48 protein-coding genes, 3 tRNA genes and 1 pseudogene (2 of these 52 only partly in view) are annotated in these 57671 nt (G+C 67.5%); 22 read left to right on the top strand and 30 right to left on the bottom strand.

All coding sequences use genetic code 11. The features are described from left to right. From yghU to tolB, 10 genes are all read right to left on the bottom strand, one after another. A protein-coding gene (yghU, locus tag NGK70_RS12330; protein WP_251973494.1) for a glutathione-dependent disulfide-bond oxidoreductase crosses the window boundary here: on the bottom strand, nt 1-573 show its 5' portion. 300 nt of this gene lie to the left of the window's left edge; only the first 573 of its 873 coding nucleotides appear in the window; the start codon lies at nt 571-573; its stop codon lies beyond the left edge, outside the window. A gap of 120 nt (nt 574-693) precedes the next feature. Further along, complete coding sequence (locus tag NGK70_RS12325) at nt 694-2412, bottom strand: MFS transporter (protein ID WP_251973493.1); 1719 nt, start codon at nt 2410-2412, stop codon at nt 694-696. 50 nt (nt 2413-2462) lie between these two features. Continuing rightward, nucleotides 2463-3416, bottom strand: a complete 954-nt coding sequence (locus NGK70_RS12320) for a LysR family transcriptional regulator (protein ID WP_251973492.1) — start codon at nt 3414-3416, stop codon at nt 2463-2465. A 185-nt stretch (nt 3417-3601) separates the two neighbouring features. Then, a tRNA-Lys gene (locus NGK70_RS12315) sits at nt 3602-3677 on the bottom strand. Nucleotides 3678-3751: 74 nt separating this feature from the next. After that, nucleotides 3752-3827, bottom strand: a tRNA-Lys gene (locus tag NGK70_RS12310). Between the two features lie 26 nt (nt 3828-3853). After that, nucleotides 3854-3929 (bottom strand) — tRNA-Lys (locus tag NGK70_RS12305). Between the two features lie 91 nt (nt 3930-4020). Then, a complete protein-coding gene (locus NGK70_RS12300; RefSeq protein ID WP_251973491.1) occupies nt 4021-4839 on the bottom strand; it encodes a tRNA threonylcarbamoyladenosine dehydratase in 819 nt (272 codons plus the stop codon). Then, entirely contained in the window at nt 4836-5699 is an 864-nt protein-coding gene (gene ybgF, locus NGK70_RS12295; RefSeq protein WP_251973490.1) for a tol-pal system protein YbgF, read from the bottom strand. Before ybgF ends, NGK70_RS12300 begins: the two co-directional genes overlap by 4 nt. Beyond that, nucleotides 5699-6376 (bottom strand): peptidoglycan-associated lipoprotein Pal, encoded by a 678-nt coding sequence (gene pal / locus NGK70_RS12290; protein WP_251973489.1) that lies wholly within the window; start codon nt 6374-6376, stop codon nt 5699-5701. Before pal ends, ybgF begins: the two co-directional genes overlap by 1 nt. A 54-nt stretch (nt 6377-6430) precedes the next feature. Continuing rightward, entirely contained in the window at nt 6431-7717 is a 1287-nt protein-coding gene (gene tolB / locus NGK70_RS12285) for a Tol-Pal system beta propeller repeat protein TolB (protein WP_251973488.1), read from the bottom strand. A 165-nt stretch (nt 7718-7882) separates the two neighbouring features. On the opposite strand from tolB, the gene NGK70_RS12280 reads away from it, so the two are divergent. Further along, nucleotides 7883-8473, top strand: a complete 591-nt coding sequence (locus NGK70_RS12280) for a peroxidase-related enzyme (protein WP_251973487.1) — start codon at nt 7883-7885, stop codon at nt 8471-8473. A 101-nt stretch (nt 8474-8574) separates the two neighbouring features. Here NGK70_RS12280 and ligA read toward each other — a convergent pair whose 3' ends face one another. Then, nucleotides 8575-10692, bottom strand: coding sequence for an NAD-dependent DNA ligase LigA (gene ligA, locus NGK70_RS12275; protein ID WP_251973486.1), 2118 nt, complete (start codon nt 10690-10692; stop codon nt 8575-8577). Nucleotides 10693-10779: 87 nt separating this feature from the next. On the opposite strand from ligA, the gene glk reads away from it, so the two are divergent. Beyond that, nucleotides 10780-11847 carry a glucokinase gene (glk, locus tag NGK70_RS12270; protein ID WP_251973485.1) on the top strand — a complete coding sequence of 356 codons (1068 nt, stop codon included), beginning with the start codon at nt 10780-10782 and terminating at the stop codon, nt 11845-11847. 44 nt (nt 11848-11891) lie between these two features. After that, nucleotides 11892-13415, top strand: coding sequence for a 4-alpha-glucanotransferase (malQ, locus tag NGK70_RS12265; protein WP_251973484.1), 1524 nt, complete (start codon nt 11892-11894; stop codon nt 13413-13415). Here malQ and NGK70_RS12260 read toward each other — a convergent pair. The 8 genes from NGK70_RS12260 to NGK70_RS12225 form a co-directional block, all read right to left on the bottom strand. Continuing rightward, nucleotides 13384-15210 (bottom strand): sensor domain-containing diguanylate cyclase, encoded by a 1827-nt coding sequence (locus NGK70_RS12260; protein ID WP_251973483.1) that lies wholly within the window; start codon nt 15208-15210, stop codon nt 13384-13386. The genes malQ and NGK70_RS12260 overlap by 32 nt on opposite strands. 194 nt (nt 15211-15404) lie before the next feature. After that, entirely contained in the window at nt 15405-16304 is a 900-nt protein-coding gene (locus NGK70_RS12255; protein WP_251973482.1) for an SDR family oxidoreductase, read from the bottom strand. A 16-nt stretch (nt 16305-16320) separates the two neighbouring features. Further along, a complete protein-coding gene (locus tag NGK70_RS12250; RefSeq protein WP_251973481.1) occupies nt 16321-17355 on the bottom strand; it encodes an NADP-dependent oxidoreductase in 1035 nt (344 codons plus the stop codon). A 28-nt stretch (nt 17356-17383) separates the two neighbouring features. Then, a complete protein-coding gene (locus NGK70_RS12245; protein WP_251973480.1) occupies nt 17384-17860 on the bottom strand; it encodes a PaaI family thioesterase in 477 nt (158 codons plus the stop codon). A 23-nt stretch (nt 17861-17883) separates the two neighbouring features. Then, complete coding sequence (locus NGK70_RS12240; protein ID WP_251973479.1) at nt 17884-18678, bottom strand: SDR family oxidoreductase; 795 nt, start codon at nt 18676-18678, stop codon at nt 17884-17886. Between the two features lie 72 nt (nt 18679-18750). Then, complete coding sequence (locus NGK70_RS12235; RefSeq protein WP_251973478.1) at nt 18751-20616, bottom strand: acyl-CoA dehydrogenase; 1866 nt, start codon at nt 20614-20616, stop codon at nt 18751-18753. 16 nt (nt 20617-20632) lie between these two features. Continuing rightward, nucleotides 20633-21808, bottom strand: a complete 1176-nt coding sequence (locus NGK70_RS12230; RefSeq protein WP_251973477.1) for an acetyl-CoA C-acyltransferase — start codon at nt 21806-21808, stop codon at nt 20633-20635. A gap of 34 nt (nt 21809-21842) precedes the next feature. Next, on the bottom strand, nt 21843-23936 hold the full coding sequence (locus NGK70_RS12225) for a 3-hydroxyacyl-CoA dehydrogenase NAD-binding domain-containing protein (RefSeq protein WP_251973476.1): 2094 nt from the start codon (nt 23934-23936) through the stop codon (nt 21843-21845). Between the two features lie 383 nt (nt 23937-24319). Here NGK70_RS12225 and NGK70_RS12220 point away from each other — a divergent pair, with 383 nt between their 5' ends. From NGK70_RS12220 to NGK70_RS12200, 5 genes are read left to right on the top strand one after another with little or no spacing between them, the layout of a single operon-like run. Beyond that, nucleotides 24320-26140: an NAD(P)H-dependent oxidoreductase subunit E gene (locus NGK70_RS12220; protein WP_251973475.1), complete on the top strand. Its 1821-nt coding sequence runs from the start codon at nt 24320-24322 to the stop codon at nt 26138-26140. Nucleotides 26141-26142: 2 nt separating this feature from the next. After that, nucleotides 26143-26952: a 2Fe-2S iron-sulfur cluster-binding protein gene (locus NGK70_RS12215; RefSeq protein ID WP_251973474.1), complete on the top strand. Its 810-nt coding sequence runs from the start codon at nt 26143-26145 to the stop codon at nt 26950-26952. 15 nt (nt 26953-26967) lie between these two features. Beyond that, nucleotides 26968-27525, top strand: a complete 558-nt coding sequence (locus NGK70_RS12210) for an NADH-quinone oxidoreductase subunit B family protein (RefSeq protein ID WP_251973473.1) — start codon at nt 26968-26970, stop codon at nt 27523-27525. An 18-nt stretch (nt 27526-27543) separates the two neighbouring features. Next, a complete protein-coding gene (locus tag NGK70_RS12205; protein WP_251973472.1) occupies nt 27544-29034 on the top strand; it encodes a Ni/Fe hydrogenase subunit alpha in 1491 nt (496 codons plus the stop codon). Further along, nucleotides 29031-29621, top strand: coding sequence for a hydrogenase maturation protease (locus NGK70_RS12200; protein WP_251973471.1), 591 nt, complete (start codon nt 29031-29033; stop codon nt 29619-29621). Before NGK70_RS12205 ends, NGK70_RS12200 begins: the two co-directional genes overlap by 4 nt. A 92-nt stretch (nt 29622-29713) precedes the next feature. Here the strand turns inward: NGK70_RS12200 and NGK70_RS12195 are convergent, their stop codons facing one another. After that, entirely contained in the window at nt 29714-30802 is a 1089-nt protein-coding gene (locus NGK70_RS12195) for a helix-turn-helix transcriptional regulator (RefSeq protein WP_251973470.1), read from the bottom strand. A gap of 213 nt (nt 30803-31015) precedes the next feature. Here NGK70_RS12195 and NGK70_RS12190 point away from each other — a divergent pair, with 213 nt between their 5' ends. Further along, complete coding sequence (locus tag NGK70_RS12190; protein ID WP_251973469.1) at nt 31016-32485, top strand: hypothetical protein; 1470 nt, start codon at nt 31016-31018, stop codon at nt 32483-32485. A 214-nt stretch (nt 32486-32699) separates the two neighbouring features. Here NGK70_RS12190 and NGK70_RS12185 read toward each other — a convergent pair whose 3' ends face one another. After that, nucleotides 32700-33737, bottom strand: a complete 1038-nt coding sequence (locus NGK70_RS12185; protein WP_251971881.1) for an IS630 family transposase — start codon at nt 33735-33737, stop codon at nt 32700-32702. 179 nt (nt 33738-33916) lie between these two features. Here NGK70_RS12185 and NGK70_RS12180 point away from each other — a divergent pair, with 179 nt between their 5' ends. Beyond that, on the top strand, nt 33917-34927 hold the full coding sequence (locus NGK70_RS12180; RefSeq protein WP_251973468.1) for a hypothetical protein: 1011 nt from the start codon (nt 33917-33919) through the stop codon (nt 34925-34927). Here the strand turns inward: NGK70_RS12180 and NGK70_RS12175 are convergent. Further along, the gene (locus NGK70_RS12175) at nt 34889-35962 is read right to left on the bottom strand and encodes an IS630 family transposase (protein ID WP_251973467.1); all 1074 of its coding nucleotides are present in this window, start codon (nt 35960-35962) and stop codon (nt 34889-34891) included. The genes NGK70_RS12180 and NGK70_RS12175 overlap by 39 nt on opposite strands. Nucleotides 35963-36224: 262 nt before the next feature. Between NGK70_RS12175 and NGK70_RS12170 the strand changes: the two genes are divergently transcribed. The 3 genes and pseudogenes from NGK70_RS12170 (at nt 36225) to NGK70_RS12165 (ending at nt 38020) form a co-directional block, all read left to right on the top strand. Further along, on the top strand, nt 36225-37238 hold the full coding sequence (locus NGK70_RS12170; RefSeq protein WP_251969112.1) for an IS701 family transposase: 1014 nt from the start codon (nt 36225-36227) through the stop codon (nt 37236-37238). Nucleotides 37239-37321: 83 nt separating this feature from the next. Then, nucleotides 37322-37435, top strand: a pseudogene (locus NGK70_RS26385) (hypothetical protein); the annotation flags it as partial. Then, the gene (locus NGK70_RS12165; protein ID WP_256490854.1) at nt 37433-38020 is read left to right on the top strand and encodes a hypothetical protein; all 588 of its coding nucleotides are present in this window, start codon (nt 37433-37435) and stop codon (nt 38018-38020) included. The pseudogene NGK70_RS26385 and the gene NGK70_RS12165, both read left to right, overlap by 3 nt. A 48-nt stretch (nt 38021-38068) precedes the next feature. Here NGK70_RS12165 and NGK70_RS12160 read toward each other — a convergent pair whose 3' ends face one another. From NGK70_RS12160 to NGK70_RS12135, 6 genes are all read right to left on the bottom strand, one after another. Next, nucleotides 38069-38779, bottom strand: coding sequence for an ABC transporter ATP-binding protein (locus tag NGK70_RS12160; RefSeq protein WP_251973465.1), 711 nt, complete (start codon nt 38777-38779; stop codon nt 38069-38071). A 17-nt stretch (nt 38780-38796) separates the two neighbouring features. Continuing rightward, a complete protein-coding gene (locus NGK70_RS12155) occupies nt 38797-39600 on the bottom strand; it encodes an ABC transporter ATP-binding protein (protein WP_251973464.1) in 804 nt (267 codons plus the stop codon). Beyond that, the gene (locus tag NGK70_RS12150; RefSeq protein WP_251973463.1) at nt 39597-40910 is read right to left on the bottom strand and encodes a branched-chain amino acid ABC transporter permease; all 1314 of its coding nucleotides are present in this window, start codon (nt 40908-40910) and stop codon (nt 39597-39599) included. Before NGK70_RS12150 ends, NGK70_RS12155 begins: the two co-directional genes overlap by 4 nt. 2 nt (nt 40911-40912) lie before the next feature. Next, nucleotides 40913-41875 carry a branched-chain amino acid ABC transporter permease gene (locus NGK70_RS12145; RefSeq protein WP_428985613.1) on the bottom strand — a complete coding sequence of 321 codons (963 nt, stop codon included), beginning with the start codon at nt 41873-41875 and terminating at the stop codon, nt 40913-40915. 166 nt (nt 41876-42041) lie between these two features. Beyond that, nucleotides 42042-43280 carry a branched-chain amino acid ABC transporter substrate-binding protein gene (locus NGK70_RS12140; protein ID WP_251973461.1) on the bottom strand — a complete coding sequence of 413 codons (1239 nt, stop codon included), beginning with the start codon at nt 43278-43280 and terminating at the stop codon, nt 42042-42044. Nucleotides 43281-43569: 289 nt separating this feature from the next. Next, on the bottom strand, nt 43570-45219 hold the full coding sequence (locus NGK70_RS12135) for a 3-(methylthio)propionyl-CoA ligase (RefSeq protein ID WP_310742602.1): 1650 nt from the start codon (nt 45217-45219) through the stop codon (nt 43570-43572). Between the two features lie 524 nt (nt 45220-45743). Here NGK70_RS12135 and NGK70_RS12130 point away from each other — a divergent pair. The 3 genes from NGK70_RS12130 (at nt 45744) to NGK70_RS12120 (ending at nt 47619) form a co-directional block, all read left to right on the top strand. Further along, nucleotides 45744-46367: a septation protein A gene (locus NGK70_RS12130; RefSeq protein WP_251973460.1), complete on the top strand. Its 624-nt coding sequence runs from the start codon at nt 45744-45746 to the stop codon at nt 46365-46367. Next, nucleotides 46364-46657, top strand: a complete 294-nt coding sequence (locus tag NGK70_RS12125) for a BolA family protein (RefSeq protein WP_251973459.1) — start codon at nt 46364-46366, stop codon at nt 46655-46657. Before NGK70_RS12130 ends, NGK70_RS12125 begins: the two co-directional genes overlap by 4 nt. 158 nt (nt 46658-46815) lie before the next feature. Continuing rightward, nucleotides 46816-47619, top strand: coding sequence for a peptidylprolyl isomerase (locus NGK70_RS12120; protein WP_251973458.1), 804 nt, complete (start codon nt 46816-46818; stop codon nt 47617-47619). Between the two features lie 131 nt (nt 47620-47750). Here the strand turns inward: NGK70_RS12120 and NGK70_RS12115 are convergent, their stop codons facing one another. Then, complete coding sequence (locus NGK70_RS12115) at nt 47751-48536, bottom strand: acetyltransferase domain-containing protein (RefSeq protein WP_251973457.1); 786 nt, start codon at nt 48534-48536, stop codon at nt 47751-47753. A 94-nt stretch (nt 48537-48630) separates the two neighbouring features. On the opposite strand from NGK70_RS12115, the gene NGK70_RS12110 reads away from it, so the two are divergent. The 6 genes from NGK70_RS12110 to ubiM all read left to right on the top strand — a co-directional run bounded on the left by NGK70_RS12110 (nt 48631) and on the right by ubiM (nt 55395). Beyond that, nucleotides 48631-49119: a thioesterase family protein gene (locus NGK70_RS12110; protein ID WP_251973456.1), complete on the top strand. Its 489-nt coding sequence runs from the start codon at nt 48631-48633 to the stop codon at nt 49117-49119. A 332-nt stretch (nt 49120-49451) separates the two neighbouring features. Continuing rightward, nucleotides 49452-51284 carry a GspE/PulE family protein gene (locus tag NGK70_RS12105; protein ID WP_251973455.1) on the top strand — a complete coding sequence of 611 codons (1833 nt, stop codon included), beginning with the start codon at nt 49452-49454 and terminating at the stop codon, nt 51282-51284. Nucleotides 51285-51291: 7 nt separating this feature from the next. Continuing rightward, nucleotides 51292-52287 carry a hypothetical protein gene (locus NGK70_RS12100; RefSeq protein ID WP_251973454.1) on the top strand — a complete coding sequence of 332 codons (996 nt, stop codon included), beginning with the start codon at nt 51292-51294 and terminating at the stop codon, nt 52285-52287. After that, entirely contained in the window at nt 52284-52799 is a 516-nt protein-coding gene (locus NGK70_RS12095) for a hypothetical protein (RefSeq protein ID WP_251973453.1), read from the top strand. Before NGK70_RS12100 ends, NGK70_RS12095 begins: the two co-directional genes overlap by 4 nt. A 94-nt stretch (nt 52800-52893) precedes the next feature. Beyond that, nucleotides 52894-53391: a hypothetical protein gene (locus NGK70_RS12090; protein WP_251973452.1), complete on the top strand. Its 498-nt coding sequence runs from the start codon at nt 52894-52896 to the stop codon at nt 53389-53391. 666 nt (nt 53392-54057) lie between these two features. Further along, nucleotides 54058-55395, top strand: coding sequence for a 5-demethoxyubiquinol-8 5-hydroxylase UbiM (ubiM, locus tag NGK70_RS12085; RefSeq protein WP_251973451.1), 1338 nt, complete (start codon nt 54058-54060; stop codon nt 55393-55395). An 81-nt stretch (nt 55396-55476) separates the two neighbouring features. On the opposite strand, the gene parC is transcribed toward ubiM, so the two are convergent. After that, a protein-coding gene (parC, locus tag NGK70_RS12080; protein WP_251973450.1) for a DNA topoisomerase IV subunit A crosses the window boundary here: on the bottom strand, nt 55477-57671 show its 3' portion. Its footprint extends 166 nt past the window's final position; the window shows 2195 of its 2361 coding nt (coding positions 167-2361); its start codon lies off the right edge, out of view — the gene reads right to left on this strand; the stop codon is at nt 55477-55479.

Raw genomic sequence — 57671 nt, 5'->3', positions numbered from 1 at the left:
CACATCCATCTGGCGCTTGGCCTCCATCGCAAAGCGGTCGATGGCGTACTCGAACTTCGTGGGCGCGTAGGCGTAGAAGTGGCCAAAGCCGCCGCCGAGATAGGGCGCACTGCCCATCTGCCAGAACAGCCAGGACAGGCATTCGGCCTTCCCCGCCCCGACGGGCAGCAGGGCATTGCCGAACTTCTCGGCGAGATACAGCAGGATTGCACCGGATTCGAACACGCGCACCGGCGCAGCGGGGTCGCTGCGGTCCAGCAGCGCAGGGATCTTGGAGTTGGGGTTGACGGCGACGAAGCCGCTGCCGAACTGGTCCCCCTCCTGGATGCGGATCAGCCAGGCGTCGTACTCGGCACCGGCGTGGCCGAGCGCGAGCAGTTCTTCCAGCATCACCGTGACCTTGACGCCGTTGGGCGTGGCCAGTGAGTACAGCTGCAGCGGGTGGCGGCCCAGCGGCAGTTCCTTGTCATGGGTGGGGCCGGCGATCGGGCGGTTGATGCTGGCGAAACGCCCCCCGCTGGGCCTGTTCCAGGTCCAGACGCGCGGGGGGGTGTAGTCGGTGGCTTGGCTCATCGGCGCAGTGTAGGCAGACCCGTGCCGCCCTGCACGCCTGGGCCCGGGATGTCCTCGCCCACCCTCCCCTCCCGCTCACCGCTCACTGGTCAACGGTCACCGCGGTCCTCTGGCCGCAGCTCAGCGCTCGGCCAGGTAGTGCCGCACCTGCACCCGCTCGCCGTCGGCGAGGAAGGCATTCACGCGCGCCTGCAGCGCCCGGTCGGCCTCGGTGGCGCGCTCGCGCTGGCGCAGGTACTCGGCCCAGCTGTGCACGATGAAGCGCTCGACGTAGCGGGTGCGTTCATCCAGGTCGCGGTACAGGCGCCAGAAGGTGGCGCCGTCGCGCTGGCGAGGCGCACGCAGCTGCTCGGCCTCGGCTAGGAAGCCAGCCACGTCATCGGGCCGCACGCGGTAGATGAGCTCCACCGCCACCGGGCCGGCCTCGGGGTCGGGCTCGTCGGCCACCAGCAGGGCCTTGAAGGGCATCTGCCGGACCTCGTCGGCCTGCCCCATTCGCAGCGGAAAGGGCCGCGCCAGCAGCAACCCGGCCAGCAGCAATGCGGCGGCGATCAGCAGCGCCGCCTGCAGCCCGGCCACACCTGCCACCGCGCCCCAGAAAGCCGACCCCAGCGCGAAGGAACCCAGCGCCGACAGCACATGAAGCGCCGTCGCCCGCGAGCGCACCCAGGGCGGCGCGCTGGTCTGCGTGGCGGTGTTGAAGGTGGACATCACGCTCATCCAGGCCCCACCCGCCGCGGCCAGCGCCAGGTACACCGGCAGCGACCAGCGCGACAGCGCCGCGATGGCCATGGCCGCGGCAAAGACCACGCAGGCGGTCGCCACCAGCCCCTCCAACCCCAACCGCTGGCGCAGCGGGCCGATCCCCAGCCCCACCACGACCGCGCCGCCGCCCAGGCAGCCCATCATCAGGCCGTAGCCCTCGGCGCCTGAGCCCAGCCGCTGGGCGCCGATGGCCGGCAGCAGCGCCCACAGGGCCGAGCCGGCGGCGCCGTAGGCAGCGGTGCGCAGCAGCTGCGCCAGAATCATCTCCGAGTGCCAGGCGTAGCGCAGCCCTGCCAGCGTGCCACCCCAGAGCCGCTCCGGCGGCAGGCGGCTGGGCGGGTGCGGGCGCGCTGGCCAGTGGTTCATCGCCCAGGCCAGCACCAGCACCCCGGCCAGCGCCAGCAGCAGCACCGTGCCACCGGCCCAGCCGGCCGCGCGGGCCGCTGCCGCCCCCGCTGCCACGTCATGCGCCGCCCCCGCCGCCACGCCAGCTGCCGGCGCTGCTCCCTGCCCCGCATCAGCGAGCACCCAGGCCGACACCACGGCGTAGATCAGCCCCGCCGCCGTCGGCCCCAACGCCCGCGCCGCGTTGTAGGCGATGCCCACCGCCACGATGGCCTGCGGCAGCTGCTCGCGCGGCAGGATCTCCGCGATGGCCGAGTTCCAGGCCGGCGACATCACCGCGATGCAGCAGCCGGCCACGAAGGTGAGCAGCAGGATCGTCGCCGGCCCGGCCCAGCCCAGCACGAGCAGCAGTGCCAACAGGAGCACCGCCGCACCCTGCACGGCCAACGACAGCAGGATCAGCCGCCGCCGATCGGTGGTGTCCGCCAGCACGCCTGCTGGCAGCGACAGCGCGAACATCGGCAGGAAGACGGCGGTCTGCACCAGTGCGGCCAGGAAGGAGGAGCCCGCGCGGTCCACCATGATCCAGGCCGCCGCCATCACATGCATGGCGTTGGCGATGAAGTACAGGGCGCTGGCCAGCCAGATGCCGCGGAAGGCGGGGTGGCGCAGGGTGGACCAGATGGAGGGCGAGTCGGCGGTGGGTCGGGAATCGGGCGGGCGGGTCATGGGCAGCCGATTATGGGTGGGCGCTGCCGCCGGTGCTGGCGCTGGCGCGTCTATTCGTTTGTGCGCGCGACGCCGGCCGTGGCAGGTTCGTCTGCGCCCAGGACCTCGGGGATCATCGCCCCCAGGAAGTCGAACACACGCCGCACCACGGCGTTGCCACGGATCTCGCGGTGCACCGCCAGCCAGCAGGGGATGGGTGGAATCGGCAAGCCGGGCAGGATCGGCACCACGCCCGGCCAGCTGCGCAGGCAGTAGCGCGCCGAGAAACCGATGCCGGCGCCAGCGGCGATCAGTTCGCCGTAGGCCAGCTGGTCGTCGGTGCGCAGCATGAAATGCCCGTGCTCCACCGCAAACCCCATGGCGGCAAAGCCACGCAGGATGGTGTCGTCGCGCTCGTAGCCGATCAGGGTGTGGCCACGCGCCGCGTCGAGCAGTTCTGCCGGTGCCAGGGGCATGCCATGCCGCGCGAGGTAGCGCTCGTGCGCACAGGCGACGATGGGCAGGTCAGCCAGCTTGCGGGCCACCAATGACGCCTGATCGGGCCGGGCCATGCGCACGGCGATGTCCGCCTCGCGGCGCAGCAGGTTGCTGATCGCGTTGGACACCACCAGTTCGACCTGGATGCCCGGTTCGGCCTCGCGCAGGGCCGCCAGCACGGGGGGCAGCAGGTGGCTGGCGGCGATCTGGCTGGCCGCCAGGCGCACCGTGCCGGTGGTGCTCTGGCGCTGGCGGTCCAGCCCGGCGGCGAGGCGCTCGGCGCCGGCCTGCATCTCGCGCGCCGCCTCGGCGATCGCCAATGCAGCAGCCGTGGGCACGACACCCCGTCCAGTGCGCTCGAACAGCGCTGCGCCCAACTGGGCCTCCAGCTCGGCGATGTGGCGCGACAGCGTGGGCTGCTGTGCCCCCAGCGAGCGCGCGGCCCCCATCAGGCTGCCAGCGTCGAGCACGGCGAGGAAGCTGCGGACCAGGGTCCAGTCGAAGGTCTGGAAGGTCGAAGGGCTCATGCGTCAAAGGTCAATACGGGGCCGCACCCTGCCGCGACGGGTACGAGGGCAGGCCGACAGGCAGATCGACAACGTGATGCGCGAGCACAACGCCCCTTGCCCGGCAATCCGGATCACAAAAACAAAAATGGACCGGGCATTGCTGCCAGGTCCATTTTGCTCAACGCTCTTGGCGTTGAAAATGTTGGTGGGCCCTGAGTGACTCGAACACTCGACCAACGGATTAAGAGTCCGCTGCTCTACCAACTGAGCTAAGAGCCCGTTTCTGATACGGTCAGCATGTCATCCATGCTGATTTGAATTGCCCGCCGCATGGCGGCAAACAATGTCGGATTTGGTGGGCCCTGAGTGACTCGAACACTCGACCAACGGATTAAGAGTCCGCTGCTCTACCAACTGAGCTAAGAGCCCGACAGCCTGCCATTGTAGCAGAGTTTTGGTGGGTTGTGCAGGACTTGAACCTGCGACCAACGGATTAAAAGTCCGCTGCTCTACCGACTGAGCTAACAACCCCAACCGCCGTCACTGACGCAAATCGGTGACACCAGCCAATCAAGCCCTATATTATGTCACGGCCAAATTGCCGTCGCAACGCCAGCAACGCTCAGGCCTTGGCCACGTTGCAGTCACGCACCATGGTCAGCGCCTGCGCAGCGGCGGCCATGCCGAAGCTGGCCGTCACCATCACGCTCGATCCGTAGCCGGCACAGTTGAGGCTGCCATCCACCGCGCAGCCCTCTTCGGGCCGATGCACGCTTTCGCGCGAGAAGACGCAGCTCAGGCCGAAGGGCACTGGCTGGCCCTTGCGCCCGGCCGCCGAAGCCGGCAACAGGCCATCACGCTGGTCACGCCGCAGCTGCTGGCGCAGTCGGGCGAGCATCGGGTCGTGGGAGACGTCGGCCAGGTCGGCCACCTCGACGGTGTGGGCCTGCGACTTGCCCCCTGCAGCGCCGACGACCACCAGGGCTCGCCGCTCGTGCAGCGCCCAGCGTGCCATCGCCTGCTTGGCACGTCCCTGGTCGCAGGCGTCGATCAGCACATCCACCGGCGCGGGCAGCAGGGCCGGCCAGTTGCCCGCATCCACGAAATCGTCGACCAGGGTCAGCCGACATCCTGGGTGGATGTCGCGCACCCGGGCTGCCATGGCCTCGACCTTGGCTGCACCGAGCGTGCTGCCCAGGGCCTGGATCTGGCGGTTGATATTGGACTCGGCGACATGGTCGAGATCGAACAGCACGAGCTCGGCCACGCCGCAGCGCGCCAGCGCCTCGACGGCCCAGGATCCGACGCCGCCGATGCCGACCACGCCGATCCGGGCGGCCCGCACACGGGCATAGGCCTCGTCACCCCAGAGGCGGCGCAGGCCGCCAAAGCGCCGCTCGGCGTCATACTCGGCCCGCGACTCGGCGTCCAGCGGTGTCATTTGAGCTGGGCCAACCGTTCCTTGCCGGCGACGGCGGCGTCCGAGTTGGGATAGGACTTCACCAGCTCTTCGAGCGTGCGGCGCGCGGCCTTGGCGTCCTTGAGCTCGACTTGGCAGTTCGCGAGCGCCAGCAGGGCCTCGGCGGCGCGCGGGTGCTCCGGACTGCCGGACACCAGGGCGCGGAAGGTCACCGCCGCGGCCTTCACATCGCCCTTGCCGTACTGGGCATTGCCGAGCCAGTACTGCACATGACCACCGTAGGCACTGGCGGGGAAACGCTGCTGGAAGCCCTGTAGCGCGTCGGCAGCGCGGGCGAACTCGCCCTTGCGCAGGGTGGTGATCGCCTCGTCGTAGGACTTCTTTTCGATGGACTCGACCACCACCTCGCGCCCGTCGAGGCTGACTTTCTGCGGCTCCAGCCGGCGCAGGCGCTCTTCCAGGGCAGCCAGCGTGTCCTTCTGCCGGCGCTGCAGTTCGGCCACGTCACGCGCAACGTCACGCGTCGCGTTGCCGGTCTGCTCCTCCTGCCCGCGCAGCTTGGCCAGCTCGCCGCGCAGCTGCTCCAGCTGGTTGTTCAGGTCCAGCAGGCTGCGCTTGAGCAGGTTGAGCTGTTCGGTGTATTCGGCCTGCCGGGCGGCGTGCTGGCGCTGGCTTTCCTGCTGGTTCTGGTCGATGCTGCGGCGCAGGTCCAGGATGGCCTTGCGGGCCTCCTCGTCATCGAACAGCCCGGCGCGGGCCGGGCTCGACCACGTCCCGAGCCCGGCCAGGGCAAGCGCCACGGCGAGGGCGAGCACGGGGCCCGGACGGGACAGGCCAGCGCGGCGCGAACCGCCAGCAGCCACAGAGACGGCGTTTTTCATCAACGATCCTTCAGTTCGGCACGGCGGTTCTTCGCCCAGGCGGCCTCGCTGCTGCCAGGCGCCGCCGGGCGCTCCTCGCCATAGCTCACGGCTTCCATCTGCGCGTCCTGGGCACCCAGCAGCTGCAGGGCACGCACGACGGCATCAGCGCGCTTCTGCCCGAGCGCCAGGTTGTACTCGCGCCCGCCGCGGTCGTCGGTGTGCCCCTCGACGAGTACGCGGCGCTGGCGGTCGGCGTTCAGATACCGTGCCGCGAAGTCGACCACGGGCCGGTATTCATCCTTGACGACAAAGCTGTCAAAGTCGAAGTAGACCACCCGCTGCGCTACCGGTGCCGCGTCGATGCTGCCACCGGCCTTGCCACCGCCCTGAGCACCGAGCGCGCCAAGGTCGACGCTGGCGATCTGGGTTTCCGAAACGGCCGCTCCCCCCCCGGACCCAACACCCGAGGCCGCCGTGGCCGAGGTGCTGCCACGCGCAGCGGCCGAGCCTGCAGCCAGCCGGTCCTCGACCGGAGCCAGGCCATCCACCCGGGTGGACGAGCAGCCGGCCACCAGCAAGGCCGCCAGGCTGCCGACCACGACGGCCCAGCGGGCCGGGCGACCCAGGTTCTTGTTCAGGTCCAGGCCCGGGTGGCGCCACGTTGCGCCGGCCTCGGGATGGGGTCTGTGCTTCATCGTTCACTCCTGCTGCCCCGGCGCCCGCACCGCCAGGGCCTGTCTTGTCGTGCCTCAGCGCCCGAAGGGCCCCCAGACCGGTTCACGCACGTCGGCCTGCGGTGCGTTGAGCCGGGCCTTGATCGAGCCGTCCAGCGTCGTGGTCATCAGCACGTCGCGCCCGCCGGCGCGGCTGGCGTACATGATCAGGCGGCCATTGGGGGCAAAGCACGGGCTCTCGTCGTCGCTGCTGTCGGTCAGCGTTGTGACGTTGCCACTGCCAAAGTCCATCAGCGCGAGGCGGAAGGTATTGCCGTTCAGGCGCGTGACATACGCCATGGAACGGCCGTCCGGGCTGAGCGCCGGGCTGATGTTGTAGCCGCCGGAGAAGGTCACCCGTTCGGCGTTGCCACCGCGCGCAGGCAGCCGGTAGATCTGCGGGCTGCCGCCCCGGTCGCTGACGAAGTAGACCCACTTGCCATCGGGCGAGAAGGTGGCCTCGGTGTCGATGGCGTTGCTGGTGGTCAGGCGCTGCAGGTTGTCGCCGGTGCGGCTGAGGCTGTATAGCTGCGAGAGGCCGTCGCGGGTGAGCGTCACGACCAACTGCGTGCCATCAGGTGACCAGGCCGGCGCGCTGTTGCTGCCCTTGTAGCCGGCCACCACGCGACGCTTGCCGCTGGCCACCTCCTGCACGTAGACCATCGCCTTGCGCGCCTCGAAGGACACGTAGGCCAGCGAGCGCCCGTCCGGCGACCAGGCCGGCGAGATGATCGGCTCCGGCCCGGACACCGCCACCTGGGCAGCTTCGCCATCGGCGTCCGCGATCCAGAGGGTGTAGCGGCCGGCGGTCTTCGAGACGTAGGCGATGCGGGTGGAGAACACTCCGCGGTCACCGGTGAGCTTCTGGTAGATCTCGTCGGCGATGCGGTGCGCGGCCAGCCGCAGGTCTTCCTTGGGCACCGCCACGGCCTGGGCGGCCAGCTCCGTGCCCTTGACGACGTCCCAGAGGCGGTAGCGCACGTCGAAGCGGCCATCGGCCAGGCGGGTGATCGAGCCGGCCGCCAGCGCGTCGCTGCCCTTGCCGCGCCAGTCGGCGAAGACCGGGCGCGCCGTCTCGTCGAAGGCGGCGGCACCGCCATCGACCATCTTGAACAGGCCGCTGCGCTCCAGGTCGGCCCGCACGATGGCCGAGATCGGCAGCGGCGCGCGCTCCTCGTCGCGCAGCTTCAGCACCGCGATCGGCACTTGGCTGGCGCCGACGCCGGAGATCTCGACCCGGAACTGGGCCCGCGCTGCGACGGGCAGCAAGAGGGTGGAACTCAGTCCGGCAGTCAGGCGAACGAGGTCACGGCGAGAAGTCATCACGGTCAGGATTCCAGGCATCGGCAGGCGCTGGGAATATAGCCCACGGGCCCGGCTGCCTCGTCAGCGGAAGTACGTGCAGGGTGCGGGCAGGGTGCATGCAGGGAGGCGTGCATGGCAAACTGGCCCGGTTCGACCCGCCCAACGCCCCAGGAGACACCCGCCATGAGCGCGCCCATCAGCCGCTACCCCGTGCCCGAGATCGCCGACCTGCCCGAGGACCTGCGCAGCCGCATCCTGGAGGTGCAGGCCAAGTCCGGCTTCGTGCCCAACGTCTTCCTCGCCCTGGCGCACCGGCCGGACGAGTGCCGCGCCTTCTTCGCCTACCACGACGCGCTGATGCTGCGCCCCTCCGGCCTGAGCAAGGGCGAGAAGGAGATGATCGTGGTGGCCACCTCGGCGGCCAACCGCTGCCTGTACTGCGTGGTGGCGCACGGCGCCATCCTGCGCATCTACGAAAAGGCGCCTCTGCTGGCCGATCAGGTGGCGGTGAACCACCACAAGGCCGACCTGAGCGAGCGCCAGAAAGCGATGCTGGACTTCGCACTGAAGGTCTGCAGCGACTCGTCCCGCCTGGTCGAGGCCGACCATGAGGCGCTGCGCCGCCACGGCTTCAGCGACGAGGACGTCTGGGACATCGGCGCCATCACCGCCTTCTTCGGCCTGTCCAACCGCATGGCCAACCTGATCAGCATGCGGCCGAACGACGAGTTCTACCTGATGGGACGGCTGCCGAAAGCGCCGAAGGCCGGCTGACGCTGCAGGCGGTGCGGCCTCATGAGGAAACGCCGGGCCGCCCCGAGTTTCCTCATCCCCCTCGGGGAGCCTGACGCGAAGCGGCAGGTCTGGGGGCGCTCTCAGCCCGCCCCGCCCAGCAACTCCCGCAGTCCCGCCTCGTCCAGCACCGCCACGCCCAGTTCGCGGGCACGGTCGAGCTTGCTGCCGGCCTCCTCGCCGGCGACGACGTAGTGCGTCTTCTTGGACACCGAGCCGCTGACCTTGCCGCCTGCGGCCTCGATCAGTGCCTTGGCCTCCTCGCGGCCCAGCGTGGGCAGCGTGCCGGTGAGCACCAGGGTCCTGCCAGCCAGCGGCTTGGGGGACTCGTCGGCCACGGCGCCGTCGTGTTCCTCCCAGGTCACGCCCGCCGCGCGCAGCTGTTCGACCACCTCGCGGTTGTGCGGCTGGTCGAAGAAAGTGCGGATGCTGCGCGCCACGATGGGGCCGACGTCGCGCACCTGCAGCAGTTGCTCCTCGCTCGCATCCATCAGCGCATCCAGACGGCCGAAGTGCCGCGCCAGGTCCTTGGCGGTGGCCTCGCCGACCTGGCGGATGCCCAGCGAGAACAGGAAGCGCGCCAGCGTGGTCTGCTTGCTCCGCTCCAGCGCCGCGACCAGGTTGGCAGCGCTCTTCTCGCCCATGCGGTCCAGCGCGGTGAGCTTGGCCACGCCGAGCTTGTAGAGCTCGGGCAGCGTGCGGATGATGCCCGCGTCCACCAGCTGGTCGACCAGCTTGTCGCCCAGGCCCTCGATGTCCATCATCCGCCGGCTGGCGAAGTGCAGCAGGGCCTGCTTGCGTTGCGCCGGGCAATACAGCCCACCGCTGCAGCGCCAGTCCACCTCGCCCTCCTCGCGGACGATGGTGCTGCCACACACCGGGCACTGGCCGCCCAGGCGCTGGTAGAGGTTGAATTCCTCGCCTCGTGCGGGCGCGGCCTCGCCCCCGCCATTGCCCTCGGCCGGCGGGACGACACCGACGACTTCGGGGATCACGTCGCCCGCGCGGCGCACGATCACCGTGTCGCCGATGCGCACGTCCTTGCGGCGCGCCTCGTCCTCGTTGTGCAGCGTGGCGTTGCTGACCGTGGTGCCGCCCACGAACACCGGCTCCAGCTTGGCCACCGGGGTGAGCTTGCCGGTGCGCCCGACCTGGATGTCGATGCCCAGCAGCCGCGTCATCTGCTCCTGCGCCGGGTACTTGTGCGCCACCGCCCACCGCGGCTCGCGGGTGACGAAGCCCAGGCGCTGCTGCAGTGCCAGGCTGTTGACCTTGTAGACCACGCCGTCGATGTCGAAGGGCAGGCTGTCGCGCAGCGCCGCCACGCGCTGGTGGAAGGCCACCAGACCGTCGGCACCGGCCACCACCGCCCGCTCGGCGCAGACTGGCAGGCCGAAGCCGACCAGCGCGTCCAGCACGCCCGAGTGCGTCTGCGGCAAGTCCCAGCCCTGCACTTCGCCCAGGCCGTAGGCGAAGAAACTCAGCCGCTTGTCGGCCAGGCCCGCCGGATCGAGCTGGCGGATCGCCCCCGCGGCCGTGTTGCGCGGGTTGATGAAGGTCTTGCCGTCCTTCTCGCGCTGACGTTCGTTGAGGCGCTCGAAGTCGTCGCGGCGCATGTAGACCTCACCGCGCACCTCCAGCACCGGCGCCTCGCAGCCCGCCAGCCGAAGGGGGATCTGGCGGACGGTGCGGATGTTCTGGCTGACGTCCTCGCCCGTTTCGCCATCACCGCGGGTGGCAGCCTGCACCAGCACGCCGCGCTCGTAACGCAAGTTGATCGCCAGGCCGTCGAACTTCAGCTCCACCGCGTACTCGACCGGCGGGGCGCCTTCGCCCACCTCGCCCAGCTCCAGCTCGCGCCGCACCCGGGCATCGAAGGCCTGGGCGCCACCGGCGGTGGTGTCGGTCTCCGTGCGGATCGACAGCATCGGCACCGCATGCCGCACCGGCGTGAAGCCGTCCAGCACCGCGCCGCCGACGCGCTGGGTGGGCGAATCGGCCGCGCGCAATTCGGGATGTGCCGCTTCCAGCGCCTGAAGTTCCTGGAACAGCCGGTCGTACTCGGCGTCCGGCAGGGTGGGCGCGTCGAGCACGTAGTACTGGTGGGCGTGGTGGTTCAGCGTCGCGCGCAGCGTGGCGGCTCGGGCCACGGCCTGGGCATCTGCTGGCGCGCAAACATCGGAGGGCGAAGGTACAGACATGCGTCAAGTTTAGGCGCCGAGGCCCACCAGGCCGAGCCAGCCGCGACAATCGGCGGCTGTTCCGACCCGCCGCCACGCGCCCCCACGATGAGCCCGACCCCGTCCCCTGCGAACGACTTGTCCACTGCGTCCACCACCCTGCCCGACGAGGTGGCGGCCACCCTGCCCTGGCTGGTCGCCGACATCGGCGGCACCAACGCCCGCTTCGGCTGGATCGACGACCCCGCCGAGGCGGCCCGCCACAGCGTGGCGCAGGTGAAGACCCTGCCCGTGGCCGACCATGCCACGCTGGGCGCGGCGGCACAGGCCTACCTGGCAGGGCTGGCCGAGCAGGCCCGCGCCGCCGGCCGGCCCTGGCAGCCGCCACGCAAGGCCGCGCTGGCGGTGGCCACGCCGATCACCGGCGACCAGGTGAGCTTCACGAACAGCCCCTGGTCCTTCTCGCGCCAGGCGCTGCAGGCCGATCTCGGGCTGCAGGCGCTGTTGGTGCTCAACGACTTCGAGGCGCTGGCACTGTCGCTGCCCACCCTGGGCGCCGCACAGCTGCGCCCCCACGCCGCGCTGCCACAGGCGCAGGGCACGCTGGCGGTGCTCGGCCCCGGCACCGGCCTGGGCGTTGGCGCCGTGACCCGCACACCCAGCGGCTGGCAGGCCCTGCCGGGCGAAGGGGGGCACGTCACGCTGGCCGCCGCCAACGACTTCGAGGCCGAGATCCTGCGCCTGGCGCGGCGCGAGTTCGAACATGTCTCGGCCGAGCGCTTCCTCTCCGGCACCGGCCTGCCGACGATGCACCTGTGCGTGGCCGAGGCCCTCGGCCAACCCTCACCCGAGCTGACGCCGCCGGAGATCATCGAGCGCGGCTTGTCCGGCCAGGACGCCGCCTGCAGCCGCACCATCGACACCTTCTGCGCCATGCTCGGCGGTGTGGCCGGCAACCTGGCGCTGACGCTGGGGGCGCGCGGCGGCGTCTTCATCGGCGGGGGCATCGTGCCGCGCCTGGGCGAGCGCTTCTACGCCTCCGAATTCCGTGCGCGCTTCGAGGCCAAGGGGCGCTTCCGCGGCTACCTCGAAGGCGTTCCCACCGCGCTGATCACCGACACGCTGGCCGCCCTGCGCGGCACCGCGCTGGCGCTGCTGCAACATCGCAGCCGCTGAACCCCTCCCTCCGCCCACCTCCCACCGCCCACCGACGCCACCCCATGAAGCTCCCTGCCCGCGCCGCCGGCGTGCTGCTGCACCCCACCTCGCTGCCCGGCCCGAATGGCCTGGGCGACCTGGGGCCGAGTGCCTACCACTTCGTGGACTGGCTGCAGGGCGCCGGCCAGAGCGTCTGGCAGTGGCTGCCGACCACGCCGCCCGATGGCACCGGCTCGCCCTACCAGAGCCCCTCGGCCTTTGCCGGCAGCCCGCTGATGGTGGCGCTGGAGCCGCTGGTGGAGCGCGGCTGGCTGACCGACCTGGCGCTGCCCGAGGACGGCTGGCCGACCGACCGGGCCGACTTCGGCGCGGTGGGCGCCTGGCGCCTGGCCGCCCTGCGCTCGGCCGCCGCGGGCTTTGCCGCGCGCGCCACGGCCGGCGAGCGCGCCGAGCTGCAGCGCTGGGCCGGCAGCCAGCGGGCCTGGCTGGACGACTACGCCCTCTTCATGGCGCTGGAGACGCTGCACGCCGGGGCCCCCTGGTGGCGCTGGGCGGCCGGGCTGCGCTGCCGCGAGGCCGCTGCGCTGGCCGCAGCGCGCGAGCAGCTGGCCGAGGAGATCGCCTTCTGGACCTTCCTGCAGTGGTGCTTCGACAGCCAACTCGCCGCCCTGAAGGCCTATGCCAACGCACGCGGCGTGGCGCTGATGGGCGACCTGCCGATCTTCGTCGCCCACCACAGCGTCGATTGCTGGGCCCGGCCCGAGCTCTTCTACCTCGACACGCAGGACCAGCCCACCATCGTCGCCGGTGCGCCGCCCGACCCGCTCGGCCCCGAGGGCCAGCACTGGGGCAACCCGCTCTACCGCTGGGACCGCATGGCCGAGGACGGCTACGCCTGGTGGATCGCCCGCCTGCAGCGCGCGATGCAGCTGGCCGACCTGTTCCGCATCGACCACTTCCGCGGCTTCGCGGCCTACTGGGCCATCCCGGCCGAGTCGCCCACCGCCCTGGCCGGCGCCTGGCAGCCCGGGCCGGGCCTGGCGCTGTTCCAGGCGCTGCGCGCCGCACTGGGCGAGCTGCCCATCGTCGCCGAAGACCTGGGCGTGATCACGCCGGACGTGGCCCAGCTGCTGGCCGATTGTGGCTACCCCGGCATGCGCGTGCTGCTGTTCGCCTTCGGCGGCGACGCCACGCACAGCTACCTGCCGCACCACCACGTGCCCGGCACGGTGGCCTACACCGGCACCCACGACACCGACACCGCGCGCGGCTGGTGGAACACCGCCAGCGCCGCCGAGCGCCGCTTTGCCGCCAGCTACCTGCCCGCCGGCGAGCACGACATCCACTGGGGCCTGGTCCGCGCCGCCTGCAACTCGGTGGCGAAGCTGGCGATCTTCCCGCTGCAGGACGTGCTGGGCCTGGGCAGCGAGCACCGCATGAACATCCCCGGCACCTCGACCGGCAACTGGGGCTGGCGCTTCGACTGGGACATGGTCGGCCCGGAACCGGGCCGGGTGCTGGGGCTGATCAGTGCGGCCAGCGGGCGGGCGCCGTTCAGCCTGCTGGAGCGGGCACTGGCGCGCTGAAAGCAGCTGCGGGCGGCGCCGTGTCGTGCGTGCCGGTCGTCGCTGAGCCGGCGAGAGCCCAGCGGTTTCGCCCGCCCGCCTTGGCGGCATACAGGGCCTGGTCGGCCTGCTGGCGCAGCCGCTCCACACCGGCGCGATCGACCGGCTGGCCGCGGGCCACGCCGATGCTCACGGTCAGCTGCAGGCGCTGATCTCCCCAGGTCACGGCCTCGTCGGCCACGGCGCGCCGCAGGCGCTCGGCCACCGTCTCCACGCCCTCGTCGTTCGTCGCGGGCACAAGCAGGCAGAACTCCTCGCCACCGTAGCGCGCCAGCAGGTCTTGGCCAAGCCGGATGCCGGCCCTCAGCCGCGTGGCGACTTCCTGCAGGCAGCGGTCCCCCGCGGCATGCCCGTGGCTGTCGTTGAGGCGCTTGAAGTGGTCGATGTCGATCATCATCACGGCCATCGGCGTGCGCAGCCGGCGGCAGCGGGCCGCTTCCTCGTCGAGCCGCTCGTCGAGGTGGCGGCGGTTGAACAGGCCGGTCAGCGCATCGGTGCGGCTGAGCGACGCCAGCTCGCCGTTGAGACGTTCGAGCTCCGCGGTGCGCTCGGCCACACGCTGCTCCAGCTCACCCGTCAGGCGGGCCTGCTGGGCAATGACCTCCCGCTGCGCCTGCTCGCGCAGACGGCGCTCGGTCTGCACGCGCAGGGCCAGCGCGAAGGAGAACAGCAGCAGCTCGATCGCCGAGCCCACTTGGGGCGCCAGCTCAGTCAACGGCGCGTGGGGCAGCAGGCCAATCTTGCTCAAAGCCATCACGATTCCGCCGGCCAGAAGGATCGAGAAATTCAGCAGGAACAGCTTGCCTGCAGGTTCGCCATGGCGGGCAATCACGATGGCCTGGACGATCGACACCGGCACGGTGAAGATGGCGCAGGCGATCGCCAGGCGCACCGCCTCCGAGTAGGGCAGTGTCAGCGCCGCCACCGACGCCAAGCCATTGATGAGCAGGATGAAGCGGTTGGTCCACCACACCGGCAGTGACCAGCGCTTGACCTGCAGGAAGCGGGCAAAGAACTCGGTGGCAAATACCAGCGAGAGTGACAGCATCAGCGGCAGGCTGGTCTGGTTCCACTGCGGCGAATCGGGCCACCACCACTGATAGGCCTGCCCCGACATCCCCCAGACGAAACCGGCGATGAAGAGCATCCACCCCAGGTACCAGCCATAGAGCTGGTCGCGCAGCGCCACCCACATGAACAGGTTGTGGGCCAGCATCGCCAGCACCACACCCAGGTAGGCCCCATGCATCAGCAGAACGCCCTGCTCGCCCTGCTCGCGCTCGACGCGCTCATGCATGCGCACGGGAAACTGCAGCGCGGTATCGGTACGCACCCGCACCAGCAGTTCCAGCGTCCGTCCGGGCTGCACCACCACCGGGATCAGGAAGTTGCGGTGCGCGATCGGCCGCTGTGCAAAGGGCAGGCCAGCCCCCAGCTGGAGGACCTCCGCGGCAGAACCGTGCACCTGCAGGTCCTTCAGCAACGGGTAGGCAATCTCGACGATCGCGTCCACGGGAACGACAGCGTCCGTGCCGCGTGCGTCCACGCGCAGGCGGAACCACACGGCCGATGCGGTGTAGCCCAGCGAGACGCTGTGGCCGCGCGCCGCCGTCCAGCTCGGCTCGCCCAGCGCACGCACCTGATGGACGCCGAGTTGCCCCTGCGGATCCTCGTGGTAGGACAGGGCCACGTCAAACTGAAGCGGCCCGGCAACGGCCAGCCGCGGCAGCCACATCACCAGCAGCAGCGAGAACAAGAGCAGCGCACCGCGCCAAGCCGGCCGGCACCCTGCCCGAAACCTGTCCATCGTCGCGTTGCCCATCGATCCCCGCTGTGGTAGGTCTGCCCGGCAACGACGACGTGGCCGGGCAGACCCGAGGAACATCGACAGGCAGCGCTGTGATCTTGAGGCGAATAAGCCGCCCGCGAACCGGACGACTGTGGGCCCGATCAGCCGCGCAGGGCCGCGCGCAGCTGGTCGCCCACCTCCGGGCGGGCCAGGAAGGGGTCGCTGGGGTTGCGCTGCTGCAGGATGTCGTCCAGCCGGCTTTGCACCGGCGCCAGCGCGTGCGGGTGGCTGAAGATGTAAAACTGGCGCGCCTGCACGGCCGCCAGCACCTTGGCCGCGATCTCGGCGGCGGTGACCTTGGCGGAGGTGATGGCCTTCTCGCTCATCAAGCGCGAGATCATCTGGCTCTTGGTTTCCACCCCCGCCGCCAGCTCGCTGGGCCGGTTGCGCTCGCTGAGGTGGATGCCGGTGGGGATGAAGTAGGGGCAGAGCACGCTGGCGCTGACCTGGTCGGTGACCAGCGCGAGGTCCTGGTAGAGCGTTTCGCTGAGCGTCACCACGCCGTGCTTGCTGACGTTGTAGACGCCCATGTTCGGCGCCGAGGCCATGCCGGCCATCGACGCGGTGTTGACGATGTGGCCCTCGTAGCTCGGGTCGGCCTGGGCGGCGGCCAGCATCATCGGGGTGAAGACGCGCACGCCGTGGATCACGCCCCAGAGGTTGACGCCCAGGACCCAGTTCCAGTCCGCGACGCTGTGCTCCCACACCAGCCCTCCGGAGGCCACGCCCGCGTTGTTGAAGACGAAGTTCGGCGCCCCGAAGGCCGCCTGCGTGGCCGCGCCCAGCGCCTCCACGTCCTCGGCCTTGGAGACGTCGCAGCGCTGCGCCAGCACCTGCGCGCCCAGGCCGCGGACCTCCTCGGCCGCGCGCGCCAGCGCCTCGGCCTGCACGTCGGCCATCACCACCTTCATGCCGGCGGCCGCGGCCAGGCGCGCCACCTCCAGCCCGAAACCGGACGCCGCGCCGGTCAATACGGCCACACGGCCCTTGAGTTCCTTCATCGCGCTCCCCCGAGGATCAGATCAGCTTGACCAGCTGCTTGCCGAAGTTCCGGCCCTTCAACAGGCCGAGGAAGGCCTCGGGTGCGCTCTCCAGCCCCTGAGCCACCGTCTCGCGGTACTTGAGCTTGCCGGTGGCCACCAGCGTACCGAGTTCCTTCAGCGCCTCGGGCCAGAGGTTCATGTGCTCGCTGACGATGAAGCCCTCGACCTTCATGCGGTTGATGAGGATCAGCGCCGGGTTGCTCATCGGCGTGGGCGTGCCGTCGTAGCCGGCGATCATCCCGCACAGCGCCATGCGGCTGAAGGCGTTCATGCGCAGCATCACGGCGTCGAGGATCATCCCGCCGACGTTCTCGAAGTAGCCGTCGATGCCGTTAGGGCAGGCTTCCTTGAGCGCCTTGGACAGCGACTTCAGGTCCGGATGGGCCTTGTAGTCGATGCAGGCATCGAAGCCCAGTTCATTGACCACGTAGGCGCACTTGTCCGGGCCACCGGCCAGGCCCACCGCCCGGCAGCCACGCACCTTGGCCAGCTGGCCCACCGCGCCACCCACCGCACCGCTGGCGGCGCTGACGACCACCGTCTCGCCCGCCTTGGGCGCGATGATCTGCGTCAGGCCGTACCAGGCCGTCACGCCGGGCATGCCGACCGCGCCCAGGTAGGCCGACAGCGGCACGTGGCGGGTGTCCACCTTCTGCAGCACGCCGCGCGCACCGGCGGGCACGCGCTGATATTCCTGCCAGCCGCCCATGCCGACGACCGCGTCGCCGACCTGGAAGTGCGCGTTGCGGGAGGCCACCACCTCACCGGCGGTGCCGCCGATCATCACCTCGTCCAGCGGCTGCGGCTGCGCGTAGCTCTTGGACTCGTTCATGCGCCCGCGCATGTAGGGGTCCAGACTGAGGAAGTGGTTGCGCACCAGCACCTCGCCGTCCTCCAGCGGGGCGATGGGCGCCTCGGCGAGGCGGAAGTTCGCCACCGTCGCCTCGCCCTCGGGGCGGGAGGCGAGCAGGATCTGGCGGTTCACGGTGTGCGTCGAGGTTTGGGTCATGTCGTCTCCTGATGAACGTTCGGCGGGCTCAGTCTGAACCCGCGCCGTCCAGTTTGCGTTGCAGGGGTTTCAGCTCGCGGCCCTGGGTGGGCAGCTTGCGCACGTACTTGAAGGTGCCGGTGGCGTGGGCACAGAGCAGGCGGTCTTCGCCTTCGCTGGCCGCGTCCCCGGTGTAGACGCTGCCTTCGACGAAGGCCATCGTCGCGGTGCGGTGCAGCAGCCGGCCGACACCGACCAGGCGTCCTTCGCCGGGGCGCATGAAGGTGGTCTTCATCTCGATTGTCACCACGCCCGGGCCGCCGCCCTCCACGTCCCGGTTGACGCTGCGCGCGGCGTGCGCCATCACCACGTCCAGCAGCGTCATCGTGACGCCGCCGTGCGCGACCAGGAAGGAATTGCACTGCTCGGCGCGCAGGTCCAGCGCGATCTGCGCCTCGCCGCCCTCGAAGCACAGCAGCTCGAAGCCCAGGTGCTCGACGAAGGGAATGTGAACGGGGAAGTCCATGGGCAGCGGCTGCATTCTCGGGTTCAGGCCCCGCCGTGGATGGCGCTCACACCCCCATCCACCGCCATCACCTGGCCGGTGATGTGCTTGCCCGCGGCGCTGGCGAACAGCAGGGCGATGCCCTTGAGGTCGTCGTCGTCGCCCAGGCGCCGCAGCGGGGCGTGGGCTGCCATCTTGTCCGCGCCCAGGTGCTCCAGGATGCCGCGCGTCATCTTGCTCGGGAAGAAACCCGGGGCGATCGCGTTGACGTTGATGCCGTAGACGCCCCACTCGCCCGCCAGCGCGCGCGTGAAGTTGATCGCCGCGGCCTTGCTGGTGTTGTAGGCGACCGTCTTCATCTCCACCGAGTTGCCGGACAGACCGGCGATCGAGGCCACGTTGATGATGCGGCCCCTGCGGCGCGGGATCATGCAGTCGCGGCCGATGGCCTGGCTGAGCAGGAACATCGAGCGCACGTTCAGGTTCATCACCTTGTCCCAGGCCTCCAGCGGGTGCTCCTCCGCCGGGGCGCCCCAGGTGGCGCCGGCGTTGTTGACCAGCACGTCGACCTGGCCCAGGCGCTCCAGCGTTTCGCTGGCCAGGCGCTGAAGGTCCTCGGGCTTGGAGGCGTCGGCGGCGATCCAGCGGGCGTCGATGCCGCGGGCCTGCAGGTGGGCCACGCCCTCCTCCAGCTCGGCGGCCTTGCGCGCCGAGATCATGACCTTGGCGCCGGCCTCGCCGAGGGATTCGGCGATCTGCAGGCCCAGGCCGCGGGAGCCGCCGGTGACCAGGGCGACCTGGCCGGTCAAGTCGAACAGTTGCTGCACAGGGGTGCTCATCGGGCGTGTCTCCTGAGGAAGTCCGGTAATTCGGGGGAAGGCCGGGAGCGGCGCTGTCGCCGCCCGGCGGGGTCAGAACCAGTCGTCCTGCATCGTGCGGCAGGTGTCGTCGCGCGAGGCGACCACCGCCAGCCAGGCGTCGATGCGCGGCAGCTCGTAATGGAAGAAGTAGCGGCAGGCGGCCAGCTTGCCGCGCGCCAGGGCCTCGGCCTCGGGGCCGCGGTGTTCGGCCAGCAGGCGCTGGGCGGCCAGGGCCACGTCCAGCCAGGTCCAGGCCAGCACGGTGTGGCCGAAGGCCTGCAGGTAGGGCACCGCGTTGGCCAGCGCCTCCTCCGGCACACCGGTGGCCCAGGCCGACTGGGTCGCTGCACCCACCTTGGACAGCGCCGACGCCAGCGCGCTGGCGTACTCGTGCAGCTCGGGCAGCGGCCCGGCCGGCACCGGCAGTGCCGCGTCGATGGTGCGCTGCATGCGCGCCGCCACGGCCTTCAGCCCGGCGCCGCCGTTCATCACCACCTTGCGGCCCAGCAGGTCCAGCGCCTGGATGCCGTGGCTACCCTCGTGAATCATGTTCAGGCGGTTGTCGCGCCAGTACTGCTCCACTGGGTAGTCGCGGGTGTAGCCGTAGCCGCCGTGGATCTGGATGGCCAGGCTGTTGGCCTCCAGGCCGAACTCGCTGGGCCAGCTCTTGGCCACCGGGGTCAGCACCTCCAGCAGCAGCCTGGCCTCGGCCGCCGCAGCCGCATCGCCGGTGTGCTGCTCGTCGACCAGCCGGGCGCAGTACAGCAGCAGCGCGAGCGCGCCCTCGCTGTAGCTCTTCTGCGCCAGCAGCATGCGGCGGACGTCGGCGTGCTGGATGATCGGCACCTGCGGGCTGGCGGGATCTTTCCCGGCCGGCCCCATCGGGCGGCCCTGCGGGCGCTCCCTGGCGTAGGCCAGCGAGGCTTCGTAGCCCGCCATGCCCAGCATCGTGGCGGCCAGGCCGATGGCGATGCGGGCCTCGTTCATCATGTGGAACATGCCGGCCAGGCCCTGGCCGGGCGCGCCCACGCGGTAGCCGATCGCACCGGCTCGACCACCGGGCGTGAACTTGCCCTCGCCGAAGTTCAGCAGCGTGTTGGGCGTGCCGCGCCAGCCGCACTTGTGATTCAGGCCGGCCAGCGCGACGTCGTTGCGCTCACCGGTGAACTGTCCCTCGGCGTCCACCAGCCGCTTGGGCACGATGAACAGCGAGATGCCGCGCGTGCCCGGCACCAGCTTGCCGTCCGGCCCCGGGATCTTGGCCAGCACGAGGTGGACGATGTTGCCGGTGAGCTCATGCTCGCCGGCGGAGATCCACATCTTGTTACCGCGCAGGCGATAGCGCGGCCCGAGCGGGTCGCCCTCGAAGTCCTCGCCGTCCGGCTCGGCCCGGGTGGCGATGTCCGACAGGCTGGAGCCCGCCTGCGGCTCGGACAGGCACATCGTGCCGGCCCACTCGCCGCTGAACTCGCGCGTGGCGAAGGCGCGCTGCTGGGCCGGCGTGCCGTGCGCCATCAGCAGGTTGGCGTTGCCGCTGGTGAGCATGCCCGCGACGATGCTCACTGAGGCCTTGCTCAGGAAGGCGTGCGCCGCCGACTCCACCGTGTAGGGCAGCTGCATGCCGCCCAGCTCGTAGTCCTGCGCCGCCGCCAGCAGGCCGGAGTCGGCCAGCGCCTTCCAGGCCTCGTGCGTGGCCTGGGGCAGGATCACCTTCTCGCCGTCCGAATCGGAAACGACACGGGGCTCCTCGGTGTCCACCAGTCGGTTGAAGGGCGCGTATTTCTCGCGGGCGATGCGTTCGCAGGTGTCGAGCACCTGGCCCCAGGTCTCTCGGCTGTGGTCAGCGAAGCGCGGCCGGGCGGTGAGTGCCTCGGCCTGCAGCCAGTCGTGCAGCAGGAAGTCGATGGTCGCGCGCATGGCCCGGCCCGCCGCGTCAGAGCACTTCGAAGATGCCGGCCGCGCCCATGCCGCCGCCGATGCACATCGTCACGCCCACGTACTTGGCGCCACGGCGACGGCCTTCGATCAGCGCGTGGCCGGTCAGGCGTTGGCCGGACACACCGTAGGGGTGGCCCAGGGCGATGGCGCCGCCGTTGACGTTCAGGCGGTCGTAGGGGATGCCCAGCTTGTCGGCGCAGTACAGCACCTGCACCGCGAAGGCCTCATTCAGTTCCCACAGGTCGATGTCCTCGACCTTCAGGCCCAGGCGGGCCAGCACCTTCGGCACCGCGTAGACGGGACCGATCCCCATCTCGTCGGGCTCGCAGCCGGCCACCGCGAAGCCGAGGAAGCGGCCCATCGGCTTGAGGCCCTGGCGCTCGGCGAAGGCCTCGTTGACCACCACGCAGGCGCCCGCGCCGTCGCTGAACTGGCTGGCATTGCCCGCACTGACCACGCCGCCCGGCATGGCGCTGCGGATGCCCTGCACCGCCTCGAAGGTGGTGCCCTCGCGCAGGCCCTCGTCGACGCTGACGGTGACCTGCTGGGTGCGCATGCCGCTCTTCATGTCGGCCACGCCACGGGTCACGGTGATCGGCGCGATCTCGTCGGCGAACTTGCCGGCCGCCTGGGCGGCGCAGGCCTTCTGCTGGCTCTCGGCGCCGTAGCGGTCCATGCGCTCCTTGGCGATGCCATAGCGCTTGGCCACCTGCTCGGCGGTCTGCAGCATGCTCCAGTAGATCTCGGGCTTGTGCTGCGCCAGCCAGCTGTCGGCCAGCATGTGCTGGTTCATCTCCGCCTGGACGCAGGAGATGCTCTCCACGCCACCGGCCACATACACCTCACCCTCGCCGGCGATGATGCGCTGCGACGCCAGTGCGATGGTCTGCAGGCCGCTGGAGCAGAAGCGGTTGACGGTCAGGCCGCTGACGCTGACGGGCAGGCCGGCGCGCAGCGCGATCTGCCGTGCGATGTTGGCGCCGGTCGCCCCTTCGGGGTTGGCGCAGCCCATGATGACGTCCTCGATGGCACCCGCCTCAATGCCGGCGCGCTCCACGGCCGCACGGACCGCATGGCCGCCCAGCGTGGCGCCATGGGTCATGTTGAAGCTGCCCTTCCAGCTCTTGGCCAGCGGGGTGCGGGCGGTGGACACGATCACTGCGTTGGTCATGTGTGTTCTCCTGTGCTCGGGTCGTGTCGGTTGATCAGCTGAACGATTTGCCTTCGGCGGCCAGCTTGGCCAGCAGCGGCGCAGGCTGCCAGAACTCGGCGTCGTCGAGCGGGTTCTTGGCGAAGCGGCGCATCGCCTGCACCACGTTGAACAGGCCCTGGGTGTCGGCGTAGCACATCGGGCCACCGCGGTGCAGCGGGAAGCCGTAGCCGGTCAGGTAGACCATGTCGATGTCGCTGGCCTTGGAGGCAATGCCTTCCTCCAGGATCTTGGCGCCCTCGTTGACGAGCGAGTAGACCAGGCGCTGCACGATCTCCTCGTCGCTGATCTTGCGCGGCGTGATGCCCAGGTCGGCGCGGTGCTTGGCAATCATGTCTTCGACCAGCTTGGACGGGATGGCGTTGCGCTGGCCCGGCTGGTAGTCGTACCAGCCCGCACCGGTCTTCTGGCCGAAGCGGCCCAGCTCGCAGAGCAGGTCGGCCGTCCGGCTGTAGCGCAGGTCCGGCTTCTCCTGGTAGCGACGCTTGCGGATGTACCAGCCGATGTCGTTGCCGGCCAGGTCACCCATACGGAAGGGGCCCATCGCGAAGCCGAACTTCTCGGCCGCGCGGTCCACCTGCGCCGGGGTGCAGCCCTCTTCCAGCAGGAAGCCAGCCTGGCGGCTGTACTGCTCGATCATGCGGTTGCCGATGAAGCCGTCGCACACGCCCGAGACCACGCAGGTCTTGCGGATCTTCTTGCCCAGCGCCATGACCGTGGCCATGACGTCCTTGGCGGTGGCGGCGCCGCGCACCACCTCCAGCAGCTTCATCACGTTGGCGGGGCTGAAGAAGTGCAGGCCCACCACGTCCTGCGGCCGCTTCGTGAAGCTGGCGATGCGGTTGACGTCCAGCGTCGAGGTGTTGGAGGCCAGGATCGCACCAGGCTTCATCACCGCGTCGAGCTGCTCGAACACCACCTTCTTGACGTCGAGGTCCTCGAACACCGCCTCGATCACCAGGTCGGCGCCGCCGATCTCGGCGTAGCTCAGCGTGGAGGTCAGCAGCGCCATGCGCTCCTCGTACTTCTCCGGCTTGAGCTTGCCCTTCTTGACCTGGGCCTCGTAATTCTTGCGGATGGTGGCGATGCCGCGGTCCAGCGCCTCCTGCTTCATCTCCAGGATGACCACCGGGATGCCGGCGTTCAGGAAGTTCATGCTGATGCCGCCACCCATCGTGCCGGCGCCGATGACGGCCACCTGGTTGATGGCGCGCTTGGGCGTGTCCTCGGGCACGTCGGCGATCTTGCTGGTGGCGCGCTCGGCGAAGAAGGCGTGGCGCAGCGCGCGGCTCTCCGGCGTGAACATCAGCGACATGAAGGTCGACAGCTCAAAGGTCATGCCGGCCTCGAACTTGGACTTCACCGCCTGCTCGACGCAGTCCACGCACTTGGCGGGCGCCGGGAAGTTCTTCGCCACCGCCTTGACGGTGTTGCGGGCGAATTGGAAGTAGCCATCCGCCTCCGGGTGGCGGGCCGGCAGGTCACGCACGCGCGGCAGCGGGCGCACATCGGCCACCTCGCGGGCAAAGGCCACGGCGCCGTCGAGCAGGTCACCCTCGACGATCTTCTGGAACAGCTTCTGGCCGGGGATCTGCGCCAGCAGCTCGCTCTTGACCGGGTCGCCGCTGACGATCATGTTCAGCGCCGGCTCCACGCCGATGACGCGCGGCAGGCGCTGCGTGCCGCCCGCCCCCGGCACCAGGCCGATCTTCACTTCCGGCAGCGCCACGGCGGCGCCCGGCGCCGCCACGCGGTAGTGGCAGCCCAGCGCCAGCTCCAGGCCGCCGCCCATGCACACGGTGTGCACGGCCGCCACGGTGGGCTTGCTGCAGGCTTCGAGCTGGGCGATCAGGCTGAGCAGGTTGGGCTCGGAAGTGGCCTTGGGCGAGCCGAACTCCTTGATGTCCGCCCCGCCCGAGAAAGCCTTGCCGGCGCCGGTGACGACGATGGCGCGAATCGCTGGGTCGTCCTCGGCCCGGTTGACGCCGGCGGCCAGCGCCGCGCGGGTGGCGTAGCCCAGGCCGTTGACCGGCGGGTTGTCGAGCGTGATGACGGCAACGTCGCCGCGCACTTCGTAGTGGGCTGTCATGCGTGTGTCCCCTCGGAGGATCAGAGATGCAGGTGGCGGGAAAACCAGAAAGCGGCAGGGCCAGCCGTCGCGGCAACTGGACCGGCAGCGACGGGTGACGCGTGGCTGTGCAGTGTAGGCAGCCACCCCCGCGATCCCTGTCCGCCACGAGACAAGGCGCCTTGGTGACTACCCGAGTCGCCGGCCCGCGCGCTGCTTGGCAGGCCGGCCCGGCACCACCCGGCGCATGGGTATCCTGCCACCGGGCGGGTTACAAAAAATCCTTATCAAACAACAGGTTATGTCGATCGGCGGTACGGCTGACCTGCATCAGGCCGCGAACCGGTCGACGGCCGTAGCCTGAGGGTCTTGCGCAGGCGGGCTGCGGGCGAAAGGACGAGACCTTGAGCGATCTGTCGGAAGCGAATCTCGGCGCGCTGAGCGCCATCGTGGACAAGTATCGGCGCCAGCCGACCTACCTCGTCCAGGTCCTGCGCGAGGTTCAGGACGCCCTCGACCACATCCCACCCGCGGCGATGGCCTACGTCGCCAGCGCGCTGGGCGTGCCGATCGGGCAGGTGGAGGCGGTCACGGCCTTCTACGCCTTCTTCCATGACCGCCCGATGGGCCGCTACCGCGTGCTCATCTCGGACAACATCACCGACCGCATGCTCGGCTCGATGGCGCTGGTGGAGCACATGCTCAACCGCCTCAAGCTGAAGCTGGGCGAGGTGTCGGCCGACGGCGTCGTATCGGTAGGCCTGACGTCGTGCACCGGCATGTGCGACCAGGGCCCGGCGATGCTGGTCAACAACCGCACCATCACCCGCCTGACGCCGCGGCGCATCGACGAGATCTGCGAGCTGATCCGCGCCCAGGTGCCGCTGGACGACTGGCCGAGCTTCTACTTCAAGGTGGACGACAACATCCGCCGCGCCGACATGCTGCTCGCAGCGCAGTGGTCGCCGGGTGAGGCGCTGCGTGCGGCCACCTCCCTCGGGCCGCAGGGCATGATCCACGAGCTGCGCCTGTCCAACCTGCGCGGGCGCGGCGGTGCCGGCTTCACCACCGCGGTGAAGTGGGAGGCCGCGCGCAACGCCCCCGGGCACGGTCCGAACGCCACCCGCTACGTGGTCTGCAACGCCGACGAGGGCGAGCCCGGCACCTTCAAGGACCGGGTGCTGCTGCAGTCCTACGCCGGCCACGTCTTCGAGGGCATGACGATCGCCGGCTACGCCATCGGCGCCAGCCGCGGCTTCCTCTACCTGCGCGGCGAGTACACCTACCTGCTCCAGGCGCTGGAGAAGCACCTGGCCGACCTGCGCAAGATGAACCTGCTGGGCCGGTCGGTGTGCGGGGTCGAGGGCTTCGACTTCGACATCGAGATCCACGTCGGTGCCGGCGCCTACGTCTGCGGCGAGGAGACCGCGCTGATCGAGAGCCTGGAAGGCAAGCCGGGCCGCCCGCGCATCCGCCCGCCCTTCCCCGTCACGCACGGCTACCTGGGCCAGCCGACGGTGGTCAACAACGTCGAGACGCTGTGCAAGGTGCTGGAGATCGCCACCCACGGCGGCGCCCGCTACGCCGGCCTGGGCACCAAGCAGTCCACCGGCACCAAGATCCTCAGCGTCAGCGGGGACGTCGATCGCCCCGGGCTGTACGAGTACCCCTTCGGCGTGCGCATCGCCCAGGTGCTGGAGGACTGCGGTGCGCGCCACCCGCAGGCGGTGCAGGTCTCCGGCGCGGCCGGCATGTGCCTGTCCGAGCGCGAGTTCGGCCGGCGCATCGCCTTCGAGGACGTGCCCACCGCCGGCTCCTTCATGGTGTTCGGCGCGCAGCGCGACCTGTTCGAGGTGGCGCGCAACTTCACGCACTTCTTCGCCCACGAGAGCTGCGGCTTCTGCACCCCCTGCCGGGTCGGCACCACGCTGGTATCCAACCTGATGGACAAGATCGCTGCTGGCCACGGCACGCAGTACGAGATGAACGAGCTGAACCGGCTGGCCGGCGTGATCAAGGGCTCGGCGCACTGCGGCCTGGGCACGGCGTCGTGCAACGCCATCGTCGACACGGTGCAGAAGTTCCGCCCCGCCTACGAGAAGCGGCTGAAGGCGGTGGACTTCGAGCCCGCCTTCGACCTGGACGCCGCCCTGGCCAAGGCCCGCGAGGTGACCGGCCGCGATGACGCCGACGCCCACCTCGCCCAAGGCATGGAGCAACACTGACCATGAACGAAATCGCCAACCGTTTCAACATCGACGGCGGCCCCGTCGACTTCGAGCCCGGGCAGACCATCCTGCAGGCCGCGCTGGCCGCGGGCGTGTTCATCCCGCACCTCTGCGCGCACCCGGAGTTCACCCCGCACGGCTCGTGCAAGCTCTGCACCGTGACGGTCAACGGCCGCAGCGGCTCGGCCTGCACCATCGCGGCGATGCCCGGCATGGACGTGCAGTCCGATACGCCGGAGCTCAACTCGCGCCGCCGCGTCCTGCTGCAGATGCTCTTCGTCGAGGGCCACCACTTCTGCCCCGGTTGCGAGAAGAGCGGCAACTGCACCCTGCAGGCCCTGGCCTACGAGATGGAGATGCTGACGCCTCACTTTGCGCACTTCTTCCCGGACCGGCCGGTGGACGCCTCGCACCCCGACGTGCTGCTGGACCTGAACCGCTGCGTGATGTGCGAGCTGTGCGTGCGCGCCAGCCGGGACTTCGACGGCAAGAACGTCTTCTCGCTGGCCGGGCGCGGCATGGCGTCCAAGATCGTCGTCAACTCCCCCACCGGCCTGCTGGGCGACAGCGACCTGGCCGTCACCGACCGCGCCGCCACCATCTGCCCGGTCGGCGCCATCCTGCCCAAGCGGGTGGGCTACAAGGTGCCCATCGGCGAGCGGCTGTACGACCCGATCCCGATCAGCGCGCAGGTGGGACGGCTCTCCGGAGCCACCGCGGAGTCAGGTTGCTGCGGCTGCGGCAGCGGCGCCTCCGGCGGCGGTTGCGGTGCGACCGCCAGCGCCACCGTGGCGCAGAAGGAGGCCTGAACCATGAGTGCCGTCATGCCCCCCCCTCTGGCTGCCAAGCCAAAACTGAAGATCGCCACCACCTCGCTGTCGGGCTGCTTCGGCTGCCACACCTCGCTGTGCGACATCGACGAGCGCATCCTCGAACTGGCCGAGGTGGCCGAGTTCGACCGCTCGCCGCTCACCGACATCAAGCACTGCTCCGCCCACGTGGACATCGGCCTGATCGAGGGCAGCGTCTGCAACGCCGAGAACGTGCACGTGCTGCGCGAGTTCCGCGCCAGCTGCAAGATCCTCGTGGCGCTGGGCGCCTGCGCCGTCAACGGCGGCCTGCCCGCCAGCCGCAACGCGCTGGATGTGGCCGACTGCCTGCAGCGCGTCTACTGCGAGCGCGGCGTCGGCCGTCACCAGGTGCCCAACGACCCCGAGCTGCCACTGCTGCTCGACAAAGTGCGCCCGATCAACGAGGTGGTGCGCATCGACTACTTCATCCCCGGCTGCCCGCCCTCCGGCGACGCGATCTGGAAATTCCTCACTGACCTGATCGCCGGGCGCATGCCGCGCCTGGAACACGGTCTGCTGCGTTTCGACTGACCCCGGGGAGACTCCACCATGTTTGAACTGGAAACCGCCGCCAACCCGCAGAAGCTGCGCCGCGTGGCGATCGACCCCGTCAGCCGCGTCGAAGGCCACGGCAAGGTCACCCTGCTGCTCGACGAGGACCGCAAGGTGCACCAGGTGCGCCTGCACATCGTCGAGTTCCGCGGCTTCGAGGTCTTCATCGAAGGCCGGCCGTTCTGGGAAGTGCCCGTCACGGTGCAGCGCCTGTGCGGCATCTGCCCGGTGTCGCACCACATCGCCGCCGTCAAGGCGATGGACATCATCGCCGGTGCGAAGCAGATCCCGCCCACCGCGGAGAAGCTGCGCCGCCTGATGCACTACGGGCAGATCCTGCAGAGCCACGCGCTGCACTTCTTCCACCTCTGCTCGCCGGACCTGCTGCTGGGCTTCGACAGCGACTTCACCCGCCGCCACATCCTCACCGTGGCCGAGCAGCACCCTGAGATCGCCAAGCAGGGCATCCTGCTGCGCAAGTTCGGCCAGGAGGTGATCCGCCACACCAGCGGCAAGCGCATCCACGGCACCGGCGCCATCCCCGGCGGCATGAACAAGGCGCTGACGGTGGCCGAGCGTGACGAGCTGCGCCGCGACGTCGACCAGATGATCGCCTGGTCCAAGGGCGCGGTGGATCTGGTCAAGCAGATGCACCTGACCAAGCCGGCGTTCTACAACCGCTTCGGCGAGTTCGACTCCAACCTGATGGGTCTGGTGGACGAGCGCGGTGCGCTGGACTTCTACCACGGCGGCCTGCGCGCCACTGATGCGGACCGCCGCATCCTCTTCGACCACCTCGACTACGCCCGCTACGAGGAAGTGATCGACGAGCAGGCCAAGCCCTGGTCGTACATGAAGTTCCCGCACCTGCGCTCGCTGGGCGAGGAAAAGGGCTGGTACCGCGTCGGCCCGCTGGCCCGCGTGGCGGCGGCCGACTTCCTCTCCACCGAGCTGGCCAACCAGGAGCGCACGGAGATGATGGCCGTGGGCAACGGCCGCCCGCCGCACGGCACCCTGCTTTACCACTGGGCCCGGCTGATCGAGGTGCTGCACAGCGCCGAGCTGATCCGCGACCTGCTGGACGACCCGGAGATCCTCGGCACCGACCTGATGGCCGACTTCGGCCCGCGCCAGGAAGGGATGCGCGAAGGGGTGGGCGTGATCGAGGCGCCACGCGGCACGCTGTTCCACCACTACCGTGTCGGCGAGGACGACCTGGTCAAGTTCTGCAACCTGATCGTCTCCACCACCAACAACAACCAGGCGATGAACGAGGCGATCCGCCACGTGGCGCGCACCTTCATCGACGGCAACGAGGTCACCGAGGGCCTGCTCAACCACATCGAAGTGGCCATCCGCGCCTACGACCCCTGCCTGAGCTGCGCCACCCACGCGCTGGGCAAGATGCCGCTGGAGGTGGACCTGGTGGCCCCGGACGGCCAGCTGCTCAGCCGCCGCCAACGCAACATGACAGGCACCGCGGGTTGAGCGGAGCCGAAACCCACGCCCCAAAGGTCGCCGCGAAAGTGGTGGTCTTCGGCTGGGGCAACACCAGCCGCGGCGACGACGCCATCGGCCCGCTGCTGCTGGCCGACCTGGAGGCCGCGCATCTGCCTGGCGTCGAGACGATCGAGGACTTCCAGCTCCAGATCGAACACGCCCTGGACATGGTCGGTGCGGATCTGGTTCTCTTTCTCGACGCCGGCACCCAAACCGCCGCACCCTACGTCTTCTACGAAGCGCAACCGGCCGGCGTCTTCACTGCCTCCACCCACGCCCTGCTGCCCGAGGCAGTACTGTCGGTCTACCGCCAGATCCACGGCCAGGAGCCACCACCGGCCTTCGTTCTCTGCGTACGCGGCGAGCAGTTCGGGCTGGGCGAGCCGATGAGCGCGGTGGCCTGCGAGCGGCTGGAGGTGGCGAAGGGGCTGGTGAGGGAGTTGTGTAGCAAGGCGGATGCAGGGAAGTGGCGGCAGAAGTTGCAGAGAGATGGTGCCCGTCCACTTGAGGGCAACGTCCGTCACTCGTACGGCGGTGAGATGGGGAACGCATCCAACCCCGATGGCCGGGACTGACGAGCCCACCCAGGAACGCCCGCAGCGCATCCACGCACAGCTCCGGCGCATGACAGCGACCGGACTTCTGTTTACCAAAGACAACTGGCAGATCAAGAGGGTCCATCACCCAAGGATCCCGACATGATTCTTGCCCTCAAGTCCTCTCGACTGGAGACGCCCAGCTTCGCGTACACCGAGTCCGCATAGGCCTTGACCGTACTGGGCTTCAATCCCATTCGATCGGCGACGAGCGCCGTCGTCATTCCCTGCGAAAGCCAGAAGCACACATCACTTTCCCGTGACGACAGCGGCAGCGTCCGCAATCCCCGCAGGAGGCACAGCGAGTCCCATTCGCGCTGCTCGACGGTTGCCAGAATGACGTGCTCTGCCCCCTCCAACGCCTGCTGCAGACCGTGTGCACGAAACCGGACCTCTCCCCCTGAGTAGCCAAAGCGGACTTCCGGAGGCGATGCAGGCCTTCCGTCCGCGATCCGCTCCAATCGCGTCGCCAGATCCGCCAACCCGTTGTCGATCTCCACCTGACGGTTGTTCCAGGAATACTCGAGACGCAGGTTGCCGAGCATTCGCTTGCTGTTCTCGCAAGCATGCGAAACCCGGCCGGACCGATCCAGCAAGACAAATCCAGTTCTAGTGACCGCCACGCGCAGCAGCCCTTGGCTCAGTGAGGCCTGCAATACACGCGGAACAAAAGGCAGCAGCCAACCGAGTTCTCTCGCTTCTTGCCCAGAGAAGGCAGGCTCCTTGCTGCCGCGATACAACTGCATCAACCCACGCAGGCGCCCATCGAGTTGCACCACGCCCGCCATCGAGTGGTGCTGCCCCAACGGTCGCCACGCCTCGTGGTAGAGCCCCCGCCCATAGAAACCGGGCGACGCCCGTTCCTCGAAGCCAAAATACGCACCGGTTTGACACAAAGCAAAGAAACGCGTGATGTTGTCGATATCCGGCTGCATCGCCCCACCGAACTCGGAACGGAAGGTCTCCATCACCGAGTCGGGACAGTCCTCAACGGTCAGGTATTCACAACGCTGGTCCTGATCCACCACCAGAAAAGCATTCGGACCGGATGGAACCACATCCCGTACCGCCGCCAGAAGATCGGGAATACAGCCAAGCCCTCCTGGGCCAAGGGTGCAGATCTGGCGAAAGCGGGCCTTGGCACGGGTCGATGAATTCATTTGTTACCCCTGACTCACTTTGTAACATCTGTGGTTCACGAGCATTGGATGCCCCGTTGACCAAGACATCCAGTTCTTCTTTTACCTCCGACCGGAGGTATTTCCAAGAATCCCCTGCACCTAGCATTGCCTTGTCGGCTCGGCATGACCCCACGAAAGGCCTCACGGCACAGACCGAGCGCCTGCCAGCATCATCCTAGGAAGACACGGGAAGTGAGCGTCATCATGCAACGAAAGTATTGGCCCTCGTCCGACCACCGCTTGGACACGACGCAATCGCGCTTCATGTCTGCGGCAATAAAGCAGACGACCTTCCAGAACATCGCGAAGATGCCGATTGTTTTGGAGTTCTACACCTGTCCTGTCCAAACACCAAGTTCGGACGAGGTGCTGGCAGAAATCGGTCCCGAGGGAATTTACCCACACTCCCTCACCAGCGAAGACAAGGCTCTCATCGCCAGTCACTCTCCGGACTTCTTCACGTTCTACAACCAACAGAGCACCTACTGGAACTTCCGTCGCCTGCTCCACCGGACATCACCGCACCAACTGATCGGGCGATACCTGACCGGCTCGAACTGCCGCAACACGGCTACGGTTCTCTATCCACGCGACACGATCGACTGTCACGACATCGCACCATTGGGGCAGGGTGGGCTTCATTCACCTCCCGGAAAGGACGACCTGCTCGACGCGGACTGTAAATGTGGACGATGGTACGTCAACCCGACAGACTCACGGGACATCACTCGATATCAGGATCAGCTGTTGGTCGAGGCTGCAACGGGGCACACCGACTTTGTGTTCTTCGACAACATGCACCGCCTATCGCTGCCAGAACCCGGTTCAGCCCTCGACGTGGGGTTCTGCCAAGCCTTCATTGCCCACATGACGGCGATCTCGACACGATTGCAGGAAGTGAGCATCGGGTCCGTCTTCAACCTCGGCACGATCCCATACTGGAGTAACTACTCCAACGACCCCGCGCAATTACATGGTTTGCGCGAAAGCTTTCTCGAAAGTATGACCCGCCACAGCGGCATTTATCTCGAAGCCCCTTTCCGCTACAGAGACGAGGAAAGTGGGCCTGGGAACCTGAGCAAAGATGAATTCGACACACTCCGCAGCATCCTCGACGTCGACGCTTTGGTGGTCATTGCACCCTATCCGCACAACTACGATAGCCTGTCCGGTGCCCTGTGGGCAGCAGCGCTGGCAATGGTCCTGCGAAACCAGGGCGACGCACTCTTCGTCGCAACCTCCGACGACTTGGAGGATGCAGCCAAGCCGTGGCACGACTGGCCAAGTCGGTACGGCAGACCACTCGGCGCACCAACCTTTGAGTATGCCGCCGATGGCCGATCCTGGCAGGCCACGCGCCACTTCCACAGCGGACGGGTCATTCGAGTAATGCATATGCACCTCCCGTGGAACTTTGCCAGCTCAACGTCTGCAGAGCTCCCGCTGCCGTTCTCACTCGAACCCAACGTCACCTACACGACCCTGGCTGGCTGTGGCCCCATCAGAGGATCTTGGGACGGTACGCACTACTCGACAGTGAATCCGAAGTTCGGAGAGAAGAAGGACAACGATAGATACTCGGATTGTTTCATATTGGCGGCCGACCTCTCGAATGGCGTGTACAGCCATCTTGTCGCGGTCGACATTACGTTTGGCACGTGACGGCGTTACGTAGTTTCCGCAATCCGCAGCCTTCAGCATCTTTACGATAAGTTAGCCTTATCATCCATTGGAGAAACCCATGAATCGATTTGATCAAATCCGTAAAATCATGACTCAAAAGAAGTTACACGGCGAAATTACGAAGTCGCAGTTGATTGATGTTCTGCGACTTCTTCCATCGCGACCTATTAATCCGGTAACTCTACAGGGCGCATCAAGCCGCGTAGCGGATCTTCGGATGTCTGAAGTATGAACGAATGTGAACTGGTTTGGCCGCAAGGTCGGTCATGATGCTCTTTACATTGCTTTCCAGCGTTTCTTTGTTTCTTGCCTGAGGTTTCTCTGCAATCCGGTTCTTCAGGTCGCCGTTCAAATACTCGTCCGGATTGAGTTCGGGTGAATACGATGGCAGGAAGAACAACTCGATCTTGTCCTTGTTGTCCTCGACCCATTCCTTGACATCCTTGGCGTGATGCACCTTCAAGTTGTCCAAAATGAGGAAGATTTTCTTGGTACTGCAGCGCGTCAAGCGCCCAAGGAATTCGGTGCATTTGGCTGCATCGAAGGTTTCGCGGTAGAGCATGAAATGCAACTCGCCACGGTTGGAGAATGCGCTGATCATGTTGATGCCAAAGCGCTTGGCGGTCAGCGCCACCGCTGGGGTCTTGCCCACCGGCGCGTAGCTGCGCCCTTGCTGGCTGCGCGAGTTCACGCCAGTCTCGTCGCCCCAGAAGATCTCCGCCTCTTCCTTCGTGGCGCGCTGCTGTATTTCCGGGTAGCTCACCTCCAGCCACTTCTGCACCTCCGCGGGGCGTTGTTCGTAGGCGCGTTTGAGCGGGCGCTGCGGCGTGTAGCCCCAGCGGCTGAGGTACAGGCCAACGGTGCGAATGGGCATGGTCACGCCGGTGACGTCCTGAATCAGGTCGCGCACTGCCTTGCGCGTCCACAGGGCGTAGGGCATCTTCAACTGATCGGGCATTCGATCGGTGATGTACGAGCGAATCTGCGATTCCTGCTCTTGAGTCAATTGCCGGTGCTCGCCCACCGCATAACCCCGTGGCTTGCCGTCGATGGCCGCATCCGTCCCGTCCATCTCGGCTCGCGCCAACCATTTCTGCACCGTTCGAGAGTGAACTCCAACGGCATGCCCTATCTCGACGAAAGTGTATCCCTGCGTCCGCATGTTGAGTGCAACGGTGCGCTTTTCACGCTGGGCGTCGGGTGAAATACTGCGTGCGTCTTGGGGTTTCATGATAAATATAATAACACGCTCTATAGAGTTGCCGAACTAATAGCTTGGGGGCGCCTACCTATGCTGATGACAGTCGTGACCCTTGGGTGGAATATATAACACTGACCGACGAGCAACGTACTGCGTTGAGAGTCGTCGCTAGAACTGACTCCAACCGTCCGTTACGCAGCGCACGACGGATGATTGAATCAGATTCCGCGTATGCCGAAAACGGTCGAGACCAACCTGCTCCCCCGCTACGAGTTCACGTTCAAGCTATTGCCTGCCGCAATGATAATGGCCTCCTCTCAAGCGGGCACACAGGGCAGGCTTATCCGGAACTGGGAGAAGCGATTTCCAGAGTCATCTTTCATACGAACGAGATCTTTGAAGGAACAGGCATTAAACTATTTTTTAATGCCACTGCCGATCTTGAAATTCGCAACGACACACAATTGAATCAAGATTTCATTATTCCACCTTCGGAACAATGGAAACTAACACAGAACCCTCCTCTCACCGAAGCCGAAATTGATGAAATTTGTAATGCAAATTCTACGATAGCCCATCGGAATGAAGTGGCCAACAATTATGTTGGAAAGATGGTTCTATTGTTTGCAGAAGGAACCAGCAGATTTTTTGATGAGAATAAACAGCACTGGATAATATCCAACCCTTCTGGAGGAGGATTCTCCTGGGAGGATTTAAGTTTTGTGAAATTATCCGCCTATGTCGGTACCACAAATGCCGCCACCGAAGACTATGCGACATTTCTGTCGCACGAAGTGGGTCACTACTTGCATCTGTGGCATCCCTTTTACAAGATATCACTTACTAGCTCAGAGAATGGGAATCAAAGTCTCACGGATCAACAGAAGGTCGAACTCCTAACCCAGCGAGTAAAAGAAGTCCTCAATAACGAACTTGCAAACGGTATCCCATTAGAAAATGTCTTAAATATTCTTAACGCTGACACAGCAGTTGTTCATGATACGCCACCGGATGACAGCGGCGAACTACTGCATTACCTCAATCGGGTTGCCAATGGTGGAGACGGATGTGGACTCATAGGTGAAGTCAATTTGACACTGAAGAATGGAGCAATTGTAAGCTATAGCCCGGACCGAAGTTTGGTGATGAGCTACTTTAAAGGTTGCTTATTAACCCGGCAATTAAATATAAGACCAGTTCATGGCGACGCTCGCATATGAAACCGTCTTGCTCCTGAAGTAGCGTTTGATCTTTCCGGGTAGTTCAGCGAGTGTCTTCATGAAATCCGCAGCAATACGTTTGAGCTCATCGGAATCCTTGGCCGCCGGGCGCATGCGCAACTCGGTCTTCAAGTCGCGGTTGAGGATCTCGTCGGGATTGGCTTCGGGCGAGTACGGCGGCAAGTAATGAACCTCGATTTGCCTCTCCTTGCCTTCGAGCCATTGCGTGACGGCCTTGGCCCGGTGAACCCGAAGGTTGTCCACGATCAGGAAGACCTTCTTGCCGGCACTGTCGGCCACGAGCGCAGCGAGGAACTCGATGAATCGATCCTGGTTGATCGCGCCGTCGTGGAAGGCGAACTTCAGCAGTCCCTGGTTGGTCAGCGCCGAGATCATGGTGATGCTGGTCCAGCGCGCGGCATGCCGCAGCACCGGGGTCTGCCCGGCCGGGGCGTAGCCGCGCACCCAGGCGGTGTCCTGGCGGATGGCCGTCTCATCGCCCCAGTAGATCTCGCCTGCTTCAGCCTTGGCCCGACGCACCAGCGCGGGGTAGTCCACCTGCATCCATTGCTGCACCAGCTCGCTGCGCTGCTCGACGGCCCGTTTGGCGGGCCTCTGAGGCGTGAAACCCCAACGCCGCAGATACTCGCCCACGGTGCGAATGGGCATGTCGATGCCCAACTTGAGCTTGATGGCCTCCTGCACCGCCTTGCGCGTCCACAACGCGAACGGCAACGACATCTGATCTGGATTGCCCCCGACGATCTGATCGCGCAGGGCCATCTCATCGAGCAGGCTGATCGTGCGCTTTTCACCCACACGGCGCCCGCGCCGCGCCGAACTCACATTCGTTGGCGCCTTTTCACCGCCCACATTGAAACGCCGTGCCCAACTCATGAGCGTGCTTTGGTGGACTCCAACGATCTGGGCAATCTCGGACCATACCCGCCCGTCCTGACGCAGTCGGTGCGCCTGCCGGCGCAGCAACTCCAGGGATTCTTCTGAAAGTGAACGGGCGTCAGTAGGCTTATTCATGCAAACATTATACTAACATTTGTATTTAATTGCCAGGTTAATAAACTTTAATCAGCACTTCTCTTCGGACCAAGCGCGACGGATGCGCAATGCTCTTCGCGAAGGCAATCGCCAGCACACTGTTATGGCGAACACATCCGAACGCTTTAATGCCATTTGGCACAAAAGTACCAATAATAGGACTTACGCAAACGTTTAAATCAAACTAGATTATTTAATATATCGGCGCCGATTTCGTGGTATTTGTGATAATATATTCACCATGAAACCCACGAGCCGAGACTACTGCCAATTTCTGATATCCACACAAATCAACTACACGCAGACCTATTTTGCGGATCACCATCAGAGGTTTTCTCATGACGCCATAAATCGCTACTTGCAGGCTGCCAATATCAGCCCGGCCGATGTCTGGAATCTGGCCCGACGAAACATCGAATTTGACGACGATGCCTGCCTGGTTTTCGATGACAGCGTTCTGGACAAGAACCACTCGCACAAAATCGAGCTGGTGCGCAAACAGTACAGCGGCAACGCCCACGGCCTGATCAAGGGCATTGGGGTGGTCAACTGCCTGTACGTGAACATCAAGACCGGCCACTACTGGATCATCGACTGGCGCATCTATGCGCCTGACGAAGACGGCAAGTCCAAGCTGGATCATGTCCAGGAGATGTTCGACAATGCCATGGCGCACAAGAAGCTGCCCTTTCGCACCGTGCTGATGGACTCCTGGTACGCCACCATGGATCTGATGAAGCACATCCACCGGGCGGGCAAGCACTTCTACTGCCCGCTCAAGAGCAATCGCAAGGTTGACGACAGCCAAGGCCAGCAGCCCTACAAGGCGGTCAGTACGCTGCAGTGGAGTGCCCAAGAACATGTGCATGGCAAACACGTCAAACTGTTCAAGTTTCCCAGTGACATCAAGCTGAAACTGTTCCGGGTTGTGGTTGATACCAATCGCACGGACTGGGTTGTGACAAACGACCTATCTCAAGATTCGACGGACGATACGCATGAGATGTGTGCCGTGCGCTGGAAGATTGAGCAGTACCACAGGGAGATCAAGCAGGTTCTTGGCATCGAAAAATGTCAGTGCAGAATGGCCCGGTCACAGAAGAATCACATCGCCTGCGCGATATTGGCCTGGGTCCACCTCTGCGAGACGGCCAAAGCGCTGAAGACAAACATCTACAGCCTGAAGAAGGGAATCCTCTCGGAATTCCTCAAGAAGGAACTTCGGTCACCAACCATTCGCATGGCACCCATCTGACATATTGAGTCGAAATGGCGAATCATTGCGCTAGCTGAAGTGACCCTGCGTAAGTCCTAAATAAGAGACCTGCCGTATGGGGCTTAGCCAGAGAGGACTTTGATCGGCAGCAACAGAAACTACTGTCACAAGGTTATCTTCTTGACGAGCTGAATACTTTTGTTTTGCCAAATGGTAGTGAACAGTTCAATGCAATTTGGTGTAAGAACGATGAGGAAAGGTCTGCCGTATGGGGCTGGGCTCGGGATGATTTCGATAAGCGTCAAAATGAACTACAGACTCAAGGTTTCCGTCTAAAGAAGCTGAATGCTTTTGTTCTACCAAATGGCCGCGAACATTTCAATGCAATTTGGTGCAAAAACAACGAAGAAAGACCCGCGGTATGGGGCTGGGCTCGGAATGATTTTGATAAACACCAGGAAGAACTACAGGCTCAAGGTTTTCGTCTTGAAGAACTGAATGCTTTTGTTCTACCAAATGGCCGCGAACATTTCAATGCAATTTGGTGTAAGAGCAATGAGGAAAAACCTGCGGTATGGGGCTGGGCTCGGGATGATTTTGATAAACACCAGGAAGAACTACAGGCTCAAGGTTTTCGTCTTGAAGAACTGAATACTTTTGTTCTACCAAATGGTCGAGAACATTTCAACGCAATTTGGTGTAAGAACAATGAGGAAAGACCTACGGTATGGGGCTGGACTCGGGCTGACTTTGACAAACAGCAAGCAGAACTTCAGACCCAGGGTTATTCATTGCTTCGTATCAGTGCTTATGTACCTTAATGAGTCTTCACACCTACCCCCCAACCCCCAGGACGAAGCGGCCTGCCCTCACACCTCCAGCCACTCCTTGCGGATGTAGCTGTTGGCCCGTAGTTCAGCGGGGGTGCCCTCGAAAACGATGCGCCCGTGGCCCATGACGAGGCAGCGGTCGGCGACTTCGAGGGCGATGGTCAGCTTCTGCTCCACCAGCAGCACGGCCAGGCCGCGGCGTTTGAGTTCGCGCAGGTACTCACCCACCAGTTCGACGATCTTGGGGGCGAGGCCCTCGGTGGGCTCGTCGATCATGATCAGCTCAGGGTCGCCCATCAGCGTGCGGCAGAGCGTGAGCATCTGCTGCTCGCCGCCGGAGAGCACGCCGGCCTCGGTGTGCTGGCGCTCCTTCAGGCGCGGGAACATCGCGTATATGTCGTCGAAGCTCCAGCGCGGCTGGTCCTTGCCGCTGCCCCTCCTGCTCTTCTTCTCGCCCAGCATCAGGTTCTGGTGCACCGTGAGCTTGGGGAAGATGTCGCGGTTCTCGGGCACGTAGCCGATGCCGCGGTGGGCGATCTCGAAGGCCTTGCGGTCGAGGATCTCCTCGTCCTTCCAGCGGATGCTGCCCTTGCCGTCCACCAGGCCCATGATGGCCTTGACGGTGGTGGAGCGCCCGGAGCCGTTGCGGCCCAGCAGGGCGACGATCTCGCCGGGCGGGACCTCGAAGCTCACGCCGTGCAGCACGTGGCTCTTGCCGTAGAAGGCGTGCAGTTGGTCGAGTTTGAGCATGGTGCCTGTGGCCTCCTTCAGTGACCGGCCTGGGCCGCCTGCTGATCGGCGAGCACCGAGCCGAGGTAGGCCTCCTGCACGCGCGGGTTGGCGCGCACCGCCTCGGGGGTGTCGAAGGCGATGACCTCGCCGTAGACCAGCACCGCGATGCGGTCGGCCAGCCCGAAGACCACGCCCATGTCGTGCTCCACCGTGAGCAAGGTGCGGCCCTCGGTCACCTGGCGGATGAGCTGGATGAAGCGCTTGGTCTCGCTCTTGCTCATGCCGGCGGTGGGCTCGTCGAGCAGGATGACGGACGAACCGCCGGCGATGGTGATGCCGATCTCCAGCGCACGCTGCTCGGCGTAGGTGAGGTTGACGGCCAGGTGGTCGCGGCGCTTGTCGAGCCCTACCGCCTCGACGATTTCCTCGGCACGGTCATTGGCGTCGTGCAGGTCGGCCAGGAACTTCCAGAACGCGTAGCGGTGGCCCTGCGACCAGAGCACCGCGCAACGGATGTTCTCGAACACCGACAGGCGCGAGAACAGGTTGCTGACCTGGAAGCTGCGCGCCAACCCGCGGCGGTTGATCTCGTAGGGCTGCAGGCCGTCGATGCGTGCGCCGCCCAGGCGGATCTCGCCACTGCTGATGCCAAAGCGCCCGCTGATGAGGTTGAACAGGGTGCTCTTGCCGGCGCCGTTGGGGCCGATGATGGCCACGCGCTCGCCGGGCTTCACCTTGAGGTTGGCGCCGCGGATGATCTCGGTCTTGCCGAAGCTCTTGCGCACATCGACGAGTTCGAGGGCGAACTCGGACGAGGATTTCTGCTGTGCCACAGTCATGTCGAAATCGCCTCCCGGCGCTTGATTTCCTTCTCGATGTCTTCCTGGATCTCGCCCCACTGGGCCTGGAAATGCCGGCGCGTCAGCTCGAACAGCGCCGCGCCGGTCAGGGTGAGGAAGATGGCACCGGCCCAGCTGTCCACCCCGTGGGTGTTCAGCTGCGCACCCATGAACTTGAGCTGCGGGCCCAGCGCGGCGTTGAGCTGCATGTGGTAGAGCATCTCGATCATCGCGGCCACGCCCGTCAGGGCCGCCAGCCCGATGCCACCGAGCGCCAGGTAGGCCACCCAGAGGCGGCGCAGCTTGCCGAAGGCGGCCAGGCGCAGGTTCATCATCAGCAGGCTGGCCAGCCCGCCCGGCGCGTACATCACCATCAGCAGGAAGACCAGGCCCAGGTACAGCAGCCAGGCCTTGGTCAGCTCCGACAGCAGCACCAGCGCGATGACCATCAGCACGGCGCCCAGGATGGGCCCGAAGAAGAAGGTGGCGCCGCCCAGGAACACGAACAGCAGGTAGGCGCCTGAGCGCGCAGCGCCGACCACCTCGGCGGTAACGATCTCGAAGTTCACCGCCGCCAGGCCGCCGGAGATGCCGGCGAAGAAGCCGGAGATCATGAAGGCGAGGTAGCGCACCCGCCGGGTGCTGTAGCCGATGAACTCGACGCGCTCGGGGTTGTCGCGCACGGCGTTGAGGATGCGCCCCAGCGGGGTGCGCGTGAGCGCGAACATGGCCGCCGTGCAGATGAAGCAGTAGATCGCGATCAGGTAGTAGACCTGGATCTGCGGCCCGAAGCTGATGCCCAGCACCTTCTCGCCCACCACCCGGTTGGCCGAGACGCCGCCCTCGCCGCCGAAGAACTCGGGCAGCATCAGCGACATCGACCAGACCAGCTCGCTCACGCCCAGCGTGATCATCGCGAAGGTGGTGCCAGCCTTCTTGGTCGAGACGTAGCCCAGCAGCGCGGCGAACAACAGGCCGCCCAGGCCGCCCACCAGCGGCACCAGGCTGACCGGCAGGCCCAGCGAGCCGGCACCCACCTTGTTGAGCGCGTGGATGGCCAGGAAGCTGCCCAGGCCGCTGTAGACCGCATGCCCGAAGCTGAGCATGCCGCCCTGCCCCAGCAGGATGTTGTAGGCCAGGCAGACGATGATGGCGATGCCCATCTGGCTGAGCATGGTCTGGGCGAAGCTGCTGGTCCACAGCAGCGGCGCCACCAGCAGCACCAGCGCATACAGCCCCCAGATCAGGATGCGGCCGACGTTCCAGGGCTTGAAATGGAAGTTCGGCTGGTTTTCGCTGGTGTGGTGCATGGTCAGGACTCCCGGGTGCCCAGCAGACCCTTGGGCCGGAAGATCAGGATCAGCACCAGCATCAGGTAGGGCAGGATCTGGGCCGTTTCGGACAGCTTGATGCGCAGCAACGGGAACAGCGGGCTGTCCGGGCCGATGGCCAGGCCGAGGTGGCGGAACACATCCACCCCGTTGGCATCCACCGTCAGCGGCAGCGTCTGCAACAGGCCCACCACCAGCGAGCCGACGAAGGCGCCGGAGAGCGAGCCCATGCCGCCAATGACGATCACCGCAAAGATGATCGGGCCGATGTTGGCCATGTTGGGCTCGGTGACGAAGGTGACGCCACCGATCACGCCCGCCAGGCCCGCCAGCGCACAGCCGCTGCCGAACACCAGCATGAACACCCGCGGCACGTTGTGGCCCAGGGCCTCGGCCATTTCCGGGTGGGTCAGCGCCGCCTGGATCACCAGGCCGATGCGGGTGCGGGTGAGCAGCAGCCACAGCGAGGCCAGCATGCCCAGCGCCACCAGGGCCATGAAGGCGCGCGTCATCGGGAAGCGGGTGCAGGCATCGCCCACGCCGCTGCACAGCTCCGCCGGCGCCGCACCGGCCACCACCGAGAGGCCACGCACGGCCGACTGCACGATGGTGAAGGCCGGCCCCTGCAGCCAGAGGGGCGGATCAAAGGTCAAAGGCGAGCGTCCCCAGACCAGCGCCACCACCTCGCCGACCACGTAGCTCAGGCCGAAGGTGATGAGCAGCTCCGGCACGTGGCCGAACTTGTGCACCCGCCGCAGCGCGGTGCGCTCGAACAGCGCCCCCAGCGCCCCCACCAGCAGCGGCGAGACGACCAGCGAAGCCGTGAAGCCGATGACACCGGTCAGGGTATAGGCCGCATAGGCGCCCACCATGTAGAAGCTGGCGTGGGCAAAGTTCAGCACGCCCATCATGCTGAAGATCAGCGTCAGGCCTGAGCTGAGCATGAACAGCAGCAGGCCGGAGCTGATGCCGTTGAGCAGGTTGATGAGGATCTGGTCCACGTGGGTAGGTCGGCTCGCTGTCGTGCTGCAAAGAAAAGGCCCGGCGGATCGCGTTCCTCCGGGCCTGGGGATCACCCGGCCGGCTGCGGCGCCGGCATGCCTGCAGCGCTCAAGGGCGCTTCATCTGGCAGGAGGTGGGCGTGCTGGCCACGTACGCGTCGTAGGCCTTGACCGGCGCAAAGGTGTAGCCGGTGTTCTCGACGCTGTACTTATTCTTGGCGTCGGTCTTCTGCCACACCGAGATGAACAGGCCCTGCTGCATCTGGTGGTCGGCCTTGCGGATCTCGACCTCGCCGTTGAAGCCCTTGAACTTCAGCCCCTCCATGGCCGCCGCCACCTTGACCGGGTCGGTGGACTTGGCCTTGGCCATGGCCTCGGACACGGCCAGCAGTTCGTTATACACGTCCTGGGTGTACAGGTCGTCGTTGAACTTGGCCTTGAACTCGTCGCTGAGCTTGCCGAACGCGCCAGGCATGTTCGAGTGGCCGTAGGCCACCATGTAGACGCGGCCAGCGCCGGCCGCGCCAATGGCCGTGGGCGCACCACTCACCGAGGCGTAGTAGGTGTAGAACTTGACGTTCAGGCCGGCGTCGTTGGCCGCCTTGATCAGCAGCGTCAGGTCGGAGCCCCAGTTGCCGGTGATCACGGTGTCGGCACCCGACGCCTTGATCTTGGCCACGTAGGGAGCGAAGTCCTTGACCTGGGCCAGCGGGTGCAGGTCATCGCCAACGAACTGGACGTCCGGGCGCTTGCGGGCCATGATCTCCTTCGCAAACTTGCTGACCTGGTGACCGTGCGAGTAGTTCTGGTTGATCAGGTAGACCTTCTTGACGTCGGCCTGATCCTTCATGAAGGTGGTCAGCGCCTCCATCTTCATGGAGGTGTCGGCGTCGAAGCGGAAGTGCCAGTAGCTGCACTTGCTGTTGGTCAGGTCGGGGTCCACCGCGGCGTGGTTGAGGTAGATCACCTCCTTGCCGGGGTTGCGTTCGTTGTGCTTGTTGACCGCATCCACCAGCGCCAGCGCGACGCTGGAGCCGTTGCCCTGGGTGATGAAGCGCGCGCCCTGGTCGATCGCTGCCTTCAGTGCGTTCAGGCTCTCGGCCGGGCTGAGCTTGTTGTCGATCGGGATGATCTCGAACTTCACGCCGGCCGGGTTGCTCTTGTTGAAGTGCTCGGCCAGGAACTGGAAGGTCTTGACCTGGTTCTGGCCCACCGGGGCCATCAGGCCGCTGAGCGGGTCGATCCAGGCGATCTTGACCGTCTCGCCCTTCTGCGCCTGGGCCGATCCTGCGGCCAGCAGCAGCGCCGCGGTGGCGGCCATCACGAGGGGTTTGCGAACCAGCTTCATGCGGAGTCTCCTGAGTCGAGGTGGGGTGCAAATCGAATGGACAGGACGGTAACGGAGCACCGGCGATCTGCCTTCAGGGACTACCCGACGGGTCTGTCGCACGAGGGACAAACCCGTCGAGCCGCCCCTCCGACCACCTCAACGCCACGCCCAAAAGGGCCGCCGCCCGTGCGAGCGCAGCCTCTCCCCGGCCTCGAAAACAGCCGATCCAACGCACCCCGAGGAGCACCAACCCGGCTTGACGCGCCGGATGCTCGCCCACGTGGGGCGAGCACCGGACAGGGCCGGCTCAGGCGCCCGGCAGCTTGTGGTCCTTGAACTGCTCGCGCAGCTTGGCCTTGAGCATCTTGCCGGTGGCGGTGTGGGGGATGTCGTCCACGAACACCACGTCGTCGGGAATCTGCCACTTGGCGATGCGCCCGTCGTAGAAGGCCAGCATCTCCTCGCGGGTGAGCTCCTTGCCCGGGCGGCGCACCACCACCAGCAGCGGGCGCTCGTCCCACTTGGGGTGATGGCAGGAGATCGCGGCGGCCTCCATCACCGCCGGGTGCGCCATCGCGACGTTCTCCAGGTCGATCGAGCTGATCCACTCGCCACCGGACTTGATCACGTCCTTGCTGCGGTCGGTGATCTGCATGAAGCCATCGGCGTCGATGGTGGCCACGTCGCCGGTCGGGAACCAGGCCTGGCCGTTCAACTCGCGCAGCGGCGACTCGTCGGCCTTGTTGAAGTAGCTGGAGATCACCCAGCCGCCACGCACCAGCAGGTCGCCACTGGCCCGGCCATCCCAGGGCAGTTCGTTGCCGTCGTTGCCGACGATGCACATGTCGATGCCGTAGATCGAGCGGCCCTGCTTTTCCAGCAGGCGGTGCTTGTCCACCGCCGGCAGGTCGGCGTGCTTGGCCTTGAGCTTGGACAGCGTGCCCAGCGGCGACAGCTCGGTCATGCCCCAGGCATGGATCACCTCGACGTTGAAGTCGTCCTCCAGCGTGCGCATCATCGCTGGCGGGCAGGCCGAGCCGCCGATCACCGTGCGGCGCAGCGTGGACAGCTTCAGGCCGTTGTTCTTCATGTGGTTGATGACGCCCAGCCACACCGTGGGAACGCCGGCCGAGAAGGTCACGCGTTCGTTCTCGAACAGCTCGTGCAGCGACTTGCCGTCCAGATGCGGCCCCGGGAACACCAGCCGCGCGCCCACCAGCGGCGCACTGTACGGCAGGCCCCAGGCGTTGACGTGGAACATCGGCACCACCGGCAGGATGGTGTCCGACGAGGCGCAGCACATCGCATCCGGCAGCGCCGCAGCGTAGGCATGCAGCACCGAGGAGCGGTGGCTGTACACGGCGCCCTTCGGGTTGCCCGTGGTGCCGGAGGTGTAGCAGATGCTCGACGCGGTGTTCTCGTCGAACTCGGGCCAGGCATAGTTTCCGTTCTCGGCCTCGATCAGTTCCTCGTAGCACAGCAGGTTGGAGATCTTCGACGCCTCGGGCATGTGCGCCCGGTCGGTCATCAGCACGTAGTGCTGGATGCAGGGCATCGCGGGGGCCAGCTTCTCGATCAGCGGCAGGAAGTTGAGGTCGAAGCACAGCACCTTGTCGGCCGCATCGCCGGCGATCCAGGCGATCTGCTCGGGAAACAGGCGCGGGTTGATGGTGTGGCAGACCAGCTCGGAGCCGGACGCGCCGTAGTAGATCTCGAAGTGCCGGTAGCCGTTCCAGGCCAGCGTGGCCACCCGGTCGCCGGCCACGCAGCCCAGCCGGGCGAAGGCCTGGGCGAGCTTGCGCGAGCGCAGCTCGGCGTCCTTGTAGGTATAGCGATGGACATCGCCCTCCACGCGCTTGGACACGATCTCCGTGTCCGCGCTGTGCCTGGCCGCATGCACCAGCAGCGACGAGATCAACATCGGCATGCGCATCATCTGGCCCATCAGGCTGCTCATTCGTATCACTCCTTCCAATGGAATCAGGGATCCCGGGATCACGGCGGCGCGGCGCGCCAAGGCGGCGGTCACTATAGGAGCCGCGCCCCACCCGCCCCCTAGCATCTTTCCCGGAGGAACTGTCTTGCAGGCGACCGTTGCAGGGCCCCGCGCGGTGGCGATGGGGAGGGCCTCGCGTCGACGCGCCGTGCACGAACCCGGTGCACTGTGGCACGGTGCCGATGACCGGCCCATGCGTTGGGTCAACCGCCACCGGCCGCCTGCCGCCCAGGCTGTCACCGACGTGACGGCGGCTGTGTCGCAACGGCCTGAGCGCCTCCACCGGGGCCACATTTCCTTGCGCCAGCGGGAACATTCGACAGCCGCGCAGCCACCACCCCACCCGAAGCAGGGATGGTCAGCGCGGGTTACCCCGGGGGCCGCCCGCATAATCCGGCCGCTGTCCGTGCGCCACCGGCGCGGGCCGCCTGCACATCCCTCGCACCTCCCCTGCGCCCACCGCGCACCGCCCTGCCTCTGCACCGATGAAGCTGCTGCTCGATTTCCTGCCCATCGTCCTGTTCTTCCTCACGTTCAACGCGGCGGAGAAGCGCGCGGACGAGGCGGCCCGCCTCGCCTCCGACTGGTTCGGTTTCATGGTCTCGGGCGGCGTGGTCGGCCCCAAGGAGGCCCCGGTGCTGCTGGCCACGGTCGTGGTCATCGCCGCCACGCTGGCGCAGGTGCTGTACCTCAAGGCGCGGCGCCAGAAGGTGGACACCATGCTCTGGGTCAGCCTGGCGCTGGTGACGGTGCTGGGCGGCGCCACCATCTATTTCCACAGCGAGGCCTTCATCAAGTGGAAGCCCACGGTGCTCTACTGGGTGATGTCGGCGGCCTTCCTGCTCAGCCCGCTGCTGGCCGGCAAGAACCTGCTGCGGATCCTGCTGGGCGAACAGGTCGAACTGCCCGAGTTCGCCTGGAAGCGCCTGAACTGGGCCTGGGTGCTGTTCTTCGCCTTCATGGGCGTGCTCAACCTCTGGGTGGCCTTCAACTTCGAGACCGCCACCTGGGTCAACTTCAAGCTCTTTGGTGGCATGGGGCTGATGTTCGTCTTCATGCTCGCGCAGGGCTTCTACCTGACCCGCCACCTGAAGGTCGAGGACCAATGAGCGCGACCACCTCCCGCCAGGTTCCGCTCGCCGAACGACCCAGCGCGACGCAGATCGAGGCCCTCCTGCAAGCGCGCTTCGAGCCGGTCCGGCTCGCCGTGATCGACGAAAGCCAGCAGCATGCCGGCCACGCCGGAGCGGCCGAAGGCAGCCACATGCGGGTCGAAATCTGCTCCACGGCCTTCGCCGGACTGAGCCGGGTGGCCCGACATCGCCTCGTGTATGATGCCCTTTCAGCTCAGATCCGTAGAGGAATCCACGCTTTGGCGATCATCGCCGAAGTTCCCTGAGGCGCTACCGCCCCTCGCTGGATTCCCCGGAGCGACCTGCAGCTGTTTCCCCAGTCGGCCGACAGCCAGCGCTGCCTCGGCCGAATCAACCTGATCCCGGCCCGGCCCCCTCGCGGTGCATGCCAGCCGGACCGCCCTGCTGAAAGGTTTCCCCCTCCATGAAGAAGCTTCAGATTGCCGTGTCTGCCGTTGCCCTGTCGGCCGCGCTGCTGCCGAGCCTGGCGGCCGCGCAGAACATTGCCATCGTCAATGGCAAGGCAGTGCCCAAGGCTCGCTTCGATACCCTGATGACGCAGATCACCAAGCAGGGCAACCAGCCGCGCACGCCGGATCTGGAGCGCCAAGTGAAGGATGAGCTGGTGCTGCGCGAGATCTTCGTGCAGGAAGCCGAGCGCGCTGGCGTGCAGCGAAGCGACGAGTACAAGCAGCAGATGGACCTGGCCCGCCAGAGCCTGCTGATCCGCGAGCTGTTCACCAGCTACCAGAAGAAGAACCCGGTCACCGACGAGCAGCTCAAGGCCGAGTACGACAAGCTCAAGGGCCAGAACAGCGGCAAGGAATACCGCGCCCGCCACATCCTGGTCGAGAAGGAAGACGAGGCCAAGGCCCTGGTCGCCAAGATCAAGGGCGGCGCCAAGTTCGAGGACCTGGCCAAGGCCTCCTCCAAGGACCCGGGCTCGGCCCAGAACGGCGGCGACCTGGACTGGGCCGCACCGGGCAACTACGTGCCCGAGTTCTCCCAGGCCATGACCAAGCTGGAAAAGGGCAAGTTCACCGAAGAGCCGGTGAAGAGCCAGTTCGGCTACCACATCATCCAGCTCGAAGACGTGCGTGAAGCCCAGTTCCCGCCGCTGGAAGACATCAAGGCCCAGCTGCGCCAGCGCCTGGAGCAGCAGAAGATGGCCAAGTTCCAGGAAGAGCTGAAGGCCAAAGCCAAGACCGACTACAAGTTCGGCCAGTGAGCCAGACCGGGATCGCGCCAGCAGGTGCGGTCCGTGGCAGCGACCAGGGCGCCTCCGGCGCCCTTTTTCATGGCCGGATCAGGCGTGAATCGGCCAGATCCAGGTGAGCCTGCCGCGGCGCCTCGTGGCGTTCAGCTGCGCAACGCCACCCAGGCGCCGATCAGCCCCAGCAGCACCGGCTGGTGCAGCATGTAGTAGGTCAGCGACCAGCGCCCCAGCAGCGCCAGCGGCTGAAGAGGACGTGGCAGCGCCCCGCTGACCACCGCCGGCCAGCGGCGCAGCGCCTGGTGCATGGCGAGCAGCCCGCCAAGCAGCACACCGAACCACGGCAGCAGCGGCACGTAGTCCTCGGTGGGTGGCTTGTGGGTCACCAGGCCGATCCAGTCGGTCCAGCGGCTGTCAAATACTTCGTGCGACCACCCCAGCGGCAGCAGCAGGCAGGCCAGCGCCAGCGCCAGCGCGATCAGCCAGGGCGCACCCCGCACAGCCAGCAGGCGCGCCAGCAGCGTCATCAGTGCCAGTGCGTGCAGCACGCCGAAGCTGATCCAACGCGGTCCGAACATCCACCAGGACCCAAGCGACACCGCCAGCGCGCATAGCGCCACCTGCGACCAGCGCCGCCAGAAACGCGGCCACGGCACACCCTGGCGCTGCGCCACCGCCTGCCCGGCCCCAGCGCAGGCCAGGAAGAGCGACAGGATCAGCATGCGCTGCACCGTCCAGAACGGGTCCTGGTAGAAGTTCTGCCGCCCGATCAGGCCCTGCAGATTCAGGTCGAAGCAGGCGTGGAACCCCGTCATCCACAGCATCGCCGCACCGCGCAGCGCGTCGAGCCGGTCGAAGCGAGCCCCGCGGCTCGGTGTGAGTCGTTCAGGAGGGGCAATCGGCAGATCGACTTTGCGCGCTCGTTCAGGCATCGCGCAAAGATAACCGACGCGATCGGCCGGCCCGGTCGGGGCAGCGCAACGTAACATCTGTCACCCCCCCCTGCTGCATCCAAGCCGCCTGCCCATGACCACTGCCCACCTGCCCCGTCGCAGCGCCGAAGAACAGGAGCGCGTGCACGCCGAACTGTCCGACCTCTTCGAGCGGCGCATCTGCTTCAATGAAGTGCTCGGGCTGAGCATCGAGTCGATGGATCCGCACGACTTCCGCATGCGCTTCTCGATGCGGCCCGAGCTGGTGGGCCACTACCTCTACGGGCGCCTGCACGGCGGGGTGATCTCCGCGGCGCTGGACGCCACCGGCGGCAATGCGGTGATGCTCGCCCTGGCCGAGAAGCACGCCCACGAGACGGCCGAGCAGGTGATGCACCGCTTCGCCCGCATCGGCACCATCGACCTGCGCATCGACTACCTGCGCCCCGGGCTGGGCAGCCACTTCATCGCCAGCGCCGAGATCGTGCGCCTCGGGGGCCGCGTGGCAACGATCCACATGCGGCTGGTCAACGACACCGGCACCCTCGTGGCCACCGGCAGCGGCGCCTACATCGTCAGCTGAACCGGGCCGCAGCGGCTCCGCCAGGCGCGGCGTCGCGCCGAAGCGAGCGCCTGACCGCTGGTTACGCCCGCAACACGGCAGCCACGGCGTCCTGCATTGACTGTGAAATACTTCACGGATCATGCCTGGATGCCGCGCCACCGACCCTTCATTCGCAGGAACGCCGACCCACGTTGGAGGGCCGGGCAGCCCGTGGCCGCGGGAAGGCCGCCGCGATGCGCCTGCGGCCTAATCGGAGCCAGTCCCGGCCGGCCGTGGCAGCGGGTTGGCGCCATGAGCCAGCGCGCACGCACCGCCGGGTCCGACCGACGAGCCGAACCCACCTCCCACCCATGTCCGCTGCCCCTGCCGTACCGACCCCTGCGCCGCCCGGACCGGCCGCCGTGGTCGACCATGCCCGAGAGCAGGCCGTCGCCGTGGTGCAGCGGCTGCTGCAGCGTTTTCGCGCCGAGACGCGCCTGAGCCCCGACGCCCACGCACCCGTGCGTGACGCCGCCTTCCACCAATGGCTCGGCAGCGCCAGCGGCATGCTGCCCGGCAAGCTGGCCTGGGTGCGCCCCGAGCTGGCCGACCTCGGCCTCGTGCCGCTGGCCGAGGGGCGCCAGCGCCTGTGCATCGCCCTGCGGGGCGACGAGCCGCTGGTCGGCCTGGTGCTGGCCGACCCCTTCGACCGGACCACCCGGCTCTGGCTGGAAGCCCGCCTGCGCGCGGCCGGCCGGCCCAGAACGCGCTGGTACGTGGCACCCGCCGACGAGGTGCTGGACTTCTACGACCGCCTCGCATCGGCCACCCCGGCCCCCGGCTCTGCGCCGGAGCCGGTGCCAGACGTGGCGGCGGCGTCGCTCAAGCCCCCGGGTATGCCTGCAACCCCACCCACCTTGGCGCTGGCACCCGTCGACCGGTCCGCGGACCGGCCTTCGGCCATGGCACCGCCCCCGCCGGTCGCCGCGCCGCCGCGTATCGAGACGGTGCCGACCGATGACGCCCCCGCGCGGCGCTTCGTCTCCCAGGTCCTGGACGAGGCGCTGGCGGCCTCGGCCAGCGACGTGCACCTGGCCAGTACGCCCGACGGCCTGCTGGTGCGCTACCGCATCGACGGCGTGCTGCAGGTGGTCAATGGCGCCGACGGGCGCGACTTTGCCGCGCGGGTCATGCGCCGCCTGAAGCTGCTGGCCGACCTGGACCTCGCCCCGCAGCGTGGCGCCCAGGACGGCCGGGTGCAGCTGGCCCACGAGGACCGCGAGGTCGAGGCGCGCCTGTCCATCCTGCCCAGCCGCCATGGCGAGGACGCCGTCCTGCGCATCCTGGACCGCCATTCGCTCGCCCAGGGCGGCTGCCTGGACGTGGCCAGCCTGGGCTTCGACCCGCTGGTGGCGGGGGCGATGCGCCGCATGGCGCGCATCCCGCACGGCCTGCTGATCGTCACCGGCCCGCCTGGCAGCGGCAAGACCAGCACGCTCTACGGCCTGCTGGGCGAGCAACCGCCGGGCAGCGACCGGCTCATCACCATCGAGGACCCGATCGAGGCCCCGCTGCCCGACGCCCTGCAGATCGCGGTGGACGACGCCCACGGCCTGGGCTGGACCCACGCCCTGCGCGCCGCGCTGCGCCACGACGCGGACCGCATCATGCTCGGCGAGTTGCGCGACGTGGAAACCGCCCGCCTGGCGGTGCAGGCCGCCCTGGGCGGGCAGCGCCTGTTCGCCGGGGTGCGCGCCAGCCAGGCCTTCGAGGCCATCGGCCGGCTGACCACCCTGGGCGTGGACCCCTACGACCTGACGGCAGCGCTCAACGGCGTGATCGCCCAGCGGCTGCTGCGCAAGGTCTGCCCGCACTGCGCCGAGCCGTTCGAGCCCGACCCGGCCCTGTTGGCTGCCAGCGGCCTGCCGCGCGCGGTGCTGGAAGAGGGCTGGAGCTTTCATCGCGGCCTGGGCTGCCCGGCCTGCCGCGGCACCGGCTACCTGGGCCGCCAGGCCATCGCCCAGGTGCTGACGCTGGACCTGGAGCTCAAGGGCCTGATCGCGCAGCGGGCCTCGCCCGCCGCCCAGCGCGAAGCCGCCGAACGCCACGGCCTGACCACCCTGCGCGAGGCGGCACTGGAGCTGGTCAGCAGCGGCCTCACCACCCTGGAGGAAGCGAATCGTGTCACTGCGGTTCAGGAATGAGTTGCGCATGGAGCTGCGCATGGGCAGCTGCCACGTCGAGATGAGCGGGCGCGGCTGGCGCCCTCGCCCCGCCGCGGTGGCCGATGGCACCGGCGCTGGCGCCGCCGCCCTCAGCGCCGCCCTGCAGGCCCTGCGCCTGACCGAGATCGAGTCCCTGCCCACGGTGGCGCGCCTGACGGTGGCCGACGAATACGTCTACTACGCCCTGCTGGACGAAGGCCTCTCGCCGCAGGCCGCCCGCGAGCAGGCCCAGCTGCGTTTCACCGACGTGCTGGAGCGCAGCGACCTGCGGGTGCAGGTCATGCCCCTGGGTGGATCGAGCGCCAGCCGGCGCTGGCTGGCCGCGGCGGTGGCCGAGCACGACCTGCAGGCCTGGAGCGCCGCGATGGCGCAGGTCGGCGTGCGGCTGACGCACCTGCACGCCGCGTTGATCGAGGACCTGCGCCAGCTCGCCGGCCAGATCCGCGAGGACGACGCGGTGATCGCCCTGCTGCGCGACGAGGGCGTCTCGCTGGTGCGCCTGCGCGAGGGCCTGCCGATCGCGCTGGCCTGGGAGCGCTTCGACGCCGACCTGCCCGATTCGCTGGAGCAACGCCTGCGCGCCTTCATCCGCGCGGCAGCCGCCGAGGCCAGCGTGGGCCACCAGTGCGTCATCTACCTGCTGCCCGAGAGCAAGGCGCTGTGCCGCTACGTCTGGGATGGCCGCGACCTGCCCGGCCTGTTCCGCCCGCCCCTGGGCGGCATCGGCACCCGGGCCATGGCCCACCCGCCGTCCGGCGCCCAGCGGGCCTGGGCGGACACGGTGCAGCTGCCCGCCACCCTCGCCTTCTCCACCGCCGCGTTGCGCAGCCAGGCGGGAGCCGACAGCCCGGTGGCCACCCCCCTGCCGCTGCCGGAGGTGGTCGAGGGCATGGGCGAGGGATTGGACGGCGCCGGAATGGACGCATGGCATGGCACGCCCTGGCACACCGCGGCCGAGGCGGGTTCACACCGAGGACCATGAAGCGCCTGCCGCGCCTCGACTTTCTGGCGCGGGTCCCGCCGCGCCGCAGGGCCGGCTGGTGCCTGCTGGGGCTGGGTGCACTCGCGCTGGGCATGGCATTGGCGCTCAAGGCGCCACGGGTGGGCCCGGCGGCTCCAGGTCAAACCTCAGGTCAGGCTGCGGGCGAGGCCCCGCCGCCGGCGGGCCCCGCCCCCCCGGCGGGACCGCCCTGGGAACGGCTCTTCGCCCTCGAAGCCGACCACGGCCACGGCGCGGTGATCCTGCTGGCGCTGCAGCCGCTGGGCGATCCGCCCCGGCTGCGACTGCAGGCACAGGCCGCTGACCTCGCGGGGATGCTGGCCTGGCTGCGCCAGCTGGAGGCCGACCCGCGGCTGGCACAGGTCACCCTGCTGCACCATGAGTGGCGTCCAGCCATGCCAGCTGCGCCGGGCACCCCCGGCGCCGCGGGCACCACCCCCCAGGTGCACTTCGAGGTCCAGGCGCTCTGGCGCACGGGCAGCAGCCCGGGCTGACAACGGCCTGCAAGCCAGCCAGGACGGGTCGCTTGGCGCGCCCGGCCTGCGGGACAGCAGACCGGGAAGCCGCCAATGCAGTACAACCCCGGCCGTGCCGCTGATTCCCTCACCCCCGCCCCCCGCCCGACGGGTCCCCGCTGCGCTGCGGCGCTGCCTGCAGTCCGGGCGTGAACACCTGGGCTGGCCCGGTTGGTTGGGCCTGCTTTGCCTGGCGGGCAGCCTGGCGGTGACGCTGATGGGCCCGCCCGCTGGCCGGGTGGCCGTCGAACCGGCAGGACAGGAGCAGCACCCGGAACAGGGGCCAGGACAGGGGCAGGAACTGGCGCGCCTGCTCGCGCTTGCACAGCGCCACCAGGTGCGCTGGCTGCGCAGCAAACAGCTGCCGGCAGCACCTGCTCGGCCGGGTCGGCTCCAGCTCACCCTGCAGGGACGCCCCGAACACCTCGAAGCCTTCATGGCCGAACTTCCGGCAGCGCTTCCCGGCACCCGCATCGAGCTGCTGTCGCTGGACCGCACGGCATCGACCGCGCGAGGCGACCTTGACGCCAGCCTGCAACTGACCTTCCGCCAGCCCGGCACCGCACCCTGAGCGCGTTCGCCGGATCGGCCTGTGCGCGGGCAAAAAAATGCCCGGCCGAAGCCGGGCAAAGGCCCAAGTCATCACGAGGATGACTCGGTGCGGGGGACTGACGGCGGTGCCCTCCCAGGGGCAACACACAGCCACAAACGCCACAGGCTCAGGGCGCACCATCTGCTCCCGGATCTGCAACATTCGTTACAGGATGTAGTATCCATGAATTACTTCACGATTTCCCATGGACCCAAGGAATTGATGGGTGACTTTCCCATGTTTAGGCGGCTACCTGGCAACAAATGACCGTCGCAGTGCCGTACTCAACCGCTCCGGTTCACGCCGTATTTCTCAGAAAACCCAGTCCAAGTTGCACGATCATCAGCCTTCAATGACCAATTGAACCCAACCGACTCTCCTTCTGCACACCGAGCAGAGGAAGATCCAGGCACTCCGAAGCACACCATAAAGTTGCATAACAACAACATACAACGGGCAATGCGGTCCTCTTTCGCCGGATCCATCGGTCGTCACAGCCGCCACGGACTGACCCCAGTCAAGCCCAGGCCTGACCAGGCTCGCTAGGCTTGCAGACGTTCTGCCGGTTCTGCCTGAATCGCCCCCCCTCCGGGTACCACGCGGGTTGCCACAATCGCGCCCACCTGACTTCATCTGCTCACCACCATGTCCGTTCCCGCCGCCTCGCAGCCTGCAGCCGCCCTCTCTCAGGCCGCGCCCACGCCCACGCCAGAACAGGACGTGCTGATCGTCGGCGCCGGACCCGCCGGCCTGGCGCTGGCCTGCGCGCTGGCCGACATCGGCCTGAGCGTCACCGTGCTGGAGCAGCAGGACGAGGCCCGCATCGCCGCCCCGCAGCCCGACGGCCGCGACATCGCCCTCACCCACCGCGCCCGCAGCGTAATGCAGGGCCTGGGCCTGTGGCAGCGGCTGCCGGAAGGCGAGATCGCCCCCATCCGCGCGGCCCACGTGAGCAACGCCAACTCGCCGCGCTTCCTGCGCTTCGATGCCGAGCAGGCGAACTGCGAAGCGCTGGGCTTCCTGGTGCCCAACCACTGGCTGCGCAAGGTCGCTTACGAAGGCGCCAAGGCCCGCGGTGCCGCGGTGCGGCTGCTCTGCGGCGCCACGATCCGCCAAGCCAGCACCGCTGCCGAGCGCGCCGAGGTGGTCCTGGACCTGCCCGCAGCCGAAGGTGGCCGCAGCGAGCTGACCCTGCACGCGCCGCTGCTGGTGGCCGCGGACAGCCGCTTCTCCACCACGCGCCGCCGCCTGGGCATTGGCGCGAACTCGCGCGACTTCGGCCGCACCGTCATCGTCGCGCGCTTCTCGCACGAGCGCGAGCATGACGGCACGGCGCACGAGTGCTTCCGGCTGGGCAACACGCTGGCCATCCTGCCGATGAATCACCGCCAGGTGTCGGCCGTGGTCACCGTGAAGTCCAGCGAGGCGGAAGCCTGGATGGCGCTCTCGCCCGAAGAATTTGCCGGGCGCGTGGCCGAGCAGTTCGGCTACCAGCTGGGCACCATGCAGATGGTGGGCGAGCGCCACGCCTACCCGCTGGTGGCGGTGTACGCGCACCGCTTCGCCACCCACCGCGTGGCGCTGATCGGGGACGCCGCCGTGGGCATGCACCCTGTGACGGCGCATGGCTACAACTTCGGCCTCTACGGCATCGAGGTGCTGGCCCAGCAGCTCGACCGCGCCCGCCGCGCCGGCCGCGACCTGGGCGTGACGGCGACGCTGGCGCCCTTCGAGCTGGAACACCGCCGTGTGACGCTGCCGATCTACCTGGGCACGAACCTGGTCGTGGGCCTGTTCACCGACGACCGGCCGCCCGCCAAGCTGGTGCGCCAGGCGGTGCTGGCGGTATCCGACCACCTGCCGCCGGTCAAGGACGCCATCACCCGCCAGCTCACCGGCCAGCGCCCGGGCTGGCTGCCGGACCTGCGCAAGCTGCTGTCGGCGCTGCCGGCCTTGCCGGGCCGCCCGTCGGCACCGCGCTGACCGGCGTCGCCTCCGACCGCGCTGCGCGGGCGGGCGTGGCACCTCGGGTGCCCGCCCCCTTGGCGGTGCGGATGGACTCGATCAGCCCGCGGTGGCGGCCGGCTGCGGCGGGGCCACCGCCTGCAGCGCCTGCACCTTGATCGAGAAGTTCAGCGGCTTGCCCTTGCGGCCGCGCTTGCCGGTGTGCTGCGCCACCGCATTCGGACGCAGCTCCTCGTCCTTGGCCTTGCCGCCGCGCCCGCTGCCCAGCACGCGCAGGTTCTGCGCAAAGCTGGTCACTGCCACCAGCGGGTCGTCCGCCTCCACGTCCATCAGCATCAGGCCGCGCCCGCCGTTGGGCTGCTGCTTGAGCTCATCCAGCCCGTAGACCAGCAGCCGCCCGAGCGCGGTGGCGCAGGCGACCTGGCTGTGGCCGGGCTCGATGCGCACCGGCGCAAAGGGCAGCTCGCCCGCCTCCAGGCTCAGGAAGGCCTTGCCGCCCTTGTTGCGCGCCACCAGGTCACCCAGCTTGGCCAGCAGGCCGGTGGCGCCGCTGTGGGCCAGCAGCAGCAGCTGCTCGGCAGCACCGGCCAGGTAGTGCACCACGCGGGTGCCGGCCTCCAGGTCGACCAGCGTGGTGATCGGCACGCCGTCCCCGCGCGCGCCGGGCAGGCCGCTCACCGGCACCGAGTAGACCCGGCCGTTGCTGCCGAAGACGATCAGCGCGTCCACCGTGCGGCACTCGAAGGTGCCGTACAGCCCGTCGCCGGCCTTGAAGGCAAAGCCCGCCGGGTCGTGGCCGTGGCCGGTGCGCGCACGCACCCAGCCCTTGGCGCTGACCACCACGGTCACCGGCTCGTCGACCACCTTGACCTCGGCCACGGCCTTCTTCTCGGCCTGGATCAGCGTGCGGCGCTCGTCGCCATGGGCCTTGGTGTCGGCCTCGATCTCACGGATCGTCACCCGCTTCAGGCTGGCCGGGTGGTCCAGGATGTCCTGCAGCTTCTCCTGCTCGCTGCGCAGCTGCGCCAGCTCCTGCTCGATCTTGATGGCCTCCAGCCGCGCGAGCTGGCGCAGCCGGATCTCCAGGATGTCCTCGGCCTGGCGATCGCTCAGGCGGAAGCGCTCGATCAGCGCCGCCTTGGGCTCCTCGGCTTCGCGGATGATGCGGATCACCTCGTCGATGTTGAGCAGCACCAGCTGCCGGCCTTCGAGGATGTGGATGCGCTCCAGCACCTTGCCCAGGCGGTGGCGGGTGCGCCGCTGCACCGTCTCCAGGCGGAAGCCCACCCACTCGGTGAGCATCTGGCGCAGGCTCTTCTGCGTCGGGCGGCCATCGGCGCCGACCATCGTCAGGTTGACCGGCGCCGAGCTCTCCAGGCTGGTGTGCGCCAGCAGGCTGGTGATCAGCTCGCTCTGGCTGACAGTGCGGCTCTTGGGCTCGAACACCAGGCGCACCGCGGCGTCCTTGCTGGACTCGTCGCGCACGCCGTCCAGCACCGCCAGCACGGCCGCCTTCAGCTGGGTCTGGTCGGCGGTGAGCGCCTTCTTGCCTGTCTTGACCTTCGGGTTGGTCAGCTCCTCGATCTCTTCGAGCACCTTCTGCGCCGAGGTGCCCGGCGGCAGCTCGGTGACCACCAGCTGCCACTGGCCGCGCGCCAGTTCCTCGATCTTCCAGCGCGCGCGCACCTTCAGCGAGCCGCGGCCGGTGCGGTAGGCGTCGCGGATGTCCTCGGCGCTGCTGATGAGCTGGCCGCCGCCCGGGTAGTCCGGGCCAGGCACGAGCTGGTAGAGCGCTTCGTCGCTGAGCTGCTCGTCGCGGATCAGCGCCACCGCGGCGGCGGCCACCTCGCGCAGGTTGTGGCTGGGGATCTCGGTGGCCAGGCCCACCGCGATGCCCGAAGCGCCGTTGAGCAGCACGAAGGGCAGGCGCGCGGGCAGCTGGCGCGGCTCCTCGGTGGAGCCGTCGTAGTTGGGCACGAACTCGACCGTGCCCTCGTCGATCTCGTCGAGCAGCAGGCGGGCGATCGGTGCCAGGCGCGCCTCGGTGTAGCGCATCGCCGCGGCGCCGTCGCCATCGCGGCTGCCGAAGTTGCCGTGGCCGTCCACCAGAGGGTAGCGCTGGCTGAAGTCCTGCGCCATGCGCACCAGGGCGTCGTAGGCAGCGGTATCGCCGTGCGGGTGGTAGCGGCCGAGCACGTCGCCCACCACGCGGGCGCTCTTGACCGGCTTGGCCCCGGCCGCGCCGGTGCTGTTGGTGAAGCCCAGCCCCATGCGCTGCATCGCGTAGAGGATGC

The sequence above is a fragment of the Sphaerotilus microaerophilus genome (assembly GCF_023734135.1).
Classification (GTDB): Bacteria; Pseudomonadota; Gammaproteobacteria; order Burkholderiales; family Burkholderiaceae_C; genus Sphaerotilus; species Sphaerotilus microaerophilus.
This window is presented reverse-complemented; position numbering and strand designations above follow the sequence as displayed.

Coding starts and splice junctions, on each gene's coding strand:
- NGK70_RS12125 (WP_251973459.1), top strand. CDS start 46,364: ATGAGCGCGACCACCTCCCGCCAGGTTCCGCTCGCCGAACGACCCAGC.
- ybgF (WP_251973490.1), bottom strand. CDS start 5,699: ATGAAAAACGCCGTCTCTGTGGCTGCTGGCGGTTCGCGCCGCGCTGGC.
- NGK70_RS12185 (WP_251971881.1), bottom strand. CDS start 33,737: ATGAAACCCCAAGACGCACGCAGTATTTCACCCGACGCCCAGCGTGAA.
- malQ (WP_251973484.1), top strand. CDS start 11,892: ATGAAGCTCCCTGCCCGCGCCGCCGGCGTGCTGCTGCACCCCACCTCG.
- NGK70_RS12180 (WP_251973468.1), top strand. CDS start 33,917: ATGATTGAATCAGATTCCGCGTATGCCGAAAACGGTCGAGACCAACCT.
- NGK70_RS12130 (WP_251973460.1), top strand. CDS start 45,744: ATGAAGCTGCTGCTCGATTTCCTGCCCATCGTCCTGTTCTTCCTCACG.
- NGK70_RS12205 (WP_251973472.1), top strand. CDS start 27,544: ATGTTTGAACTGGAAACCGCCGCCAACCCGCAGAAGCTGCGCCGCGTG.
- NGK70_RS12135 (WP_310742602.1), bottom strand. CDS start 45,219: ATGAGCAGCCTGATGGGCCAGATGATGCGCATGCCGATGTTGATCTCG.
- glk (WP_251973485.1), top strand. CDS start 10,780: ATGAGCCCGACCCCGTCCCCTGCGAACGACTTGTCCACTGCGTCCACC.
- NGK70_RS12145 (WP_428985613.1), bottom strand. CDS start 41,875: ATGCTCAGCTCAGGCCTGACGCTGATCTTCAGCATGATGGGCGTGCTG.
- NGK70_RS12215 (WP_251973474.1), top strand. CDS start 26,143: ATGAACGAAATCGCCAACCGTTTCAACATCGACGGCGGCCCCGTCGAC.
- NGK70_RS12105 (WP_251973455.1), top strand. CDS start 49,452: ATGTCCGCTGCCCCTGCCGTACCGACCCCTGCGCCGCCCGGACCGGCC.
- NGK70_RS12225 (WP_251973476.1), bottom strand. CDS start 23,936: ATGACAGCCCACTACGAAGTGCGCGGCGACGTTGCCGTCATCACGCTC.
- pal (WP_251973489.1), bottom strand. CDS start 6,376: ATGAAGCACAGACCCCATCCCGAGGCCGGCGCAACGTGGCGCCACCCG.
- NGK70_RS12170 (WP_251969112.1), top strand. CDS start 36,225: ATGAAACCCACGAGCCGAGACTACTGCCAATTTCTGATATCCACACAA.
- NGK70_RS12320 (WP_251973492.1), bottom strand. CDS start 3,416: ATGAGCCCTTCGACCTTCCAGACCTTCGACTGGACCCTGGTCCGCAGC.
- NGK70_RS12110 (WP_251973456.1), top strand. CDS start 48,631: ATGACCACTGCCCACCTGCCCCGTCGCAGCGCCGAAGAACAGGAGCGC.
- NGK70_RS12325 (WP_251973493.1), bottom strand. CDS start 2,412: ATGACCCGCCCGCCCGATTCCCGACCCACCGCCGACTCGCCCTCCATC.
- NGK70_RS12155 (WP_251973464.1), bottom strand. CDS start 39,600: ATGACTGTGGCACAGCAGAAATCCTCGTCCGAGTTCGCCCTCGAACTC.
- NGK70_RS12255 (WP_251973482.1), bottom strand. CDS start 16,304: ATGAAGGAACTCAAGGGCCGTGTGGCCGTATTGACCGGCGCGGCGTCC.
- NGK70_RS12245 (WP_251973480.1), bottom strand. CDS start 17,860: ATGGACTTCCCCGTTCACATTCCCTTCGTCGAGCACCTGGGCTTCGAG.
- tolB (WP_251973488.1), bottom strand. CDS start 7,717: ATGACTTCTCGCCGTGACCTCGTTCGCCTGACTGCCGGACTGAGTTCC.
- NGK70_RS12095 (WP_251973453.1), top strand. CDS start 52,284: ATGAAGCGCCTGCCGCGCCTCGACTTTCTGGCGCGGGTCCCGCCGCGC.
- NGK70_RS12120 (WP_251973458.1), top strand. CDS start 46,816: ATGAAGAAGCTTCAGATTGCCGTGTCTGCCGTTGCCCTGTCGGCCGCG.
- NGK70_RS12150 (WP_251973463.1), bottom strand. CDS start 40,910: ATGCACCACACCAGCGAAAACCAGCCGAACTTCCATTTCAAGCCCTGG.
- NGK70_RS12240 (WP_251973479.1), bottom strand. CDS start 18,678: ATGAGCACCCCTGTGCAGCAACTGTTCGACTTGACCGGCCAGGTCGCC.
- NGK70_RS12210 (WP_251973473.1), top strand. CDS start 26,968: ATGCCCCCCCCTCTGGCTGCCAAGCCAAAACTGAAGATCGCCACCACC.
- NGK70_RS12140 (WP_251973461.1), bottom strand. CDS start 43,280: ATGAAGCTGGTTCGCAAACCCCTCGTGATGGCCGCCACCGCGGCGCTG.
- ligA (WP_251973486.1), bottom strand. CDS start 10,692: ATGTCTGTACCTTCGCCCTCCGATGTTTGCGCGCCAGCAGATGCCCAG.
- NGK70_RS12100 (WP_251973454.1), top strand. CDS start 51,292: ATGGAGCTGCGCATGGGCAGCTGCCACGTCGAGATGAGCGGGCGCGGC.
- NGK70_RS12300 (WP_251973491.1), bottom strand. CDS start 4,839: ATGACACCGCTGGACGCCGAGTCGCGGGCCGAGTATGACGCCGAGCGG.
- NGK70_RS12235 (WP_251973478.1), bottom strand. CDS start 20,616: ATGCGCGCGACCATCGACTTCCTGCTGCACGACTGGCTGCAGGCCGAG.
- NGK70_RS12230 (WP_251973477.1), bottom strand. CDS start 21,808: ATGACCAACGCAGTGATCGTGTCCACCGCCCGCACCCCGCTGGCCAAG.
- NGK70_RS12115 (WP_251973457.1), bottom strand. CDS start 48,536: ATGCCTGAACGAGCGCGCAAAGTCGATCTGCCGATTGCCCCTCCTGAA.
- NGK70_RS12175 (WP_251973467.1), bottom strand. CDS start 35,962: ATGAATAAGCCTACTGACGCCCGTTCACTTTCAGAAGAATCCCTGGAG.
- NGK70_RS12250 (WP_251973481.1), bottom strand. CDS start 17,355: ATGACCCAAACCTCGACGCACACCGTGAACCGCCAGATCCTGCTCGCC.
- NGK70_RS12280 (WP_251973487.1), top strand. CDS start 7,883: ATGAGCGCGCCCATCAGCCGCTACCCCGTGCCCGAGATCGCCGACCTG.
- ubiM (WP_251973451.1), top strand. CDS start 54,058: ATGTCCGTTCCCGCCGCCTCGCAGCCTGCAGCCGCCCTCTCTCAGGCC.
- NGK70_RS12160 (WP_251973465.1), bottom strand. CDS start 38,779: ATGCTCAAACTCGACCAACTGCACGCCTTCTACGGCAAGAGCCACGTG.
- NGK70_RS12195 (WP_251973470.1), bottom strand. CDS start 30,802: ATGAATTCATCGACCCGTGCCAAGGCCCGCTTTCGCCAGATCTGCACC.